The organism is Nostoc sp., assembly GCF_036917655.1.
GTDB lineage: Bacteria > Cyanobacteriota > Cyanobacteriia > Cyanobacteriales > Nostocaceae > Nostoc.
Window position 1 is genome coordinate 287,998 of record NZ_JBALCY010000009.1, and the last position, 57,671, is coordinate 345,668.

General features: G+C 41.2%; 50 protein-coding genes and 1 pseudogene (2 of these 51 only partly in view). 22 read left to right on the forward strand and 29 right to left on the reverse strand.

What is annotated here, in order from left to right:
- A protein-coding gene (locus V7K30_RS05640; RefSeq protein ID WP_334997923.1) for an inorganic phosphate transporter crosses the window boundary here: on the forward strand, positions 1–481 show its 3' portion. It extends 479 nt beyond the left edge of the window; 481 of the gene's 960 nt are visible here — the last part of the coding sequence; its start codon lies off the left edge, out of view; it ends in the stop codon at positions 479–481.
- Between the two features lie 374 nt (positions 482–855).
- On the opposite strand, the gene V7K30_RS05645 is transcribed toward V7K30_RS05640, so the two are convergent.
- The 4 genes from V7K30_RS05645 to V7K30_RS05660 form a co-directional block, all read right to left on the reverse strand.
- Positions 856–2,580: a hypothetical protein gene (locus V7K30_RS05645; protein WP_334997925.1), complete on the reverse strand. Its 1,725-nt coding sequence runs from the start codon at positions 2,578–2,580 to the stop codon at positions 856–858.
- Between the two features lie 3 nt (positions 2,581–2,583).
- Complete coding sequence (locus tag V7K30_RS05650) at positions 2,584–3,162, reverse strand: hypothetical protein (RefSeq protein ID WP_334997927.1); 579 nt, start codon at positions 3,160–3,162, stop codon at positions 2,584–2,586.
- Between the two features lie 339 nt (positions 3,163–3,501).
- Positions 3,502–3,837 (reverse strand): type II toxin-antitoxin system RelE family toxin, encoded by a 336-nt coding sequence (locus tag V7K30_RS05655; RefSeq protein WP_334997929.1) that lies wholly within the window; start codon positions 3,835–3,837, stop codon positions 3,502–3,504.
- A complete protein-coding gene (locus V7K30_RS05660) occupies positions 3,827–4,090 on the reverse strand; it encodes a type II toxin-antitoxin system Phd/YefM family antitoxin (RefSeq protein WP_334714847.1) in 264 nt (87 codons plus the stop codon). The genes V7K30_RS05655 and V7K30_RS05660 overlap by 11 nt, the downstream gene beginning before the upstream one ends.
- Before the next feature lie 159 nt (positions 4,091–4,249).
- On the opposite strand from V7K30_RS05660, the gene V7K30_RS05665 reads away from it, so the two are divergent.
- From V7K30_RS05665 to V7K30_RS05685, 5 genes are all read left to right on the forward strand, one after another.
- Positions 4,250–5,257: a zinc-dependent alcohol dehydrogenase family protein gene (locus tag V7K30_RS05665; protein WP_334997931.1), complete on the forward strand. Its 1,008-nt coding sequence runs from the start codon at positions 4,250–4,252 to the stop codon at positions 5,255–5,257.
- 9 nt (positions 5,258–5,266) lie between these two features.
- Positions 5,267–7,579, forward strand: coding sequence for a pentapeptide repeat-containing protein (locus tag V7K30_RS05670; protein ID WP_334997933.1), 2,313 nt, complete (start codon positions 5,267–5,269; stop codon positions 7,577–7,579).
- 123 nt (positions 7,580–7,702) lie between these two features.
- A complete protein-coding gene (locus V7K30_RS05675; RefSeq protein WP_334997935.1) occupies positions 7,703–9,061 on the forward strand; it encodes an AAA family ATPase in 1,359 nt (452 codons plus the stop codon).
- Entirely contained in the window at positions 9,058–9,924 is an 867-nt protein-coding gene (locus V7K30_RS05680) for a DUF4435 domain-containing protein (protein ID WP_334997937.1), read from the forward strand. The genes V7K30_RS05675 and V7K30_RS05680 overlap by 4 nt, the downstream gene beginning before the upstream one ends.
- A 231-nt stretch (positions 9,925–10,155) precedes the next feature.
- Positions 10,156–11,118 (forward strand): general stress protein, encoded by a 963-nt coding sequence (locus V7K30_RS05685; RefSeq protein WP_334997939.1) that lies wholly within the window; start codon positions 10,156–10,158, stop codon positions 11,116–11,118.
- Positions 11,119–11,392: 274 nt separating this feature from the next.
- On the opposite strand, the gene V7K30_RS05690 is transcribed toward V7K30_RS05685, so the two are convergent.
- Entirely contained in the window at positions 11,393–11,593 is a 201-nt protein-coding gene (locus tag V7K30_RS05690; protein ID WP_300423736.1) for a heavy-metal-associated domain-containing protein, read from the reverse strand.
- Positions 11,594–12,356: 763 nt separating this feature from the next.
- Positions 12,357–12,875: an acetolactate synthase small subunit gene (ilvN, locus tag V7K30_RS05695; protein WP_298906950.1), complete on the reverse strand. Its 519-nt coding sequence runs from the start codon at positions 12,873–12,875 to the stop codon at positions 12,357–12,359.
- 269 nt (positions 12,876–13,144) lie between these two features.
- On the opposite strand from ilvN, the gene V7K30_RS05700 reads away from it, so the two are divergent.
- Positions 13,145–13,513, forward strand: coding sequence for a phospholipid-binding protein (locus tag V7K30_RS05700; protein ID WP_334997941.1), 369 nt, complete (start codon positions 13,145–13,147; stop codon positions 13,511–13,513).
- A 109-nt stretch (positions 13,514–13,622) separates the two neighbouring features.
- Here V7K30_RS05700 and V7K30_RS05705 read toward each other — a convergent pair whose 3' ends face one another.
- Positions 13,623–14,552, reverse strand: a complete 930-nt coding sequence (locus tag V7K30_RS05705; RefSeq protein WP_334997943.1) for an alpha/beta fold hydrolase — start codon at positions 14,550–14,552, stop codon at positions 13,623–13,625.
- 1,506 nt (positions 14,553–16,058) lie between these two features.
- Between V7K30_RS05705 and V7K30_RS05710 the strand changes: the two genes are divergently transcribed.
- Complete coding sequence (locus tag V7K30_RS05710) at positions 16,059–17,804, forward strand: fasciclin domain-containing protein (protein WP_334997945.1); 1,746 nt, start codon at positions 16,059–16,061, stop codon at positions 17,802–17,804.
- Between the two features lie 103 nt (positions 17,805–17,907).
- Here the strand turns inward: V7K30_RS05710 and V7K30_RS05715 are convergent, their stop codons facing one another.
- Both V7K30_RS05715 and V7K30_RS05720 read right to left on the reverse strand, forming a co-directional pair.
- Positions 17,908–18,573: a class I SAM-dependent methyltransferase gene (locus V7K30_RS05715; RefSeq protein ID WP_334997947.1), complete on the reverse strand. Its 666-nt coding sequence runs from the start codon at positions 18,571–18,573 to the stop codon at positions 17,908–17,910.
- A gap of 35 nt (positions 18,574–18,608) precedes the next feature.
- Positions 18,609–18,761 (reverse strand): hypothetical protein, encoded by a 153-nt coding sequence (locus tag V7K30_RS05720; RefSeq protein ID WP_334997949.1) that lies wholly within the window; start codon positions 18,759–18,761, stop codon positions 18,609–18,611.
- A gap of 497 nt (positions 18,762–19,258) precedes the next feature.
- Between V7K30_RS05720 and V7K30_RS05725 the strand changes: the two genes are divergently transcribed.
- Positions 19,259–19,438 (forward strand): hypothetical protein, encoded by a 180-nt coding sequence (locus V7K30_RS05725; protein WP_334997951.1) that lies wholly within the window; start codon positions 19,259–19,261, stop codon positions 19,436–19,438.
- 420 nt (positions 19,439–19,858) lie between these two features.
- Here the strand turns inward: V7K30_RS05725 and V7K30_RS05730 are convergent, their stop codons facing one another.
- The 3 genes from V7K30_RS05730 to V7K30_RS05740 all read right to left on the reverse strand — a co-directional run bounded on the left by V7K30_RS05730 (position 19,859) and on the right by V7K30_RS05740 (position 22,477).
- The gene (locus V7K30_RS05730) at positions 19,859–20,797 is read right to left on the reverse strand and encodes an alpha/beta fold hydrolase (protein ID WP_334997953.1); all 939 of its coding nucleotides are present in this window, start codon (positions 20,795–20,797) and stop codon (positions 19,859–19,861) included.
- Between the two features lie 182 nt (positions 20,798–20,979).
- Positions 20,980–21,486 carry a DUF4112 domain-containing protein gene (locus V7K30_RS05735; RefSeq protein WP_334997955.1) on the reverse strand — a complete coding sequence of 169 codons (507 nt, stop codon included), beginning with the start codon at positions 21,484–21,486 and terminating at the stop codon, positions 20,980–20,982.
- A gap of 94 nt (positions 21,487–21,580) precedes the next feature.
- Entirely contained in the window at positions 21,581–22,477 is an 897-nt protein-coding gene (locus tag V7K30_RS05740) for a YihY/virulence factor BrkB family protein (RefSeq protein ID WP_334997957.1), read from the reverse strand.
- A gap of 298 nt (positions 22,478–22,775) precedes the next feature.
- On the opposite strand from V7K30_RS05740, the gene V7K30_RS05745 reads away from it, so the two are divergent.
- Both V7K30_RS05745 and V7K30_RS05750 read left to right on the forward strand, forming a co-directional pair.
- Complete coding sequence (locus V7K30_RS05745) at positions 22,776–23,249, forward strand: hypothetical protein (protein WP_334997958.1); 474 nt, start codon at positions 22,776–22,778, stop codon at positions 23,247–23,249.
- Positions 23,250–23,462: 213 nt separating this feature from the next.
- The gene (locus V7K30_RS05750; protein ID WP_334997959.1) at positions 23,463–24,692 is read left to right on the forward strand and encodes a tetratricopeptide repeat protein; all 1,230 of its coding nucleotides are present in this window, start codon (positions 23,463–23,465) and stop codon (positions 24,690–24,692) included.
- A 72-nt stretch (positions 24,693–24,764) separates the two neighbouring features.
- On the opposite strand, the gene V7K30_RS05755 is transcribed toward V7K30_RS05750, so the two are convergent.
- Positions 24,765–24,911 carry a hypothetical protein gene (locus tag V7K30_RS05755; protein ID WP_334997960.1) on the reverse strand — a complete coding sequence of 49 codons (147 nt, stop codon included), beginning with the start codon at positions 24,909–24,911 and terminating at the stop codon, positions 24,765–24,767.
- A 58-nt stretch (positions 24,912–24,969) separates the two neighbouring features.
- Here V7K30_RS05755 and V7K30_RS05760 point away from each other — a divergent pair, with 58 nt between their 5' ends.
- The 3 genes from V7K30_RS05760 (at position 24,970) to V7K30_RS05770 (ending at position 29,248) form a co-directional block, all read left to right on the forward strand.
- A complete protein-coding gene (locus V7K30_RS05760; protein WP_334997961.1) occupies positions 24,970–25,965 on the forward strand; it encodes an NAD-dependent epimerase/dehydratase family protein in 996 nt (331 codons plus the stop codon).
- A gap of 355 nt (positions 25,966–26,320) precedes the next feature.
- Positions 26,321–26,578, forward strand: coding sequence for a hypothetical protein (locus V7K30_RS05765; protein WP_334997963.1), 258 nt, complete (start codon positions 26,321–26,323; stop codon positions 26,576–26,578).
- A 57-nt stretch (positions 26,579–26,635) separates the two neighbouring features.
- The gene (locus V7K30_RS05770) at positions 26,636–29,248 is read left to right on the forward strand and encodes a chloride channel protein (RefSeq protein WP_334998166.1); all 2,613 of its coding nucleotides are present in this window, start codon (positions 26,636–26,638) and stop codon (positions 29,246–29,248) included.
- A gap of 283 nt (positions 29,249–29,531) precedes the next feature.
- Here the strand turns inward: V7K30_RS05770 and V7K30_RS05775 are convergent, their stop codons facing one another.
- The 6 genes from V7K30_RS05775 to V7K30_RS05800 all read right to left on the reverse strand — a co-directional run bounded on the left by V7K30_RS05775 (position 29,532) and on the right by V7K30_RS05800 (position 37,509).
- Complete coding sequence (locus V7K30_RS05775) at positions 29,532–30,134, reverse strand: Uma2 family endonuclease (protein ID WP_334997965.1); 603 nt, start codon at positions 30,132–30,134, stop codon at positions 29,532–29,534.
- Positions 30,135–30,183: 49 nt separating this feature from the next.
- Positions 30,184–31,779, reverse strand: coding sequence for a DHA2 family efflux MFS transporter permease subunit (locus V7K30_RS05780; RefSeq protein ID WP_334997967.1), 1,596 nt, complete (start codon positions 31,777–31,779; stop codon positions 30,184–30,186).
- 501 nt (positions 31,780–32,280) lie between these two features.
- Entirely contained in the window at positions 32,281–33,540 is a 1,260-nt protein-coding gene (locus tag V7K30_RS05785; RefSeq protein WP_334997969.1) for an MFS transporter, read from the reverse strand.
- Between the two features lie 130 nt (positions 33,541–33,670).
- On the reverse strand, positions 33,671–35,143 hold the full coding sequence (locus V7K30_RS05790; protein ID WP_334997971.1) for an HlyD family secretion protein: 1,473 nt from the start codon (positions 35,141–35,143) through the stop codon (positions 33,671–33,673).
- A 162-nt stretch (positions 35,144–35,305) separates the two neighbouring features.
- Positions 35,306–35,773, reverse strand: a complete 468-nt coding sequence (locus V7K30_RS05795) for a MarR family winged helix-turn-helix transcriptional regulator (protein ID WP_334997973.1) — start codon at positions 35,771–35,773, stop codon at positions 35,306–35,308.
- Positions 35,774–35,850: 77 nt separating this feature from the next.
- On the reverse strand, positions 35,851–37,509 hold the full coding sequence (locus V7K30_RS05800; RefSeq protein WP_334997975.1) for a glycosyltransferase family 39 protein: 1,659 nt from the start codon (positions 37,507–37,509) through the stop codon (positions 35,851–35,853).
- Between the two features lie 302 nt (positions 37,510–37,811).
- On the opposite strand from V7K30_RS05800, the gene V7K30_RS05805 reads away from it, so the two are divergent.
- A complete protein-coding gene (locus V7K30_RS05805) occupies positions 37,812–38,456 on the forward strand; it encodes a class I SAM-dependent methyltransferase (protein WP_334997977.1) in 645 nt (214 codons plus the stop codon).
- Positions 38,457–39,365: 909 nt separating this feature from the next.
- Here the strand turns inward: V7K30_RS05805 and V7K30_RS05810 are convergent.
- Positions 39,366–40,805, reverse strand: a complete 1,440-nt coding sequence (locus V7K30_RS05810) for an MlaD family protein (RefSeq protein WP_334997979.1) — start codon at positions 40,803–40,805, stop codon at positions 39,366–39,368.
- 102 nt (positions 40,806–40,907) lie between these two features.
- A complete protein-coding gene (locus tag V7K30_RS05815) occupies positions 40,908–41,690 on the reverse strand; it encodes an ABC transporter ATP-binding protein (protein ID WP_334997981.1) in 783 nt (260 codons plus the stop codon).
- Positions 41,691–42,391: 701 nt separating this feature from the next.
- On the opposite strand from V7K30_RS05815, the gene V7K30_RS05820 reads away from it, so the two are divergent.
- Entirely contained in the window at positions 42,392–43,438 is a 1,047-nt protein-coding gene (locus tag V7K30_RS05820; protein WP_334997983.1) for a threonine aldolase family protein, read from the forward strand.
- A gap of 116 nt (positions 43,439–43,554) precedes the next feature.
- Here the strand turns inward: V7K30_RS05820 and V7K30_RS05825 are convergent, their stop codons facing one another.
- From V7K30_RS05825 to V7K30_RS05835, 3 genes are all read right to left on the reverse strand, one after another.
- The gene (locus V7K30_RS05825; protein ID WP_334997985.1) at positions 43,555–43,992 is read right to left on the reverse strand and encodes a thermonuclease family protein; all 438 of its coding nucleotides are present in this window, start codon (positions 43,990–43,992) and stop codon (positions 43,555–43,557) included.
- Positions 43,993–44,296: 304 nt separating this feature from the next.
- On the reverse strand, positions 44,297–45,565 hold the full coding sequence (locus V7K30_RS05830; protein WP_334997987.1) for an ATP-binding protein: 1,269 nt from the start codon (positions 45,563–45,565) through the stop codon (positions 44,297–44,299).
- Between the two features lie 198 nt (positions 45,566–45,763).
- The gene (locus V7K30_RS05835) at positions 45,764–46,327 is read right to left on the reverse strand and encodes a hypothetical protein (protein WP_334997989.1); all 564 of its coding nucleotides are present in this window, start codon (positions 46,325–46,327) and stop codon (positions 45,764–45,766) included.
- 179 nt (positions 46,328–46,506) lie between these two features.
- Here V7K30_RS05835 and V7K30_RS05840 point away from each other — a divergent pair, with 179 nt between their 5' ends.
- A complete protein-coding gene (locus V7K30_RS05840; RefSeq protein ID WP_334997991.1) occupies positions 46,507–48,498 on the forward strand; it encodes an amylo-alpha-1,6-glucosidase in 1,992 nt (663 codons plus the stop codon).
- 30 nt (positions 48,499–48,528) lie between these two features.
- Here the strand turns inward: V7K30_RS05840 and V7K30_RS05845 are convergent, their stop codons facing one another.
- The gene (locus V7K30_RS05845; protein WP_334997992.1) at positions 48,529–49,311 is read right to left on the reverse strand and encodes an ATP-grasp domain-containing protein; all 783 of its coding nucleotides are present in this window, start codon (positions 49,309–49,311) and stop codon (positions 48,529–48,531) included.
- Between the two features lie 262 nt (positions 49,312–49,573).
- On the opposite strand from V7K30_RS05845, the pseudogene V7K30_RS05850 reads away from it, so the two are divergent.
- The 4 genes and pseudogenes from V7K30_RS05850 to V7K30_RS05865 all read left to right on the forward strand — a co-directional run.
- Positions 49,574–50,060 (forward strand): annotated as a pseudogene (locus V7K30_RS05850) (MGH1-like glycoside hydrolase domain-containing protein); the annotation flags it as partial.
- Between the two features lie 382 nt (positions 50,061–50,442).
- On the forward strand, positions 50,443–51,876 hold the full coding sequence (locus V7K30_RS05855; RefSeq protein ID WP_334997993.1) for a sensor histidine kinase: 1,434 nt from the start codon (positions 50,443–50,445) through the stop codon (positions 51,874–51,876).
- Between the two features lie 16 nt (positions 51,877–51,892).
- The gene (locus tag V7K30_RS05860) at positions 51,893–52,573 is read left to right on the forward strand and encodes a response regulator transcription factor (protein WP_334997994.1); all 681 of its coding nucleotides are present in this window, start codon (positions 51,893–51,895) and stop codon (positions 52,571–52,573) included.
- 50 nt (positions 52,574–52,623) lie between these two features.
- Positions 52,624–52,836, forward strand: a complete 213-nt coding sequence (locus V7K30_RS05865; protein WP_334997995.1) for a CopG family transcriptional regulator — start codon at positions 52,624–52,626, stop codon at positions 52,834–52,836.
- 468 nt (positions 52,837–53,304) lie between these two features.
- On the opposite strand, the gene V7K30_RS05870 is transcribed toward V7K30_RS05865, so the two are convergent.
- The 4 genes from V7K30_RS05870 to V7K30_RS05885 all read right to left on the reverse strand — a co-directional run bounded on the left by V7K30_RS05870 (position 53,305) and on the right by V7K30_RS05885 (position 56,984).
- On the reverse strand, positions 53,305–54,009 hold the full coding sequence (locus tag V7K30_RS05870; RefSeq protein ID WP_334997997.1) for an SAM-dependent methyltransferase: 705 nt from the start codon (positions 54,007–54,009) through the stop codon (positions 53,305–53,307).
- 46 nt (positions 54,010–54,055) lie between these two features.
- Entirely contained in the window at positions 54,056–54,601 is a 546-nt protein-coding gene (locus tag V7K30_RS05875) for a protein-tyrosine phosphatase family protein (protein WP_334998168.1), read from the reverse strand.
- A gap of 160 nt (positions 54,602–54,761) precedes the next feature.
- Positions 54,762–55,454 (reverse strand): pyridoxine 5'-phosphate synthase, encoded by a 693-nt coding sequence (locus V7K30_RS05880; RefSeq protein WP_334997999.1) that lies wholly within the window; start codon positions 55,452–55,454, stop codon positions 54,762–54,764.
- Positions 55,455–55,913: 459 nt separating this feature from the next.
- Positions 55,914–56,984 (reverse strand): sulfonate ABC transporter substrate-binding protein, encoded by a 1,071-nt coding sequence (locus V7K30_RS05885; RefSeq protein WP_334998170.1) that lies wholly within the window; start codon positions 56,982–56,984, stop codon positions 55,914–55,916.
- Between the two features lie 210 nt (positions 56,985–57,194).
- On the opposite strand from V7K30_RS05885, the gene V7K30_RS05890 reads away from it, so the two are divergent.
- Positions 57,195–57,671: the 5' portion of a class I SAM-dependent methyltransferase gene (locus tag V7K30_RS05890; protein ID WP_334998001.1), read on the forward strand. It continues 213 nt past the right edge of the window; only the first 477 of its 690 coding nucleotides appear in the window; it begins with the start codon at positions 57,195–57,197; the stop codon falls past the right edge of the window.

Sequence of the window (57,671 nt, forward strand, 5' to 3'; positions counted from 1 at the left end):
TAATTCAAAATTGAACCTATCAGTCAATCAGAAAATGATTGATACTTGTCATTTTATCAGCGCTGGAGTTATCAGTTTTGCTAGAGGATTAAATGATACTCCCAAGATTTTCTCACTAATTCTAGTTATTGAGTATTTTTCGATTCAGGGAGGAATGATCACGATTGCGATCGCAATGGCACTTGGCGGTTTACTCAACTCCCAAAAAGTTGCTGTCACCATGAGTGAAAAGATTACCTCAATGAATCATCCTCAAGGCTTATCCGCAAATATAGTAACTGGAGTTCTGGTAATTGCAGCTAGTTGGTTTGAGCTTCCGGTTTCTACCACATACGTTTCAGTTGGTTCTATTTTTGGAGTAGGATTAATTGGTAAAAAAGCCAATATGCGTGTTTTTTATCAGATACTACTATCGTGGATTTTAACTTTACCTACTGCTGCAATTATTAGTGGAATAACTTACAGATTATTGCAAGGTTAGATAAATTGAATATATTTACGCCATCTTTAAGGATTAGTAACTAATGCAAACCCAATCAAAAGTTATACTACATTCAACAGTCACACCATTTAATAACAAACTCAATTCCTCTTTGACTTCAGTGGATTTATATCTGAGAGTGTCATCGCTAAAAAAAGTTTGTTACCAAAATTGTTACGAGTGCGTTGTTGTTAGCCAGTTACTTTATCATGATATTTAGTTTAGCTCCTCACACCACACTGAAAGCCGTGAAAGATTATGTTTCACGGTTTTTTCCTTTTTCAAAATTGACGGTAGAGGCGTAGATACGGAGTCGTTTGTCGTCAGACATCGCGTCGCATCTTTCCACCTCTTCTAAAGAATTATCGCTCCATTCAAAAGCAAATCTCCCCTTTATCCAATTTTTCCTGGAGTTTTTTTCTAACTGCGTCGGTAAATTTTAGATCAGATGCCAGACTTTCTAAGCGAATATAGCTTTTACGTTGTCTAAGGTTTATCAGCTTATCGATAGTTGTTTGTTTTACACCTGTACCCTTGAAAGCAACAATAAGTCTATCTTTGTCAGCCTTATTAATATTGATAGCAGTAGGTGGCGGTGGCGGTGGTGGTGGCGGTGGCGGGTCTGCTTTAGGTGGTGGAGCTACTTTCTCAGATTTAATAAATTGAATATTTTTAAGCTCTAGCTTTCTTTGTAAAAGAGATGGGCATGAAGGAGCAATCATAAAAGCCAAATCAGATGGGTTTCCCTCTGGCTTGAAATTAACATCACTTAACCATTTCTCAAACGTCTGCAAGTGTCCACTCAAAAGCTCATAGTTTTTTGCTTCACCAAAGGCTCTAGCTATAAGACTGCCATTGTGTAACAATTGCACAGAGCAGTCAAATGCATGACCTGATAGCACAGTTGTAGTTGAAACTGTTGATAAAGTATATGCATATTTACTCAAATAACTTGCCCACTTTGTTCGACACTGCGCTTCCACTAACTCACGGGAATTGCCTTCAAAGACTTGCTCAGGTGCTTCACTAAAATATCTTTCATGTATTTCCAGTACTGATGATGCGTAGTCCTGGCAAAACTTCCTTAAATTATTACTAGCGTTCAAGGGTATATTTTTAATTTCTTCCCATGCTTTTGCAAAATTATTATATCCCTGATAAGCACCTTGAATCCGGTCATCAATCTTAGCTCTGATCATCTCAAGCTCATTGCTATAGCCCTTATGTAGATTGATAACGGCTCTATCTACAATGCTTTCTAATATAATATCTCCAGCAATAAAACCTTTTACATTGTCTGTAGTACCTACCAGATAGATTAGCAGATTGACTTTTGAGTTAAACTGCTGGCGCACTCCCTTAATTAATGCCTTAAAAAGTGATCTAGTGTCTAGAATGTAATTGGGATATTCTTGGAGATGATCTAGCTCATCTGTAAGGTATACAAAGGTAAAAGCTGGCTCTAAAGCTGCGACCTCAGAGATAACATAAAAGAAAAAATCTTCAAAACTAACTCCACTGTCAACAAGATACTTGTTAAACTTAGGATAAAATTGAATTTTGAAATTTTTTGCCGATTCAAGTTCAGCAACTTGGCCTCTTTCTAATAAATCGTTAAGAATACGCTTTGCTACTTCTTTAACTGACGGAGATAAGTTTTGGTTGTGTAGTAACTCCCAGAAGGTGTGAGCTAATATATAACAGTATAATTTGATGCCAAAATTATTATCTCCACTTACTCTTAACAAGTCAGAAAGTGGGAAGCGAACTACTAAAGAAAGACTTCTGTAATTACGCTGAGTCTTAGTTAATTCATGTAAATAAGTTAAAAGTGAAGTCTTACCACTACCAAGCGCAGCTGCAACGAATCTAAAGGCGAAGTAGCCCTCATCAAAAGTATATCTTAGATCATCTTCCAGTAACTGAGTTATATTGGATATGGATCGCATAGAAAGACTAAGAGCAGTAGATCCCTCACCATCTGACCCTGGAGGTCTGACAACACGCTCAATCCAAATATCTTCTATGAAACCTTCACCTCCTTTAACTTGTTGCAAAAAGTCTTTTATAAATTTTTTCTTACCTGCATCTTCTGGCATTATTTACTCTACCCACTGAATTATTTCTTCTTCTTTTTCGGTAACAGCAAAAACTTTGCCAGTCAATTTAAGTGTATTGAAGTACTTATCCAATGTAGATTGAGAAATAGGGTGATTATCCCTAAATTTCAGACCAATATCTCGACTGTAAATAGCAACGACTCCACGCAATTCTTGTTGCTTTCTTTCCGCAAAATATAGTTCTTTAAACTTTTCTACGAATGTGTCAAAGTCCATATCTTCTATAGGCACAGAAGAAGCATAGTCTTTCAACGATGTCAGCTTAAGGCAATGCAGAAGAGTGTTTAGAACTTTTTGCCCTTTTGAAGAGTCGAATTCGTAGTCTGTAGTTTGTAGATTGGCGACAAGCGCTTTCCTGCCCTCTTCTGTGACTGAAATCCGCCTTCTCTTAGGTGATTCTAGTAAATTTTGCTGATATAGAGTGTTATATATGTCATCAGCATTTTTTTTCAGTTCTTTAGACAAATGCTCTTTGACAGTACCTTGAGTTACCGTACCCTCATCTAAGTAGGCAACAGTGTAAAGCAAGTAAAGCATTTGCTCTATGGAGAGTTTAGTCATAAATTCCTCTTACTCTTAAACAATTTTACTTAGACTCCTTTGGTGAACATAGATATATTAACAAAGTAACATATAATACTTAACCCTATATAGTATTTGTTACATTCCGTCGTTCACCGACGAGTAAGTATGCAAAATTCCCCAAATTACTAATCTTGGGGATACAAATAACATTACCAAAAGTAATCGCCCCTTGTATAATTTACTAATCAAAAGCGCGATCGCTCTTTCCCTTTGACTTCGCGCCCTTCTCTGCGAAACACGCAAGCGACGCAGTTCAAAACTGAAACCATTTTTCTACAAGTGGTTAATGCAAAGAAGCTTATCGTTATAGATTACTCATTCCTCCAACAATCTCTGCAAGAGTGTATAAATGTCCCCTTTGTCACCCTCTTTCCGTAGTCCTACCCCAACCACTAAAACCACGACTTTCTCTAGCTCTACTTTATAAATAATTCTGTAGCGTTGACCGACAGCCCTGACACTGCGATATCCCTTAAGCTTGTCAAGTAGAGGTTTTCCCTGCTTTTCTGGATCTGTCTTGAGTTTGTCGATTCTGTCGCTCAAAGATTTCTGATGACGCTGATCCTTAACACCAGTCAACATTTCTAAAGCTAGCGGTGTCAGTTCAATTTCAAACTCTATATTGGCGGGTTGTGGTATATCAGAGTCCAAGTTGGGCTTTTGCTTCCTTCCAGCTAATGGTTTCTTCCCGTTCCCCTTGGCTTATACTCTCCTGTAGCTGATGGGCAAACTCCCGATCAGATAAGATTGCCAGGGTTTCTAACAAAGATTCAAATTGCTCAAAACTAAGTGCTGCCATCACGGGCTTACCATGCTTGGTGATGATCACTGGTTCATCTTTCAACTCATCCGGCAAATCTAATAGTTGTCGTCGAGCTTCCGTAATGGTTAAGTACTTTGGCATATAAATAAGTGTACATTTAAATGTACATTTATTATAGCGTTAGCGCGATGTCTACGACGGGCTACGCCTACGCAGTTTTCCGGCAAACATTGCTCTGTGTCCACACTCTTGCGCTAAAGTTGCAAATGAACGTGCATCTAAAGCCAGGAGGAAAGAGTTGTGAAAGCAGTCTTGATGACAGCAGATGGCAGTCCCGAAGTTCTGCAAGTACAGGAAGTACCAAACCCCGCCGTTCCTGTAGGTAATACTGAACTTTTAATACGTTTGGTGGCAGCTGGCATTAACCCCATTGACACTAAACTTCGTAGCCGAGGCACTTTCTACCCCGATCGCCTGCCGACAATTTTAGGATGTGATGGTGCAGGTGTAGTCGAAGCAGTAGGTGCTGGTGTTCAGCGTTTTCGCACAGGTGATGAAGTATATTTTTGCTACGGCGGATTAGGCGCACACCAAGGAAATTATGCTGAATATACCGTTGTGGATGAGCGGTTTGTGGCACGTAAACCCGCGTCTATCTCCTTTGCAGAAGCAGCAGCAGCGCCTTTAGTATTAATCACCGCCTGGGAAGCTTTATATGAACGGGGACGATTGGAACCTGGGGAACGGGTTTTGATTCATGCGGGTGCTGGTGGTGTCGGTCATGTAGCAATTCAATTGGCGAAACTCAAAGGTGCTACTGTTTCTACCACAGTCAGTTCTGAGGAAAAAGCTAATTTCGTCAAAGAACTCGGTGCAGACCATGTAATTTTTTACAAAGAAACAGACTTTGTGCAAGCGATATTAGATTGGACTAGTGGCCAAGGCGTAGACTTGGCTTTTGACACCATAGGCGGCGAAACCTTTCACAAAACCTTCCCCGCAGTGCGAGTATATGGCGATATTGTGACGATTCTCGAACCAGATGCCAATACTGTTTGGAAAACTGCTAGACTACGTAATCTCCGCATTGGTTTTGAATTAATGCTGACACCAGCCTTGCTAGGATTAGAAGAGAGCCTCCAGCATCATGCAGAAATTCTCAAACAATGTGCCACCTGGATCGATGAAAGCAAGTTAAAAATCCACGTTAGTCATAAGTTTCCTTTAAAAGAAGCAGCTAAAGCCCACCAACTGATTGAAAGCGCTTCTGTGACAGGTAAAATTGTTCTACAGATTAGCGACGAATGATCCAACAACTTGCATAATTTATTTTTTAAACGCATAGGCATACAGAGGTTAAACCCAAAAGTACACAGAAGACTTTCTCTGCGCTCCTCTGCGCTTTTGTTCTCTGCGAGACGCTTTGCGAATGCGTTCCTTTGCGTTTTATCAATTCTTCTTCTCTTCCTCCCATTACCTGCCTGGGCAGCACAAACGCAGCCAGAACGCACACCCTTAACCCTAGAACTATTACAAGAACGTCTACACACACCAACACTCCGCGAAGGCAATTTGACCGTTGATTTGCAGAAAATGGTGATTGATTTACGCCCAGAAAACGCTAGCTTTCGTGATGTTTTTTACCAACTGCTGCGAAAAGAACTAGGTGCAAAACCTCTGGGTTTAGACCTCAGCTATGCCCTGATTCTGGGGGATTTTGTAGGTAGTGATTTGGGTTTAAGAACACCCTTGTACTCGCAAGCGATGTCTGGCGACAAGCCGCGAGGCGTCTACGCTCCCATTTTCACAGCTACCGAACAAGAAGAACTAGAACGTTTGCGCTTTGTTTGCTTGCAGTCACTCACAATGTCTACGATGGGCTACGCCTATGCTTTATCCAACTCCAAAGATTGCCGATCGCTATTAGGAACACAGCCAATTCTATCCAGTGAAATCGCCGTCTTTCGTGGTGCATTGACACTGGTACAAACTCGCTTCAATGGCGAAGTCAAGTTCCCTAATACATTCTTTCTTCAGTCTGTAGATGTTCAAGGTGCAACTTTTCTCCAACCCACTAACTGGACTGAAACCAGATTTGGTCGTTCCGTTAGTTTTACCAGTGCTAACTTCCGCCAACAAAGCAATTTTCAGGGCAGTATTTTTTTTGAAAAAGCTAATTTTAAACAAACCAAATTTCAGGAATTTGCTAATTTTCAAGGCAGCATCTTTGAAAAAACTGCCAACTTCAACCAAGTAACTTTTAAGCAGTTAGCTAAATTCAATAGTGTGCAGTGGCAAGGAAATGCTGATTTTTCTGATGTGCGCTTTGCCAATCAAGTACAGTTTACTAAAGCGAATTTTAATCAGTTCCTCCTTTTAACAGAAGCGACTTTTGAGCAAACTGTGAGCTTCCGGGAAACGGAATTTAACCAATTGGTAAATCTGCAAGGTGCGAACATTCTTAACCAAGCAGATTTTAGCGATGCGATGTTTGCTCCAGAGGCTTGTTTAAGCGTACCTGGTTTAACTTTTAACTCCAACCAAGCAAAAATTTTAGGTAATCCCGGTGAGATTGGTAAGATGTTCTGCATCCCAACATTGCAAGGTAATCAAAATGTCTTGCGGAATTTGGGGCAAAATTTTCGTCAGCAACAGCAAGTAAGCGATGCTAATGAACTGGAATACACAAAACAACGACTACGATTAATAGAGTTTGTCCATCGTCTGACGGCTACAAATATTAATAGTGCAACTGTTGCAAACTTGATTAACCTGGGTTTTTCTGCAACTCAAGCCGAAGCGATCGCCCAGCGTCGTCTAATAAAAGCATTTCGCAATAGCAGTGAGTTACTCTCCTTAGCAGACATCGATTTAGAAAAATATACCCAATTGAGCGATCGCTTAATTGTAGGTGAAGCACTTTCTATCGGTGAATGGTTACTACAAGCTTGGAGTTGGTTGGCATTAAGTGTATTGCTATTGTTGAGTGGCTATGGTACGAATTTTTGGTTAGTGTTTGGCGTGGGAGGATTAGCGATCGCTTATTTCGGCTTACTATTTTGGCTAGTGGATCGCTATCGTCGGCTGCATCCGGTACCAATTATCCCCACATCCTACGAAACCATTTCGATATTAGTCAGTTTTAGCGTTTTAGAATTCTTCAGCTTACTAGCTATCTTTCGCAATGCTGAACAACCTTGGCTGACATTGGGGTGTCTTTTAATAATTATTGTCCCCCTGCCAATGGCTTTATTGATCCGACTTTACCAACAAGGTCGTTATCATGATTTAATGGACGTTTCTTACTTCACAGAAGACGGCACATTTCGCCAGTTACGATTGTTGATTGGACGTTTGCCAGTTATACCCAGGAATCAGACATTTCGGGAACGATATATGCCTTTGTTGTGCGATCGCCATTGGAACTGGCTCAACTACTATGATTTTAGCCTCAACAACCTACTTAAATTAGGATTTAACGATATTCGCTTGCGAGACGAACACTTACCAGGTATCATCTCTGCACTGGCTTGGTATCAATGGAGTTTGGGTGTAATTTACATCACGCTAGTTTTGTGGACACTTTCCCGCACAATTCCGGGATTGAATTTGCTGATTTATCTGAAGTAATTCCTGTACTTCCCACTACCGTTAAAACGAGCGATCGCTGAATTAGCGCCTGTTAGCACAAATTTAGGCTGTAGACTTAAAGGTATATTATGCTCAAGCCAATGCTTATAGGACTAGATGACTATGCGAATTAAGCAAATTTCTGTCAGTGGCTTATTTGGAATTTTTGACCATGTGATTCCATTGAACATGGACGAACGAACTACCATTATTCATTGCCCAAATGGTTTTGGAAAAACAGCAATTTTAAGAATTTTGAATAGTTTCTTCAACTCTCGATACGCAGACTTGAGAGCTATCCCGTTTAGAATTTTTAGAGTTGAATTTGATGATAATACTAATGTTGAAATAATTAAAAATGCCGAAAATGCAGAAGGATTAGAAACCAATAGTATTGTTTTAAACTTTTACAAGCATGATTTAAAACCACTTTCTTTTACTTTAATGCGAGTAAATAGTCGTTCTGATAGAGAAGTTTTCATGAGTGTTTCATCCGATGATATTATGCCAGAAAGAGAACAATTATATCCTCCAAGATTCATGAATATTCCTATCGAAAAAATTCGTCATTTAGAAGACTATCTACAGGGTTTTTATAGTGTATCATCCTCAAACTTTAAGTCACAAGAAGAACCTGATTGGCTAAAAAAATTGAAAAGTAATATTCCTATTCGCCTCATTGAATCACAACGGCTGCTTAATTTTATTCCTAACCGTTCTTCCAAACGGTCTGCTGAAACACCTTCAATGTTGTCCACTGTATCTGCCTATTCTGATGAACTTGCTAAACTGATGCAAGATAAATTTAAGGAATACGGTACAATATCTCAATCTCTTGACAGAACTTTTCCCATAAGAGTGGTTAAGCAACAATCATCCGCAGATTTAACAGATGAACAACTTCGCGATCAACTAAACGAACTTGAAGCGACTCGTTCTCGTCTCATAGAAGTAGGTCTTTTAGATAAAGATGAAGATTCAGAATTTCAAATCCAGCCTCAAGATATAGATGAAAGTACTAAAAATGCTTTGTCGGTATATGTTGAAGATGTGGAAAAGAAGCTGAGTGTTTTTGCTGAAATTGCAAGCAAAATTGATTTATTAAGGAAAATTATTAATAATAAGTTTGCTTATTCCTACAAAGAGATAAACTTTAGTAAAGAAAAAGGATTCGTTGTCACAACAAGTTATGACTCTCCATTATCTAATTCAAAAACTCTTTTACCAACAGATTTGTCATCAGGGGAGCAACATGAGTTAGTTCTTCTATATGAACTATTATTTAAAGTTCAACCGAATTCTCTAGTTTTAATTGATGAACCGGAATTATCTCTTCATGTAGGTTGGCAAGTTCAGTTTTTAAAGGACTTACAAGACATTACACAGCTTGCAGATTTAAATATACTAATGGCTACTCATTCACCAGATATCATTCAAGATCGCTGGGATTTGACGGTTGAACTGAAAGGGCCACAAAAGTGAGAGATTTTCTGACAGTTGACCGTGTTGCTAACCAAATTCGATTACGACGAAGCACATATACTGGAACTTTTTTATTAGTCGAAGGAAGTTCTGATAAAACTTTCTATAAGCGATTTGTTGACAAATTAGTTTGTGAGTTAGTTGAAACATCGGGAAAACCCTCTAGTAAGCAGCGTGCTATTGAAATTTTAAAAATTTTGGAGCAATCAAATTTTCAGGGAGTTTTAGCGATTGTTGATGCAGATTTTGAGCGCCTTGAAACTTTGTTATACACTAGTCCTAATCTGCTTCGCACCGACAGCCATGACCTTGAAACTATGCTGATTAACTCACCTGCATTTAACAAAGTACTCGCTGAGTTTGGTTCTGAAAAGAAAATTGCCCAGTTTCATCGAGACGTAAGATTAGTATTAGTTGAAACTGGAATGTCGGTAGGTTATTTACTTTGGATCTCTAAATGTGACGAATTAAATCTAACCTTTGATAGTATTACATTTAGCAAGTTCATTGATGAGCAAACTCTACAAATTGATGAAGTCAAGCTGATTCAGGAGATTAAGAATAAATCCCAAGCTTTCTCTTTGAAAGATGAAGATTTGCAAGAACGGCTAAAGAGTCAGAAAAACAATAACCATGATCCTTGGCAAATCTGCTGTGGTCATGATTTGGTGGAAATTCTGTCATTTGGCTTACGCAAAGTACTTGGTACTAACAAAGCTGCTGATGTTGAACCGAACAGTCTTGAGCGTAGTTTGCGGCTTGCTTACGAAGAAATCTACTTTTACCAGACACAACTCTACTTGGACATTCGGACATGGGAAAGCAATAATCAGCCATTTAGGGTTTTGCGGAATGATACATAATACCCAATTTGTAACCTATGTATAGTATTGTTATTTTTGACACGCCAGCATTTGAAGAGTGTTAGCGTCGGTAGAAAATCAGGCGATCGCATTCGTTGATGAGATACAATCTTATTCAAAATTTTATTACTTAAAATGATTTTCAGTTAAACAAACTCGTATTTAATATTATAAGTACTGAAATACTAAATTTGTAGCTGATTAATTTTCCCCTACTACCAAGGAGTAATAATGGTTTTAAGTCAATATCAACGTGCTGTAGGCGTATTTACTCATCGTCGAGATGCAGAACAAGCACTACATGAGTTGAGAGATTCTGGCTTGGCGATGGAGAAAGTATCTGTAGTTGTACAAAATGCAGACCGCAATCATGAGATTGCCGATGAGCAAATTAAAGAGCGCACTGGTGATAAAGCTGACGAAGGCGCAACAGTAGGAGGGCTTTCAGGGGGCGCTGTTGGTGGTTTGACTGGTTTATTAGTAGGTCTTGGGACTTTAGCAATCCCTGGAGTTGGGCCAATAATGCTGGCTGGCGCAGCAGCAACTGCTTTGGTTACAACCCTTGTAGGTGCAAGTATTGGTGCTGCTACTGGGACTTTTGCTGGTGCATTAGTTGGTTGGGGAATGTCGGAAGAACAAGCTAGAACATATAACGAGCGAGTAGAGTATGGACACTATTTAATAATCGTGGATTGTACATCTGTTGAAATTGCTAAAGTAGCAGAAATTCTACAGCGTTGGGGTATTGAAGAGTTTGGTATTTACGAGCATCTCAACAGTGAATATGTAACTACAAATTATCTGACCACAACGACTTCTGCTACTGCCATTCCTAGTAAAAGTGGGATAATGTCAAAGTATGCTGTTAGTTGCTTTAATAACATAGATAATGTTGAACCGGCAATTAACAATATGTGTGCCGCAGGTTTTTCAGTAAACCAGATTTCCTTAATTTGCAAAGACTTCTCTCAATTCAAAGGGTCAATAGGCGTTAATTTAAGTGAGCGGTTTGACCCTATCAGACTAGGAATAGCAGATGAGTGGGCACGCTTTTACAACGAGCAAATTGATCAAGGCAATTACATACTCATCGTTAGTGGTGCAGACAATGAGCTTGATCATGCTAGCTCTATTCTGAGCAATTATGGGGTTCAAGAGTGTCAAATTTATGACCCAATGTTAATTCGTTCCTGAAAACGAGTACCGGAAAGTTTAACAATTGTGTCAGAGCAAATAAATATACAGCAATACTTTCAAAATTCTCCGATCTTTAGCTGTATCTGTTACAGCCGATAAGTCAGGCAGAAAGTCAAGTATTTCAAGTGTGTCAGAGGAGGAAAATATTATTGATCAAGTAGAGTAATTTGTTAATAATATTCCGCCCGGAAAACGGGCGAATATATTATGATTAAGCAATTGTGCTGGCTAAATTACATATCTAAATCTCCTGAGAAATTTAGATATGTAATTAATACCCCTCTATAGTATAACCAGCAGATTGAACTATCTGTTTAATTGTCTCTTCAGAAGCCGAACCATCTACAGTTATGGTTTTTGCATTAACGTCCACATCTACTTTGGCATCAGATACCATAGTCTGAATAGATTTAGTTATTTTCTGCACACAGTCATCACCTTTAATATTTGTAACTTTCAATTTAGTTGCCATTACTTACCTCATTACCTCAACTGTAATTTCCATTTAATAAATATAATAACGGTTGGGATAGTGAGCGTACATCTTACTGAAGTAAGGTAATTGGGTATCACAGTGATAGTAGTAAATAATAGCTATACATAAATCGTTATTAATAGAATTTGCTGGTAGTAAAACGAATTAAGATGCCAAAATATATAAAGTTATTTATGAAAATACACCTAGTACTACTAACTTATAAAAAGCCGCTTTTTTAGTTTGTTTTGAGGATTCCGCCAGACATTCCAGATTCTTCTATAGGCGTTCCTGTTCGATATAGTTGTTCTGGAAGCACTACCTGAACATACAGGCGTCTATAGGTAAGTCACAAAACCTTTTATCTGTAGTTTTTAACTTATTCCTATGCTATAGATACTTATATCCAACTTTAAAAGCATATATATATTCAAAAAGCAGCTATCTTATGGCATAGATATGCTGTGGGCTTTGCAACAAAAGCCCTGAGTTAACCAATATGCTTGGGTTAAAGCCAAAAACCAAAACCAGCGTAAGTTGGGTTTCGTTCCTCAATCCAACCTACAAATATCCTTGTCTCGTTCCCAGTCTCCGACTGGGAACGCCATTCTAGAGGCTCCGCCTCCCTTGCTGGCGGCAGAGCTGCCAAGATCAGCATTTCCAGCCAGAGGCTGGAAACGAGGTTTTAAAAGGGTTTGCCCTTAAGTTGACACCTATGCACAGATGTTCGCCCCCACAAGTTGATTATTTAATTTCCCAACTAAACCTTTGCTTCCAAAGACTTGAGTAACTCGGTATTCACACCCGACTCACGAGTTAGGGCAATTTTGCCAGTGCGGGCGATTTCTCTCAAACCAAATTTTTGCAACACCTGCACGATCGCTACCATTTTACCTGGATCTCCCACAACTTCTAAGGTCAGAGAATCTTCCGCCACATCCACGACTCGCGCCCGGAAAATCTGAGACAGTTCGATTACTTCTGAGCGATTGCTGCTACTAGCATTCACCTTCAAAAGCATCAATTCCCGCTCGACGCAAGGAGTTTCGGTAATGTCCTGTACCTTCAGGACATTGACTAACTTGTACAGTTGCTTGGTGAGTTGCTCGATAATGCGATCGTCACCAGGTATAACCATCGTAATTCGGGAGACTCCTCCTTGTTCAGCAGGGCCAACAGCAAGGCTTTCAATATTAAAACCGCGACGTGCAAATAAACTAGAAATGCGGGAAAGAACACCCGCCTCATCTTCTACGAGAACTGAAAGGGTATGTTTCATCTTCGCCAACAGAGGCTAGAGCAGGAATTGAGGAACGCAGACACAAGCTAACGGCTACGCTAGACGGACTACCGCACTAAAAAAGTCAGTGCGACCTTCTATTTTAAACTGAATAGTTGCACTCATTGCATTCCTAGAGATAAATTGGGCAGAAATCATACTGCAAGCAGGAATTTCATTGAATACATATCTTTTCATTGGCAGATGCGGCATTTTTGTAAAGCCTTTATACTCAGATTTGATAAACCTCTAATAGGAGAAAAGTTTTTATGGGTTGGTTACAAAGATTGTTTGGAATGGAAAAACCTCAAAATGCAGAAGTAAATCCGACCGCACAGGCAATACCGGAAGCTGCGACTAGTAACGTTGCATCTACTTCTACGCAATCGACACCCCCAGAACGTGTGGGATTAAACGGAGAATATGACCAAAGTGGTTTAGCAAAGCGGGTAGCGTTGGCATTTGATGAAGATCCCCAACTCGACGATGTTAATACCCTTTGGGTTGCTCAGACTGGCAGCACTGTAGTATTGAAAGGTAAAGTTCCCAGTCAAGAAATTCTCAACAAAATGATTTCTGTAGCCCGTTCTGTGAATGGTACTACAGATGTTGACAGTAACCAAGCTACGATTGGCTAGGTGTTAAGGAATTAAAAATTTAGAAATTCAATCGTGGTAAAGGTGCTGGCTGACGCGATCGCATCCATTGCATACACCCATTGCATAATATTTAGGGAATAACCAACGGTTAGCGATGCCTGCGGGGGGCTACGCCTACCCCAACCGATCTCTCAATCCAATCTAAAATAGCTTGGTTGACTTGTTCTGGACATTCATCATGGGGACAATGCCCTACATTCTCCAAATTCAGCAGTTCCAATTTCTCGTTGTATTGAGCGAATTGGCTAGCCAGGGCTGGGGGAACAAACCGATCTTTTTCTCCCCAAATTAACAGCATCGGAATTGTTAAGGTTGGTAATACTTTCTTGACACTGGGACTAAAGTTAATTCCGATCGCAGCTTTGAACAAGGCACTAAAAGCCCTAACGGAACCTCTGTCTTGGGGAGGCCCAGCTAAAATTTCTATGAGTTCATCGGTAATCGCGTCTGGGTTAGCGTAGGCAAGACCTGCCCAGCGACGCAGCACCCCTGGACGGCGCACGAAGTTAAACACAGGTTTAAGTATCAACGGCGAAGCAACAATATTTTTAATTGCTCTGACAACTGGTTGCAGCACTGGCGGGATTGCTTCTTGCTCTAGTGAAGGGTCGGGTAAACTCATCATCACCATACCCAGCACCATGTCGGGGTGGGCGGCGGCGGCGGCCATGGAAATCAGTGAACCGTTGGAATTGCCTATTAATATCGCTGGTTGACGGATAAATGTTTTCCAGAAGTCGTAAACCTGCTCAACCCAGAATTCAATGCTGTAATTAGCTGCGGCTTTTTCGGAAGCGCCAAAACCCAACATATCGATGGCGTAGACTGTGTGGTGTTCACCCAACACCTCTAAATTATGGCGCCAATGACCAATGGAAGCGCCAAAGCCATGTAGCAATATTAGGGGTGTTGTCTTGTGGTGATTTTGGCTAGGGCGAATGTAAGTGTAGCGGGTTTGCCAGCCGCGCCAAACCCAGTCCCTTTGATTACCAACCCGTTCCTGCCAGTGTGTGGTCACAGTCTCCTTTAATTTACCAGCGTTAAATTCTATTATAAAACTTTGATTTTTCACGTTATGTGGAAAAACCAAACGAAACCTAACCCCAGCCCCTTCCCTATTAGCGTTGGGGAGTAAGCCTCAAAGCCTCTTCCCTATTAGGGGCTACGGTGTACACACAAGTCAAAATAAACTCAATACTATTTGAGGCAGGCATGGGAGGCAGGGATGCAGGGGGTGCAGGGGTTGCAGGCTAAGGACTTTTCAATCCAAAGTCTCCTTAACTTCCCCTGCCTCAAAAAGAAATTTTACGCAGTATTGAAAGTCAACTAGTTTATAAGGTTGTATTATAGCGGTTCTCACTTGAGTGAGGTACAAGAACCCCACCCCCAACCCCTCCCCGCTCTTCGATAGGGGGCTATGATGTATTTCATGTCATTAGGAAACGCTATAGTACGAGTGTGTCAAGACCGTCGGTCATTAGGACAGTCTAAATTGCTTTTTGAATACTTAAGCCAACAGCCTTGTGACTAACGTTTCGCTACCCTTGCGTCACCCGAAGGGTTTTGGGGTGTCCCCAAGTGCAGCAAGTGGCGTAGGTTGGTGGGATCTTCCGGGGCAAAAAATATCACTAATCCAAGCGTATTGACGTAAGTCCAGCTACCATCTCAAACTAGTTGCTCTGAGCAACTGCTTAAAGGTAGGCAAACTTCCCCCACAGTGTACTAGTACCGCAAGGCGGAAGTCAAAAGTCAAAAGTATTATGGAATAAGCTCTTTAGGGATTTTAAATGGTTGCTCTATTTCCGCCGTGGCGTACTAGTTTATCTGTGGGTTCATTTTCATAAAATAATCTTTTGCAAAAGAATAATTCCTAGCAAAAAATATTGGCGCAATCATGCTCGAAAATTTTGATTGCGATCGCTAATTTCCAGTCTAGTATTTTAAAATTTGCCATTACAGACAACTATCTAAAGAGTGAAAGTTTTTCCTCGAAATCCAGCCATTAGTTAGTTGTATATTTTTGATAAAAGATTAACAATACAGCATATCGCCAAGACACATTTTATTTCTTAAATCTTGCTAAAGATCATGATATATTGAGCTTGACGGCATTAACCCTCCTCGGCAATTATAAAGAGACGGCTATTAAAAGCCACTTATCCTCCTGCTTGACTGCGATTTTATAACTGTAAAATCGCCTAGTTGCAGTAATTATCTTTATTATTGCAACATACCATATCACCACAGTATCCCTGCTTATCTTTATTAGTGTTATCTGCGGGTTTTAAAAAATCAAATAGGAATCCTATACTATGTCTGGTGAACATTTGGATAAATGTTAGTTATGAGATGTCAGAGCAGCTACTCATAATGTCCAACATCTGAATTTTCCAGAGTTAACGGTTGCATTTGTGGTTTCCATATAGAGGCAAACCAAACAATCATCTGGATATTTGTATTCACTTAACCTTACATCCAGTATTTTCCAATAGTCAATCCAAGAATTTGAAAAGAGGATATTTCCATGTCTAGTTTGTTTCGTTGGTCATCAGCAAGGGTTGCTTTACTAGTTCTGGGAATGACACCTGCTATAATAACTCCCATCCTAATTTCTGCCCCAGCTTCATCCCAAGAGACTGTTCCATCTACAACACCATCGCCTGAGACCCCATCACCTGCGACCCCATCACCTGCGACCCCATCGCCTGAGACCCCATCACCTGCGACCCCATCACCTGCTTCAACAGTTAACTTGTCTGATGTTTCCTCAGATTATTGGGCGCATCCCTTCATTCAAGCCCTAGCTGACAATAACGTGATTGCTGGCTTTCCTGATGGCAGCTTTAGACCGAATCAAGCTGTGACTCGTGCTGAATTCGCCGCCCTAATTCAAAAAGCTTTCGGTAACCAAAACCGAGTTCGGCAATTAAGCGCAGGTGGATTTAGTGATGTTCCTGCTAACTATTGGGCGGCTTCTGCAATTCAGAGCGCCTATGAAACTGGATTTCTGGCAGGCTATCCTGGGAACGTGTTTAGACCAAATCAACAAATACCAAGGGTACAGGCGATCGTTGCTTTAACGAGTGGTTTGGGTTTAACTAGTAGCAGCACTGGAACAAGTAGTGACCTCAGCACCTACTACAATGACGCCTCAAGTATCCCGGACTATGCTGTTAGTAGTGTGACAGCAGCAACACAATCTAATATTGTTGTTAATTATCCAGATGTAAAACAACTTAATCCCCAACAGCCCCTGACTCGTGCAGAAGCTGCGGCACTCTTATATCAAGCTTTAGCTAAAACAGGAAGGGTGCAACCCATTGCGAGCAATCTTCCAGCTACTCAGTATATTGTCGGTGGAACTCAAGCCGCTACCGATATTGTTTCTCTTGCTGCATCCAGTAGTTCTTTTACAACTTTGACTTCTTTATTGAAGACAGCTGGTTTAGCAGATATTCTTCAACAGCCAGGCCCTTATACAGTCTTTGCTCCTACCGATGCAGCATTTGCTGCTTTACCTGCTGCTACCTTACAGCAGTTACAGCAACCAGAAAACAGAGAAGCATTGGTTAAGATTTTGAGATACCATGTGGTTCCTGGTGCAGTAACTTCTAGTCAACTTTCGGCTGGGGAACTGAAAACCGATGAAGGAAGACCTGTAAATATTCAAATTGATCGTTCTAACAATCAAGTCGCGGTGAATAATGCCAGAATCATCCAGCCGGACGTGAAAGCTAGCAATGGTGTTATCCATGCAATTAACCAAGTCCTGATTCCGCCTGATGTTAACATCAGTAAGTTAAATCAGCCACCAACAGGAAGCACAACAACGCCTGATGTTAATGTAGGTAGAGCTACTCGTGGTGGCAGAAGCTACATTGGGGTTGGTGGTAACATTGGTTTGAGCGGCGGCGATTCCGCTCTGAGCGATGGTAACTTTACAGTAATCAGCAAACTTGGTCTGACAAACTATCTATCAGTGCGACCCTCGGTGATATTTGGGGACGATACACTATTTCTAGTTCCCATAACTTTGGATTTTTCTCCCCGCAGAGCAGGTTCGGTGGGTGAGAGAACCTTTGCTATATCTCCTTACATAGGTGCTGGCGTAGCAATTGAAGCTAATCTTAATACTGATATTGGATTACTACTAACTGGTGGTGTAGACGTTCCTCTCGGTTCTAAACTGACGCTAACAGGTGGTGTAAATGCTGCTTTTCTGGATGACACTGATGTCGGGCTACAATTAGGAATTGGCTATAACTTCTAAGTAAATAGAAGTAGAACATGCGCTAGGGTAGCACAGATGTGCTACCCTACTGGATTCCGGCAAATAGAAAACAGCTATAATAGTAAGTTGGCATCAAACTGTATTAAGGTCGCTTGATGGCTAAAGTAAGTCCATCGGCAATGGGGACAAGGGAGAGCGTTACCCGTTCGTCATGATGTAACTTTTCGTTGAGCGCCCGGATAGCTTGGGTGCTTTCATCTTGATTTTGCTCCTCAGCGACTTGTCCTGACCATAAAACATTATCAATAGCAATCAATCCCCCTGGACGCACCAATTGCAGCGATCGCTCATAATATCCATCATAATTTTCTTTATCGGCATCAATAAAGGCAAAATCAAATGTCTCGGCTTGCCCAGTTGCCAACAGCTGATCTAAAGTTTCCAAAGCTGGTGCCAACCGCAGATCGATTTTATCGGCAACTCCGGCTTCTTGCCAATATCGGCGGGCGATCGCAGTAAATTCTTCACTCACATCAGCAGCGATAATCTTGCCATCCTCAGGAAGGGCTAAGGCAACTGAGAGTGAGCTATAACCTGTAAACACTCCAACTTCCAGGGTTTTCTTGGCTCCAATGAGCTGCACCAAAAGTCTCATAAACTGCCCTTGTTCTGGTGAAATCTGCATTTTACTTCGGGGATGGCTGGCGGTTTCTTGGCGCAACTTCAAAAGAATCTCTGGTTCCCGCAGCGAAACGGATAAAAGATAATTGTAGAGTTGGTTATCAAGACCTATAGACTGTTTTGGCATAGTAGCTCAGAGAATTGAAAGAATTTACAGTTATACTATCGCTGAAAACCATCTAACATCTCAATTAACAAAACAAGTTGCCCTGGCAACTGGTTAAAGGTAGGCAAACTGACGCAAAGCGCGATCGCAGCAGTGTTTCTGATATGCACATTTTTCACCGGATTTTGCTGGAGCTTCAGTGAGTTCATCAACCCGATGATCTACGCACTCACCTTCACCAAGCAGCAAGCTACTCTGGTATCTGTGCGCATTGCGGGTAAATCCCTGCTAGAAACTTTCATCCCGAATTTTCCACGTCTTTGTCGGACTTACACCGTTAATTTTGTTTATTACTAGCTTTGTCATGTGGCGATATCGTCATCATGCAAAAACTACTAAGCTAAAACACATCTAATTTGCATATTAAAATTTTCTCAATATCTTGTGGGGTGGGCATCTTGCCCGCCCTGATTATGCAACTTGAATGCCGATTAGCTTAATAGCGATCGCCCAAGAGAAATGTCACAGTTAGGTCGAAATTAACTGACAACTGAGATTGCTACTGCGGACACCGCAGGGGTTGCCAAAGGTATCGCTTGACTTTCAAGCCAGTTGTTACAGCCATTTTATATTTAATTCAACCCACCTGACTTGAAAATGACTACTAGGGAAGAAAGATTTTCATTTGTTCTGGTGTCCGCAGTTCATGAAAGCTACTTATGAGCAATTAGGAAATTTAAAAATCTGCCAAAATGGCAACCAGATTCTGATTAACCAAGTTAAATTGTACGAAGATAAACGACTTCAAGGGTTTTGTTATCAGGGACTACCACGTAAGCAAATTCCTTTTGTAAAACACTATTTACCAAGTGATTTGCAAAAATAAAAAACTATCTCTACCAATTATTTGCAGCGGATTTTCCTCAGCAGATAAATATCAATAATCAGGTTTGGCATTTGCTGCAACAGGAATATTAAATGCGTATGGGCGTTGTTGTTGAACTACGCATTAGCCCCCAAATAACGGGCAACGTCTGTATACATTCCTGTTCACTTCAGTGGCAAATGGCAGAGTGGGAGTTTGAAAGCTGACTGATATGCTTCCTTCCACTCTCTTTTTATTTAGCTACGCCGAATAGCCCGTCGCAGGCATCGCTCTCATATCTGCCAATCACAGGACTTACGCAAACAATAGCCGAAAAGAAAGATTTTTAGGTAGGGGCAATTCATGAATTGCCCCTACAATGTGTAGTTTTGCGTAAGTCCTAAATCAAAAAAACAACCATCAGCTCAATTAGAACATAAATTATTTTGATAAATCACTATCCCGTAAAAACTCAATAATTGCTGCATTCAACACCTCAAAAGCGCCAGTTGAAGCATCATGACAGCAGTTAGACAAAATTTGGAATTTGGAATTGGGGATATACTTATGCAATTTTTCACCATGACTAGCAGGAAACCAACTATCTTGATCACCCCACAAAACTAGTGTCGGACACTTAATTGAACTCAGGTTATTTTGAATTTTGGTGAGCATATTTGGCTTATTTGCTTGCCAATTCTCAATTTCTTGCGCTGCTATTTGTAACTCTTCGGCGACTTTTGCAACCGTACCTGGCAGTTCAATAAACGGGTAAGTTATCCAATAGACATCTTCCTGTGTCAAAATTGATGGCTCGAATAATACCCTACGTCTTTCTATTGCCATAATTTCTCTAAATAGAGGTGCAAACAAATATGCCAGCCGTAAGGAGTCTATTGTTTGTATTACTTCCAGGGGCGTTTGGGCAAGTAACCACATAGCCCAATGGGGTAGTTGTTCGGCAAAAACAGGTACGTTTACTACTACAAGCTGCCCGACTAACTGCGGATGTTCTTGAGCAAGTGCAAGGGCAACTAATCCCCCCAGAGATTCAGCCACAATCACTGCGGGTTCATCACATAATTCCTGAATAATTCTTTGAAACTCAATAACTTGATGGCCGTTGTGTTCTCTACGAGACAATGGTTTTTCGGAAAAACCAAAACCTTTGGCATCAAAACAAATTACCCGAAAATATTTAGATAATGGTGCTATACTGTGACGCCAATTGTAGCTCCAACTACCCATGCCATGTAATAAAATTAGCGGTTTACCTTTACCTTTTTCGCCATAAGCAATTTGTACAGGATACCCTTTAGCATCAGTAATAACTAGACTTTGCCGCCCTTTGGGAAAAGTAGCTTGCCACCAATCTTTCATTCCATTATCAACAAATAATTTAACTAATTCTGGGGGTTTAAGTAAAGAGTAACTAACAAGACATTCGGCGATCGCTCAGTCGAGTCGCGGCAAGTTTTGTGGCAGGATCTAAATCTCCGTTACAAAACTTAATTACGAATTACGTTAGCGCAGCGTCGGAACGAGCGTCATTATGAATTATTTTAACCGCCAGTTAAGGCGTTCCACAGCATTCTAACTAGGATCACGGGCAATGCTACTAAAACAATGGAGATTAGCAACAATCCAGCCAAAACGGCAAAGATAAACCACCTGTCTGCACTCTTTTGCTGGCTGGGAAACTTTAAGTATTCTTCCAATAGCTTGATATTATAAGTGTTAGCTGTCCAGGCAAAATCAAAAAAGTCTCCCAAAATTGGGACAGCCCCTACCAAGCCATCAATGATCACATTCAAAACCATTTTGCCTAAAGTGGCTCTAGATACACCCAGCCGCGCTGCTTCTAGGATGATGTAGCTAGAAAACATGACTCCCAAAAAATCACCACCAATAGGTATCAGTCCTATAATTGGATCTAGACCAAAACCAATTTTTGTACCAGGAATGGTAATAACATTATCCAGCAGCCGACTTAACTGACGCAGGCGCTTCAAGGTGGGTGCTTTGGCATCAGGTTCAATCATCGAAAATCGAGGCGGAGAATCAGACATAAAGGCGATCGCTAACTTTGGATTGAATCGTTAGATATTTTACTCTTCTACTAAGGTTTTGCTAAAATTTCCTCAGAGATTTTAGCTATATTTTCTATTTTCCGGGGGATTCTGACTGTGCTTTTGGGCGCATATCTTCGCCGACAGTCACGTTCAACTGATCGCCGATTAACATAACAGCAGCGCTCATCGACAGCCAGAGCATTAAAACTATCACAGCCCCTACTGCACCATAGACTTTATTATAATTCCCAAAATTCGCCACATAAAGCCGAAATAGGGCAGACAATATTGCCCAAAAAACAGCTGCTAAAATTGCTCCTGGCATCATTGGCGTGCCTGAGTTCCACTGGCTTGGCCCATAACGATAGACAAAGCCAAAGGCGACAGCAACAATACTTAAAGCTAAAGGCCAGCGTAACAGCTTCCAAAGATAGAACAAGAAGATCAAAGAACCATTTCCGCTCACTACCATTGCCAATAGTAGATCGCTGGTAAAAACTAAGAAAGAAGCCAATACTAAAAGCAACATAGTGCCGACTGTTAATCCCAGAGAGACGAGCTTGGCTTTCCAAAAGGGGCGCATCTTTTCTGGAGGAATTTGATGGATTTGGTCGAGGGCTGTCATAGCGGTATTCACCGCCCCAGAAGCAGTCCAGATTGCCAATACAAAGCTCAAAGAAAATAAACTGCTGTTTTTGGAGTTGGTAATTTCTGTGGTGGCAAAATTACGAATCAGATCCAGGGCTTCTTCAGGTAGGACTTGACTTAGTTGAATCGCCAGTTGGTTAAAGGTGGCTTGCAAAGATTCTGCCAATAAGCCGATGGCTGTGATCAGAGCCAGAATTGCTGGAAACAGCGATAGCATGGCATTGAAGGCGATTTCCGAGGCAAGTCCCAAAAGTCGTCTTTCGATTGTCCTCGTAAAAGTTTTTTTGAGCGTGCGCCAATTGAGGTGGCGAAAGAATCGGAAAAAACGAGGCTTTGGCATGATTTAGAGTTAAAACTGGTTGAGTTTATTAACTGTAGGACTTACGCAGAAGAGATCCCCCAACCCCCTTAAAAAGTTGGCTCTTTCAGATCCCCCCCTTTTTAAGGGGGGTTAGGGGGGATCAAAGTTTTAGGTTTTCAGTGCGTAAATCCTAAACTACTTTCCCAAATTTTGCGTAGCGATCGCATCTATCTTTTTACCGCAAGAATACGAGTGGGGAGAGACTTCCTAACTAATGACTCTTGACTAATGACTCTTGACTAATAACCATTGACTAATAACTAATAACTATTTATTTATGAATCAAGATTTGACACAACAGTGGTTGACAGAAATCCAGGTACTCAAAGAGCAGATGGCGGTACTTCAGGGCGATCGCGATGTCGCTTGGGAAAGTGCCCAAAAATGGCGTCAGCTTTATAACACAGAAGCAGAACAACGCCGCACAGATGCCCAACTGTCCCAACAGGCGATCGCATCCCTGAAGGCAGACCTGTATAAACTCCAGGGTATTGAGGTCGAGACACTGGCTGCTGGGACACCATTAACAGCGATCCAACAAGAAATAGAACAACTAAAATCTGTGGAGGACTTGCAAGCTAAACTCATCGCCGTGATCAAAGAACGCGATCGCCTCTTGCAAGCTTTCAAAACTGAGCAGGATAACCACGCCCAAACCCGCAATAGCCTGACTACTGCTTTGGGTGATGCTATTGATAGCTTGACTCGCGAACGAGCATTAGCAGAAGCAAACAAGGGTAATACTAAATAGCCAAATACCTATCTAAACTTGCTTATCCTTGATTATTGTGAGCAAGGATAAGCTGACCAATCAAATCTCTTAACTTATCCTGCCACCAAAGTCCGTCATAGTGCAAGTTATCTATTATAGAAAAGTCTAGTTTGGAAAACTTTGGATAAGTTTTATTTAACGGATAATTGCCAATTACCTCATGCAACTAACTCAAGGCAAGGTAAAATACCCATGTTCAGGCGCTTAATTGTGATTGTGACTGCCGCTATACTCTTTAGTAGCTCTTTGACGCTGGCAGAGACTAAAAAGCCCAAACCACCGGATAAATTTCCTCCTAATCCCCTAGAAATTACCACACCCGATCCACTGCTACCACGTTTGCCCAAGGATAAACAGCCGTTAACTCTCGAAGAACAGCAAAAGTTAGAACCAGCGCTGGATGCCTTAAACCAAGAAGCAGCGGCAAAACTGCAAGCAGGGGATCAGCTGGCGGCGTTTGAAATTTGGAACCGGGAACTGCGCTTGCGGCGCTTTTTAGGTTCATTCGCAGAGGTGCAAGCATTATCACGAGTCGGGGCGATCGCTTGGAAGCAAAACGACGGCCCAGAAGTACAATATATTACGCAGCGATTGCAAACAATTCAAAAGCAGGCACAATCTCAGAAAACAACAGCCCAAATTGATCTAGAATTGTGGCGATCGCTAGGGCAAGCTTACCAAAATGTGCGATCGCTTAAACTAGCTGTAGAAGCTTACGACCAAGTTTTGCTAGTGGTGCGACAGCAAAAAAATCCAACAGCATTAGTAGAAATCCTCAAGACAATTGGAGAACTACATTTGACTTGGTTTGATTATCGCAAAGCTGCCCCAGTTTACGAGGAATTGTTGAGTTTAGCTACTTCCCAAGGCGAACGTGGAAACGAGGTAACATATCTGCAACAGCTGGCTGAAATTTACGAGCAGACAAACCAACCACAGCAGTCATTGAATGTACTTAATAAGCTAGCAGAAATTTACGTCAATGAAAATAATCTTACTGAAATACCACAATTAAAGCTAGCGATCGCTTCAGATTACGAATCTCTAGCAAAGAAAGATCCTAACTTACTGCTAGAAGCTTTTAAAAATTATCAAGAAGCTTATACCACTGCTTGGCAATTACAGGAGTATGTTCGTGCTGGTGACGCTTTGCAGAAGTTAATTGCGCTGTATCGTTCTCAAGGCCAAACAGCCGAGGCTTTGCAGGCTAGCCAAATTCTTGTGCAGATACAGGCGCAAGCCGTCAACTTTTACGGGATGATGCAAGCTTATGACCAAATTGGGCAATTATATCTAGAACGCAAAGAATTTCCTCAAGCACTAACAGCTTTTCAAAAAGGGTTAGAACTAGCGCAACAACTTAAACATGAGGAAGCATACTTTACTGGGCAAATTGAAAAAGTCTCGAAAGCAAATTTGTAGCCAATATTAGAGGATGTTCAGAAAGTCTCAATTCATCCTAGCCCTGGCGACTAGAAGTCGCACGCCAGTTGCTCATGGGAAAACCCCCTGTTCCCGCACTGGCTTGGCTATACAGGCAAAACCACCTGCGTGGGTTTCAAACCCTTGATTTTCTCTTAGTCCACGGAGGTGGACGAGAGCTTGTGTAGTAGCGACTTCTAGTCGCCTAATAGTTTTCAAACATCCTCTGAGATAATTGAATGGAAATTGAAAAACTTGATGAACTAAACTCTCAAATATGTTAGAGAAAAAAGAATTTTCAACCGAGATAGACAGTTCAGTTAAAAATATCTTGCTCATAGGCGCAACCGGCTATATTGGTGGAGCATTGTGCCGCAAGCTTTCTCAAACACAATATTTTGCCGTGTTAGCCCTTGTGCGTCCAAGCAGTGATATTGAGGCTATCAAACCCTTCTGTAAAAAAATAATTTACTCCCAAAAAGAACAATTTTCTCAACAGGATGTTGAAGAAGTAATTCGCAAGCATGATGTTAAAACGATAATTAATTTGGCATGGCACATGCCTGCGGAATCAACCAAAGAAGCTCAATTTGAGAAGGATCGTATAGTATTAGAAGCCGCTTTACACGCTGCTAGTGCGGTTTCACCAGATATTCATGTCATCGCCACCAGTGGGAATTTCTCTTTAGTGACTACTGAGGGAGGAAGAATAACAGAAACACCTCGCCACACAGGTTCCAGAAAGCTTGAATATTTAGCATGGATTGAGTTACTAGTAGATGTAAATTCGATGAAGGATGAATTAATAGAGAAATATATCAGTAAAGGAGGTAACGCCTCCATCATCTATCCCTCATCAGTGTATGGTTCATCGCCTACCCGTGGCAGTATCTGGGATTTTGCAATTCAGCAGTTCATCACCGGGAAACCGCACCAAGCCTATCAGCCATTTCCGCCAGACTTTATGACAGCGTGGATTCACGTTGAAGATTTGGCAGACTGCTACATTGCCGCAGCACGAAGAGGCTCCAAAGGAGGACACTACCTTGCAGCGGCTGAAAATCTGAGTATTAGCCAGATGGCAACTTTGTTTGCGGAGGCTGCTCAGGTAAAATTTAAAGCACCAATATTTGAAAATAAAGACAACGTGGTATTTGATGATTCTTACACCAGAGAAGTACTTCAACTTCAATGGAAATATAAGGCGGCTGATGATGTTAAGGCTTGGGTAGAGCGAATCAAAGAGTTGGGAACTTATTTCTTAGAGGATTAGGACTTACGCACACTCTACAAATTCTTCTCAACTCTTAGAGAGGCTGCACCAACGAGACGCTACGCGTTGGCGTTGGCGCAGCCTCCCCAAGAGAAGCCTCTCGCAGAGAAGGCGGTTCGATAAATTAAACGAAGTTAGCAATTGAAGCAGCTTTAGTTTATGCTTTGTGAGTGTCTACCCGATTTCTACCTGATATTTCCACAACTATTTTTTAAGCTGATATTCTGAATAACTCCTCGGAACACCACATAGCAAAATTTCCCCGAACCAAATACATAATTTGGTTTGGGGGGTTTTGACTTAAACTAATAAAAATCCTCTTCCATGTTGCTAACAATAAAGTTGGAGGTCTTCTATGAGACATCACACTATTGATGGAAACTCGAATTTATCTCAATCCAGCTTGAGCGAAAACTCACCCGATAACGTTGGGCGAAAAGAATTATATTTATTATTACTAATAGCTGTCGTCATGGGATTTTCTGGAGATTATTGGTTTAACCATCACCAATTGCCCTGGCAATCCTCTGATACTCCAACAACGGTGTCAACACCAACACCAGCAAAATCTCTGGAATTGAAGCGATCGCGCCCTACTAACTTATTCGTGTGATTATTATAGTGGTCGAATTTAATGAGTAGCCAATTGATTGTCAAGTTTAAAATCAAGATGGCACGCATGGGGCAGATTTTTTGGAAGCGCCTCTCCCATAAGCTTTTGCCCACTAAACGCCTTGCAATGGTGCAAGCTTGTCTGATTGGTTTAGTCTCTGGATTGGCTGCTGTCTTGTTAGGGCAAGGCGTGGGATTGTTAGGTGGGTGGCGACAGCAAATATCCCATCAGTTTCCAGCTTTGTTGGCACTGCCGATAATTGGCTTAGTGGGCGGATTTCTCGCAGGCTGGTTGGTGGAGCGCATCGCCCCTGAAGCTGCTGGTAGCGGCATGTCGGAAGTAAAAGCGGTGCTGGCAAAGGTGCCCATGCCTCTCAACTTGCGAATTGCTTTGGTGAAATTGGTCGGTGCAACACTGGTGCTAGCATCTGGGATGCCCTTGGGGCGGGAAGGGCCTACAGTGCAAATTGGTGCAGCCTTAGCCAATCAGTTTAGTCACTGGTTTCCCACCTCCCCTGAACACCGTCGCCAACTGATTGCAGCCGGAGCCGGGGCGGGACTGGCGGCGGCCTTTAATGCCCCGATTGCTGGGGTATTATTTGTTGTCGAAGAACTTTTGCAAGATGTCTCTGACATCACCTTGGGAACGGCAATCCTGGCTTCATTTATTGGTTCTGTTGTTGCCCGTATTTGTGACACCCATAGTTTAGATTTAAATCTGCATCTAGCGGCTGCCAATACCAGCTTTTATGTGTCGGAAATACCCTTTTACCTGCTGTTGGGAATTTTGGCAGGGGTTGGGGGCGTACTGTTCAATCGCGGAGTTCTCGCCAGTTTGGGTTTAAGTCGTCGCTTTCTCAAAATCAGCTTACCTTGGCGGATGGGACTGGCTGGATTAGTGACGGGATTGGTATTTGCTTGCCTTCCCTTATTATTTCGGGACAACGCTGGATTACGGGAACTGTTGCTGACGGGTGAAGCAAACTGGCAATTAGTGGCGCTAGTTTTCTTTGTTCAGTTCCTACTTATCATCTTTACCTACGCTTCTGGTGCGCCTGCTGGATTGCTGGTTCCCACTCTAGGACTGGGAGCAGCTTTGGGTTATTTGGTAGGAACCTTAGAATACCACTTCCTCGCTTTGAGTTTGGCGACAACCTATGCACGAGTGGGGATGGGGGCATTTTTCTGTGGGGTGGCGCGAGTTCCAATTACGGCAGTCATCATCGTGTTTGAGATGACAACCGACTTTAATTTGGTGTTACCGCTGATGATTGTTTCGGTAACTGCTTATTTGGTGGCGGAATCCCTAGAAACGGGGTCACTATATGACCATCTGTTAGAGTTTAAGGGCATTCATTTGCCAGAAGAAGCCAATCCCCAAGCACCTTGGACGCAACTAACCGCAGCCAATGTTATGCAACCGAGTGTGGAAACTCTGGGGAGCCGGATGAGTTGGGATGAGGCATTGCAGGCATTTTCCCAATCCTCCCACCGCCACTTTCCAGTATTGGAAAAGGGTAAATTGGTCGGAATCTTAACCCAACAAGATATCACAAATCTCTCCCGAACAGGTTTAACTGAGCATCCTACTGTGTCCCAAGTGATGACTCCAGAACCAGTAACTACCTGTCCTAGTGATACCCTTGCCCATGTACTGCACTTGCTCAACCGTTACAAGATTAACTGTTTACCAGTTGTGCAAGGAAACCGCTTGGTGGGTATCATTACCCGTAGTGATATTATTCGGGTGCAAGCTGCCTATTTCAATGGTTCCGAAGATTTGGTAGGTTCTAAATCCGAACCATCCCGCGTGATTTACCATAGTAGTGCGCCGGAAACTGGACAGGGAAGGTTACTGGTGCCATTGAGTAACCCGAAAACAGCAGGTATGCTCTTGGAAATGGCGATGGCAATTGCCCGCGATCGCCATTATGAAATAGAATGTCTGCATATTATTGTTGTCCCCCCTCACAAGATTCTTGCAGAAACTCAAGTGAGTATCAAGGCAGCTATGGGCCCACTGGGGCAAGCAATGCGTTTAGGACGGACATGGCATATCCCAGTACATACCCAAATTCGAGTTGCTCACGACTTGTCAGAAGCAATTTTACAAACTATCAAAGACCGTCATATTAATTTCATGCTAATGGGTTGGAAAGGCAGCACAGCCACACCGGGAAGGGTCTTCAGTCGGGTAGTAGATACAATTATCCGCCAAGCAGCCTGTGATGTGGTGTTAGTCAAGCTGAATAAGCAAACCCACTTGGAACGCTGGTTAGTGCCGATAGCGGGTGGCCCCAATGCCCAGCAGGCAATTCAACTGCTTCCAGCACTAACTTCACTGAGTAAAACTCCAGTGGTCAACTTATGTCAAGTGTTTGAACCAAATAAAGCCGAAGCGGATACAACAACTCTCAAAAAAGCTGCTGATTTTCTCAAGCAACGGCTCAATGGTTTAGTAACAATTGCTCCACTCTATGCAAATTCTGTGCCAGAAGCCGTCTTAGATTGTGCTAGACGCAACCAGAGTGATGTGATTATTTTGGGAGCTTCTCGTGAGGGAATGTTGCAGCAAGTAGTGCATGGTAATATCCCAGCAACTATCTCCCGCAATAACAACCAAACTGTGATTTTGGTACGTGCAGCATCTGCTATTGGAGAAGGTAATTAATCTCCTTTTAACGGGTGAGGAACGGGCGGAAGTTGGGCGACAAAAGCGGGAGAAAATTGTAGATAAATTGCGACTCAACGCTTTAGAGGTTGTTTGAAAAGTGTTTGGCTGTGAGATTTTAGGCACTTATTGATCCCCCCTAACCCCCCTTAAAAAGAGGGAAACCGGAGTCCGGAGTCAAAGTCCCCCAATTTATCGGGGGATTTAGAGGGATCTAAGATTTTTGATACCAACAAGAGGACTTTTCAAACATCCTCTTAGAAATTGACCCCGAAATATGGGATTAGGAAACATTCTCGTCTACTAATAATACATCTTCATATATAGCTGCGTAGGCGTAGCCCGCCGCAGGCATCGCGCAACGAAAATCAACGCTAGCTAAATGCACTTCTTGTTCTTTTTCATAAGGGTAAAGTACCCAATGTCCTTCCTCATTCCGGCGGAAGCATTCTCCACTCATTTGCTGTGGTGAAATTAGCACATATTCTTGTAGTGATTCTAAGTGTCGGTAATTAGCAAATTTCTTCCCTCTATCATAGCCTTCTGTTGACTCAGAAAGCACTTCGATAATTAAGCAAGGATAAGATTTAAAATATTCAGATTCTCTATCTCGTGTATCGCAAGTCACCATCACATCAGGATAGAAATAGCGATTTATCACATCAATTTGTGCTTTCATGTCTAACATATAGACACGGCAACCACTACCCCGGAGATGGTTTCGCAACAGCATAGATACATTCATGCTAACAGTGACATGAGCATCACTTGCCCCTGCCATTGCGTAGACTTGCCCATCAATATACTCGTGTTTGATTTCACTAAATTTCTCGCCTTCTAAATATTCTTGTGGCAAGATATAGTACTCATTTTGACTAATGGCCATTTTAGTAGCTTAGTAGTTTTGTCAAACAATTTTAACCCATAGAACAAATTTAATGAGCGACAGCACCACCAGTTGGCTTCACCTTTTTTAAGAATAAAACGGCAAGTCCACTGAGTAATAAAGCAATGCCAATAAAGTAGAAACAATCGTTAAAAGCCATTACAAATGCTTCCCGGCGGACTATATTAGATATAGATGCGATCGCTTCATTTTGAGCGGTACTTAAATCTGCTCCCCGACTGACAAAATACTGTGTCATCTGGTCTAGTCGCTGTTGAGTTTCTGGGTTATATAAAGATACTCCATCACCCAATCTATTCGAGTGAAATTGCTCTCTGTTACTTAATAAAGTTGCTAAAGATGCAATTCCTAGAGAACCGCCCAGATTCCGCATCATATTAAATAAACCACTTGCTGAACCTGCTTCTTGTTGACTCAATCCAGCAGTGGCGATAGAACTAAGCGGCACCATAATTAAAGGTTGTCCCATTGCCCGCACAAATTGCGACCAACGTAACTGCTCTAATCCAGTTTCATTAGTCATTCCAGAGTTCATAAATGCACTGATGGAAAACAAAGTCACACCCACAGCCACCATTAATCGCACATCAATACGTTGCATCAATTTGGGTATGAGGGGAATAATAAACAGTTGGGGAATCCCAGCCCAAATTAATACTTCACCAATTTGCAACGCATTGTATTTTTGAATTTGGGCAAGATACAGAGGTAAAATATAAATTGAACCATACAATCCTATTCCCAGTGATACATTGACAATACTCGCTAAACCAAAGTTCCGCCGAAAGACAAGCCGTAAATTAATAAATGGTTGTTTACGAGTTAATTCAATATAGAAAAATATCGCCAAAAAAATTGCCGCGATTACACTTAAACGTATAATCAATGCTGAACCAAACCAATCTTTCCGGCTACCTTCTTCTAAAACAACTTGTAGGGAACCTAACCCAATAGCCATTGCAATAATTCCCCACCAATCGCCTTGTTTCAATAAATTAATTTGGGGACGTTCTTGCTTAATTCCATACCAAACACCAGCTAGCATTAATGTCCCTGGAATTACATTTATATAAAAGTTGTATTCCCAACCAAAGTTTTCTGTTAACCAACCTCCCAATGTCGGGCCAATTGAGGGTGCAAAAACTGCACTAAACCCAAATGCAGCCAGCCCAATTGATTGCTTAGATTGAGGTAAAGTCGTTAATACAACTGTCATAGCGGTGGGAATTAATACTCCTCCACTAAAACCTTGTAAGACCCGAAATAAAATCATGGAATTGAGATCCCACGACCAACCACAGCATATAGAAAAGAAAATAAATAATGCAGTATTGACTAACAGATAACGTTGCAGAGAAAACACCCGTGATAACCATCCTGTTAAAGGGATTACCACAATTTCTGCTACGAGATACGCGGTAGAAATCCAAGAACCTTCTTCTAAAGTTGCTCCTAAACTTGCTTGAATATCTTGCAATGAAGCATTAGTTATTTGAATATCCAATACCGCCATAAATGCACCAAGCATACTGGCTAATACACCAATCCAGGTTTTTAGCGGTACACGTTCTGGTGGTAGAGCAGGATTTTGCCCTTGCTGACGAATTACACCTGTATTAGCCATAGTGTTGTTCCAGTTCCAAGGTTAAGTAGTAAAAAATCTATTATTAAATCTTATCTTTCTCTCTGCACGGCGAAATTAAAATATGAATACTATAGAAAAGCTCATTATAGAGGTTCTCGCTTGGGTGCAGTACAGTTTTGACCTCTCTCCTTTTAGGAGCTACGGTGTACACACAAGTCGAAAAAAGCTCGATTTCTCATTTCTCCTTGTTCTCTCGTTCCCATGCAAAGCTAGGAATGGTTGATTAGAGGCTGCTGCCTCCAGTCAGATATTGAGTCAGAGACTCAATGAATGCATTCCTCATGCAGAGCATGGGAACGAGTCAAGCCTAATTCAAGCTAGGTTTTTAGGACTTGTGTGTACACCGTAGCTCCTAAAAGGAGAGAGGCTTTGAATCTTACTCCCCAACGCTAGTAGAGAAGGGGTTGGGGGTTAGGTCTGTATTAGACTCAATTGCAAACTGGTGTAACATAAATCTAAATTTAACTTCGGTTATCTATCTTAAACTTCCTGAGTTGTGACAATGCCCTTTTGCTCATAAATTGGACGCATTATTTTCCTTAAAGCAGGCAACTGTCTGCTAAAAATAATCGACCCTAAAACACAAGCTATCCCATCAATCATTAAAGTGTTGGTAGCACCAATATGACTTGCTAATATACCTCCTAATAAATTACCCACGGGAATCATCCCCAAAAATGACATTGTGTATAAGCTCATCAATCGCCCGCGTTTGTCATCCTCAACAATTGTTTGTAAAAATGTGTTGCTAGCAGCAATTTGGAGAATTGTACCCAAGCCAACAAATAACATTGTAAATAAAGAAAGTGGTAAAAACCGAGAAAAAGAAAAGGCAATTAGACCAATTCCTAAAATTGCTGGAGCTAAGGCAATAAATTTCCCAATTCCCAAGATTGTTTGGCGCGTAGCTAGATAAATACCACCAGTTAAGGCTCCAACTCCAGATGCCGCCATCAAAAACCCCAAAGTTTCTGCACCACCTTTGAGAACTTGTTCGGCAATCACTGGGACGAGAATAGTATTTTGCAGTCCCATGAGGCTGACTAAAGCTGATAGCAATAGGATGGATCGAATGGGTGGGAAGCTAAAGGCATATACAAATCCCTCTTTGACTTTTTGCAAGGGATTACCGTCATTTACCGAATTTTTCCAAGGTTTAACTTTCATTGCCAATAAAGCGGCGATTACAGCAATGTAGCTCAAACCATCAAATAAAAAACAATAGCCAGTTCCAACGCGAGCAATTAATAAACCCCCGATCGCAGGGCCAATTAATCGCGCACCGTTGATCATCGTGGAATTAATAGCGATCGCATTGGCTAAATCTTCTCTGTGTTCAACCAATTCTGGCACAAATGCTTGGCGGGCTGGCGCATCTAAGGCGTTAATCAATCCTTGAAACAAACTCAAGACGATGATGTGCCATACCTGAATCACACCAGTTAGCGCCAGCACTGCTAATATTAACGATTGAATCATCGCCAAGACTTGCGTACCAATTAAGGTACGATACCGAGAAAACCGATCTACAAACACTCCACCAAAGGGAGCTAAAAAAAAGCTAGGAATTTGACTCGAAAATCCCACAACTCCCAGCATTAATGGCGAGTTTGTTAAGTTATAAACTAGCCAAATCGTGGCAAGTTGCGTCATCCACGTCCCAATTAGGGAAATACCTTGTCCAGCAAAAAACAGCTGGTAGTTTTTTGACCTCAATGCAGGTAGTAGCGGTTTTTTCATGTAAGGTTTGTTTTATACCAATCTGCTCTCACAAATATCATCTCACCTCATCTTTATACGCCTCTCTATAGATGTAGGAGAATGTCATAGCAAGAAAGAGGTTTTTCACCTGTTTGCAGGCAATTTGGTATTACTTTACTTCCACAGCAACTTCCGCAGACATCCCCGGAGTAATCCGCGATTCGTACCCTTGAATGCTCTTTTGGTCGAAAACTATTTTGACTGGGATGCGCTGTACCACTTTAGTAAAGTTACCTGTAGCATTATCCGGTGGCAATAAGGCAAACTGAGCGCCGGAAGCTGGCGAAACACTGTCAACACGACCAATAAAGGTGTGATTAGGGAAAGTATCCAGCTTGATTTCTACAGCCTCTCCTGGCCGCATCTTTTCTAATTGAGTTTCTTTGAAGTTCGCAACTACCCAATAGTTGTTATCTACGATCGCCATTAATGGTGTTCCCGATTGGACTCGGTTGCCAATTTCCACGTTTTTCTTACCGACTCGTCCGGCACTGGGAGCGGTAACATTGGCATAGGATAGTTGTAATTGTGCGTCTTTGAGCGATGCTTCTGATTGCGCGATCGCAGCTTTTGCCGCATCGTATTGACTACGTTTTACTGTTGTATCTTGTCCGCCGGCGGTAGCTTGTTGCAATCCTCCCTTAGATGCTGCCAATTTAGCTTGGGCGTTGGTGACATTTTCTTGCGCCTGTGCTAGTTGAGACTGGGCTTTGGCGACACCAACTTTGGCGGAAGCTAACTTAGCTTGGGCTTCTTCTACTCCCTGAATAGCAGCGTTTTTTTGTGCCGTTGCCACATCATAAGTTGCCTTGGCTGCGTCTAGCTGCTGACGAGCGATCGCACCTGTTTTATACAACTGGTTGTAACGATTGTAATCTGTTTGAGCTTTTTCCAAATTCGCATTTACTTGCGCTACCTGCGCTTGCGCGGCGGGAATCCCCGCTTGGGCCAGTCTAACTTCAGCTTGCGCCGCCGGTATCCCAGCTTGGGCTTCTTGTACTGCTGCTTGGGCTGTGGAAATTGCTGCTACCGCACCGCTAACATCCCCCTGCGCTTGACTTGTCTTACCAGTGGTAGTTTGTGAAGTTAAGGCAATATTTGCTTGGGCGGCTTGCGCCTGTCCACGCGCATTTTCTAGGGCAGCGGCTGCTTGTTGTACCTTACTTTCATAGTCCCGTGGATCTAACTTCACTAATAATTGTCCCGGTTGCACCAGTTGGTTATCATTCACAAGCACCTGACTTACAGTTCCGGGAATGCGGCTACTAACTTGGTGAATGTTTCCGGCAACGGTGGCGTTGTCTGTTTCCTGGTGGGTAGAGGCGTATTGCCAGTAGTGATAACCAAAAGTCCCGGCGGCGATCGCACCCACGCCTAATCCTGCCAAAATTAAACCAGTCGGTTTTTTCCGCTTCGGTTTCGCTGGAACTTCTTTCTCGATCTCAGGAGTTACAACAGGCGCTTCTGCTGTTGCGGATGTTTCTGCGGTAAGAATTTCTAAAGTCTCTGAATCAGGAATCACTTCTTTTTCTAAAACTGGGGTTTTGTGTCCGTTGCGTCCGTTAAGAGTATTACCACCCATGATTGTTACCTCGCTTGCTCGTTCAATAATTTGATTGATAGTCGTTTATTTAGAATGCGTAGTATTTCCTGAAAAAAATCTTCTTTCCTTAGTATGCGTAATATTATCTCAAAACAAATCCTGATGTCACTTCCCCCGGTCGGGTGATTATGGGACTATCTTTTAGGAGAGGTTAGCGATCGCCCGATTCAAGATTTGGGAAAACACTTCCCGATCAGCAAAGGAAATACCGTCCATCGCTTCATCACGTACTGCTGCGGCGATTGGTGGTAAGACAGCTTCTAGTTCCTTTCCTGCATCCGTTAGCCAGATCCGCCAGATGCGGCGATCGTGGGTGTCGCGTTCTCGACGTACCAAGCTGCGTTCTTCCATCCGATCTAGTACGCCTGTTAAAGTCCCTCCCACTTGTTTGAGTTTGTCCCCAATACTAGAAGTAGGTAAACCATCTTCTTGCCACAAACAGCACAACACCAGCCAGTGAAATGGCGTAAGTCCAAACGGTTCTAGCCTTTCAGTAAACTTGCGACTCAGCAGTTGTGAGACTAATTTGATTCTGTAGCCCAAATTGTATGGTGCCAGATTTTGCTGCCACGAATCTAAAGCTGGGGAGTGATTAGATGTAGAAACCATTTAGCAAAATACTTAGTGTGCGTACTATTATCATAACTAGATTAATGTTTTTTAGCAATAGTTGCTTTGTATCTGTCTTAGAGAAGAAGTTGAATCAACTGGTACTCTTTGACAGTGCCGATAATGCGGTGAGGTCTAGATAATTTAGGTAACTGGTCAGTATAGATCCAAGCATAGCTCAAAGCTGGTATTTGGGAAACAGAGGCTACTTGTTGAGCATGAATAGAAAGATAGAAATAAAGCAGTACTTCGGTTTTCTGGTCTATTTGCACATAGTAAGTCGGATGAGATTGGAGAATTGAGGCGATCGCACTTTGTTGTAAAAAAGTTTTCAAAACAGGATTATAGTCACTTAACAGCCCTATGCTACCCATCGCCGCCAAAGCTAGCCAACAGGGAATTAACCAACCTGCAATCCAGTAACGAGCCGTAAGAAACTTTTTGCCAAAGTGGTAACGACTAATCCACACCACAGGTAAAATTAACCAACCCAAGCCCATAGCCAAGCCAATAGTTGCATACTTGCGAATATCAGAACTACCCCAACTAATAACGCCAACACTCGCTATAACAAGTAAAACACCTAACCCACCAAAGCCATAACTGAGATTCCGAGGAAGATTCTTCCTTGCAAAAAGATTTAATATATTTATTTTACCTTTTTGAAGAGGTAATTGTGAGGGAATGCCTATCTGGTAAATATTGCCTAACCAGTTTAAACCCACAGATGCAAACAAAGCTAGGAACGGATAAAGGCAAAGACCATAATGAGGGAAACGAGTTCTAAAAATACTAATTTCACAAAATAGGACAAGTGGAAAACCAACTAATATTAACTGGTAACGATAAATAGGACGACGGACAGTCAAAAACAAACCTAAAATCCCGAAAAAAGCCCAAGGAAATGTATTTAAAGCAATATTCCAGACATAGAACAGTAGTCCATTATTGTAATGGTTATCAGAACCTAGCTGCCCAACAAAATTGAGCAACTCCTCAAAACTCTGATTTCCGTAGTGTAACCAGTTTAACCACAGCCAAACACAGGTAGGTATTAAACCTACGAAAAAGCCTAAATACAAAATTGGGTTAGTAAGATGACGATGACGGCGATGTTCCCAAATTAAATAAGGCAATAAAGCTATAATTGGCAAAAAAATCATAAAGCTTCTGATTAAGAAGCCTAAACCTAAACTTAAACCAGCTATAAAACTCCAAAAATAGCGATATTTAGGATGTAATTCCGTTTTTATTAAAGACCAAATAGCTAAAAGTACCAAAAAAATCATCGGTACATCAGGTGTACTTAAGCGGCAATATTGCAGCCAGAAAAATTCCACACTTAAAATTGCAGCAGCTAGCCAAGCTAATTTTTTACCTAGCATAATTTTGCCGATTTCATACACAAGGCATAAACTAAAAATGCCAGCAATCATACTAGGAATACGCGCACTAGCATCACTGAGACCAAACAGCTTGTAGAAACTAGCAATTAACCAATAAGGACCAGGGGTTTTATGATGTGCTCTTTCCCAAGGATCTATCCAATTACCAGAATCAAACATCAGACGTGCACGCGATGCGTAAAGCGCTTCATCATGTGCCATCAGACTATTGTGCCCAGAAGTAAATAATAATAAGGGCAGTGTCCAAACTAACAAACTAAAATAGGGTAATGATCCGACTAAGCGGATTTGTCGCCAAATATGCTGCAAGAAGTGTAGTTTATATAACATTGAATTGATAGAATTGAATGCTGCTATTTAGACTCTTTATCTTAAATTCAAGGGTTAAATACCCCTTGACTGTGGATACTAAACGCTACGTCTATACGTAGTTTTTGTTTCAGTCGGGGTTTAAATCTCCTTATGTAACTCTCTTCTCTACAAGACGCTGCGCGAACAATTTTGAATGCATGAATTTTGAATGCATGAATTTTTATGTGTCCTGCTGTTATTAAAATATGTTACATAGTGATTGTTAAAAAATACCTGAAATTGCCACAATTTTCCGAAAAAATTCTCCAAAACAGAGATTTATGCAGTTAAGACCGAATCAACGCCTGAAATTAGACGACACAGACGATAAGTTGTTCTATGCCTATCCCCGCTTCGTCACCCATGTCGATGAAGGATTTATTCAACAGCTAACGGATTTATATCGCGATCGCCTGAAACCCAACACCCGCATTTTTGATATGATGAGCAGTTGGGTGTCTCATCTGCCAGAAGAGATGCAGTTTTCTCATGTGGAAGGACACGGACTCAATGGTGAGGAACTAGCACGTAATCCCCGCTTAAATCATTACTTTGTGCAAAATCTTAACGAAAATCCGCAGTTACCTTTACCAGATGAAGATTTTGATGCTGTTCTCAATTGCGTATCTGTGCAGTATGTGCAATATCCAGAAGCAGTATTTTCCGAAATTTATCGCATCCTGAAACCCGGTGGTGTCGCAATTATCAGCTTTTCTAACCGCATGTTTTTTGAAAAGGCAATTCAAGCTTGGCGAGAGGCTTCAGAAGTAGAGCGAGTGGAATTAATCAAAGCCTACTTCGCCTCAGTTCCAGGATTTACAACCGCAGAAGTTATAGCTCATAAGTCAACATTACCGAATTTCTTACAGTGGTTGGGTGCAGCTGGAGGAGACCCATTTTATGCCGTCATAGCTTACCGCAGTTAAGCCAAATAGTCACTAGTTTCAAGCGAGTGACTAAATCTTTTCTCCACTGGTGAGTTCGTTTGGATGGGAGCGATGGAAAGTGGCGCACTAGAAAAAATCATGCTTTCTCAAGTTGCTATTTTGCGAGAACAAATGAGCAGCACAACTGTTAGCAACAAAGCTTTATTAAAGTAAAATTCAAGTCAATTTTACGCAGGGGTTAAAGACTACTTGCTGCCTCAGGAAGCACTACATAATAAATAGACCTCTTGCGCGAATGCAAAACTACGCTCAACCCCTAACCCCTTCTCCCAATTTTGCGAGAAGGGGAGGTAATTTCAAAGTCCCTCTCCCAAGGATGGGCTACGGTGTACACACAAGTCGAAAAAAGCTCGATTTCTCATTTCTCCTTGTTCTCTCGTTCCCATGCAAAGCTAGGAATGGTTGATTAGATGCTGCTGCCTCCAGTCATCTCATGTCCGCATAATTAGTTACGATTCCCACACTCATTGCACCCCACCCCGCCAAAGCTATGCTTTGTCTCCCCTCCCCGCTTGCGGGGAGGGGATTAAGGGGTGGGGTTCTTCGGGTTTAATAAGCAATCAAGCGGACATGATATCAGATATTGAGTCAGAGACTCAATGAATGCATTCCTCATGCAGAGCATGGGAACGAGTCAAGCCTAATCAAGCTAGGTTTTTAGGACTTGTGTGTACACGGTAGCCCTAATTGGGAGAGGGATTTAGGGTGAGGGCTTTTGATTCATGCAAGAGGTCTAATAATTTTAGATTTTGGATAATAGAATTGTTCTCGCATTTAAATTCGGGGGCAACTCTTACAAGACACGCAAGGGACAGACCTTTTTAAATTTTAAATTTTGAATTCCCTTATCCAAAATTTAAAATCTAAAATTCGGTCAAGCTGTATTGCCTATTTCCCCGTCTGCGGTTGCTCCCGTTGCTTACCATACTCCCGCAGCTGCTTCAAGAGGTCTTCTTGGGATGAGTTAGGGATAGACGGACTGGGGGTTGGTTGAGGGTTGGTGTCGATACTAACAAAATTAGCAGGTGAGGGATTAATTACGTAGACAGGTAGGGACTTGTCATTAGACATCGCCTGTTTGGTTGGTGCTGGCGTAGGAATTAGATTCTTTGGTTTGCTCACAGCAGCTTTTACCGAATCTAGAGTCGTAGCAACTTGCACTTGTTGCTGCATCTGTTGTGTAGAAGATACTAAACCACTTAGACCATTCACTAATTGCCGCAAATTTTTTCGGAAAGTAGGATCACCTGTCAACTCATCCAAATCAGATGTAATTTTTTGGCTATTTTCAAACGTTACTCGTGCTGAATCTAAAGTTTGTTGCAGCAGCACCACATTCTTTGGATCATTTAAGGTTTTAGAAGCATCGCGTAAATTAGCTGAGGCTTGCGCTGCATTTGCTGAAAGAGTTTCTAAATTGTTGAGTAATTCTCCTTGAGTCAATCTATTGATAGATGGTGATAAGCTAGTGACTGTAACACGCAGTTGGTTGCTGGTTTCGGTGATATTGTTCAAAGCACCAACCAGCACCGAACGATTTGTTGTCAACAGATTATCCAGGTTGTTCAGCAAATGATTTGCTTGAGTTGCAGTTGCACCGAATTTATTTACTGTTTGAGTCGCGGATGCATTAAATTGGTTTGTCGCTCGCTGTATTGAATTAGCAGTGGCTGAAAAGGTATTTAGTTGTTGTCGCAAGCTTTTGGTCAAACCTTGTAAATCCTGACTTAGCTCAGTAAAACTTGTTGCTGCGCCTGTGGTAGTTTCTAGAACCCTATTGACATTTCTATAAAATTTTGGGTCATTGTATACACCAGCTAGCTCAGTTGAACTGCGAATTAGTTCATCAACACTGATCCCAACCTGACCTTTTAACCGAGAGCCATTACAGACTATGAGACTAGTATCACAATTTTTATCTAGGGGTTTAGCAAGCACAACCCCAGCAGGTAAGGTTGCTTTTGGTGTGATTTCGATAATACTTTCGCTAATTAATCCGCTTTGATTAGCTTCCACCACTACATTCCGGGGGATAATTAGGTCAGTTTGGGCAATTTCAATCTCTACATCAATGGTATTTGGCCCTGGTCGAACCTGCGAAATAGTTCCTACCTTAAAGCCACGATAGCGAACTGGTGATCCCTTTTGCATTCCGCCAGCGTTAGCAAATTCCACAATAACTTTGTATGAACGGCCAGCAGCAGTGAATCTATTTAACCACAAAAAGAGTAATCCAAATACCCCTAGTCCTAGCAGGAGTAATAACCCCACAGAGCCTTCTCTAAATGTTCGCCCAGACGCGAAGCGGCTTGTCATAAGTCCTCGCATTTTTTTGCCTCCACCAACAACCAATTAGGAGTTAGGAGTGAGGAGTTATAAGTTGAATTTAACTCATAACTCCTCACTTTATAACTCTTCACTTTTAAGTTTCTAGCCGACGACTTGAATCGGTCCTTGCACACTTCCACTCATAAATTGTCTGATCAACGGATTTTCTGTGTTGTATATCTCACTAACTGTACCCTGCCACTGCACTCTACCTTCATAGAGAAATATAAGTCTATCAGATGTACGGCGCATAGTACTGTCTTGGTGGGTAACAACGGCATAGGTACTACAAACTCCATGTAAACATTGCAAATAGCGGATTAAATCTTCGATTACTGTTGAGGCAATGGGATCAAGTCCGGCTGTCGGTTCATCGTATAGTAGAACTTCTGGCCCTTCTGTGGGATTATCGGGGTTAGACATAATCGCCCGAGCAAAACTTACCCGTTTTCGCATTCCCCCAGAAAGTTCGGCTGGGTAGAGATTGGCTATGTCTGGCAAACCTACCATCTCCAATTTTTCTTTTACCAAATCTCGAATGCGCGATCGCCGTAGCTTTGAATTTTGATAAAGTAAAAATCCCACATTCTCCTCCACCGTCAGCGAATCAAATAGCGCCGCCTGCTGAAACACCATGCCAATGCCAACCTGCTGGCCACCATCCTCAATCAAACCGTCTCGCCGCACTCCTTGTACATAAATTTCTCCTTCATCGGGACTAAGTAACCCCGCGATTATCCGTAAAATTGTTGATTTACCAGTCCCTGATGGGCCAATAATCCCCAGTGCTTCTCCCCGGTAAATGGTCAAGTCTACATTATCTAGAACTTTATGGCTACCAAAGGACTTAGAAACACCTTTCAGTTCAATCAATGGTTCAGTCATTAGTTATTAGTCATTGGTCATTGGTGAGCCAGTAGCTTAGGTGGGTTCCCCAATTTGTACCCCTACAAGCAAGCTAGCTACGCGTAGCGGACGCACCAGAAGGAGCATTACACGGAGAGTCATTAGTCAGTAGAAAATAAACAAATGACTACTGACAAAGGACAAATATGCCCAATAGTGATGCCATAGTTATTGGTAGGGCATTGTATGGTACATTATAAGTATATGATTAGCATTCTGATTAGCAAACTTTATTTTTTTAGCATAATATTTAGTGATTTGCGATGTTTAAGTCCTAGAATCCCTTCAACGCAAAGCTGAGGAAGACACCGTAGTAATTTAACGTCTCAGTAAAGGGAAACTAAGACTCCAGTTCTCTGTGAACATCACCAAAGTTATATCATAATAGTATAAATCTACTAATGGGTGCTATAACTAATCAGAGAAAAGCTCTGACAATAAAAACTAATTAACAGGTTGATGCAAAATATAGTAATTATTTTTGATTTGTGAAAATCAATATATTCATATTAGCGACTTTTTAGATAAGTCAGAATGTTGTTATTGACGAATAATTAAGTAGGGCTATAAAAATATTTAGTTTACTACCATCCAAAGTTATTGGAATTAGCAGAGTTGGCAAGTGCCAAAATTATTCACTAATATTGTAACAATTACCGATAAAAATCAAAGTAGAGATTATGAGTAGCAACTTAGAGCAGTTTGCAAGTGATAATTCCTCTGGTATTTGTCCAGAAGCACTGGAATATATGATTAGGGCGAATCAAGGTAGTGTTCCAGCCTATGGAAATGATGAATGGACTCAAAAAGCCACAGATTATTTTCGGGAACTGTTTGAAATTGATTGTGAAGTATTTTTTACCTTTAACGGTACAGCCGCAAATTCTTTATCTTTAGCTGCCCTTTGTCAGTCATATCACAGCGTCATTTGTCATGAAACATCTCACATCGAAACAGATGAATGTGGCGCACCTGAATTTGCATCTAATGGCTCTAAACTGTTACTTGCTCAAGGTAAAAATGGCAAGTTAACATCAGAGGCAATAGAGGCTATTGTCACTAAACGTACTGACATTCATTATCCCAAACCTAAAGTGATTAGCATCACACAATCAACTGAATTAGGAACTTTATATTCTATTGAAGAACTTCTAAAAATTAAAGAAGTTGCGAAAAAGTATAACTTAAAGATTCATATGGATGGCGCTCGTTTTGCAAATGCAGTTGCCGCTATGAATAAAAGCCCTGCTGAAATTACTTGGAAAACTGGAGTGGATGTGTTGTGCTTTTGTGGTACAAAGAATGGAATGGCATTAGGTGAAGCCATTCTTTTCTTCAACAAAGACCTAGCAGAGGATTTTGATTATCGATGCAAGCAAGCAGGTCAGCTAGCCTCAAAAATGCGGTTTATCTCTGCTCCCTGGTTGGGTTTATTAGAAACTGGTGCTTGGCTAAAAAATGCCAGACATGCCAATCAATGTGCTGATTACTTAGAAAATCAACTATTAAACATAGAAGGTGTTGACTTGATGTTTCCTAGAGAAGCTAACGCCGTGTTTGTTAAACTACCAGAACAAGTTATTCACACCTTAAAAGCAAAGAACTGGCAGTTTTATACATTTATTGGTGTGGGAGGAGTACGTTTTATGTGTTCTTGGAACACAACAAAATCAAGGATTGATGAATTGATTGGTGATATTAAGAACGCAACTATTTACAAAAATTAAATAGGGAAAGTCTAAAATACTTAAATAAGTACAACAATCCTAAAACTGCCCCAACTTAAGCGATGTCTACGACGGGCTACGCTTACGCAATTAGTCATAACTGACAATGCAAATCCTTACTTAGTATGGAATTTTAACTGTACTTTTGATTGCTGCCACAATCCCAAATGCTTATTTTTGGCATTAGCTTCTGCAATTAAAAATTGGGTTTTGCTCTCGGAGCAATTTTGTAAAGATTCTCGGTCAACGACGGCATTACCTGACTCTACCAAAAGGAGATTTACTGACCGATTATCCACAAAGACTTCACCAACTGTGCCACCACTTTTGAGTTGTTCTGTGCTTCTAATCACGACAGGAGTTTGAGGTGGTAGCAGCTGTTTTAGCCTTTGTGTTGCTGCTAAACTATATGGCTGGTTAGTCGCTTCTGGTGCATTAATACACGCTAGCCTGATTGGAATTGTCTGTCCTGCATTATCTTTAACCAAAATGCTGTTCCCGTCTGCAACACCAACTACTGTAGCTAGCACCAAAATTAATTCAAGTAATTCCATTATTTTATCTGTAATATTTTATGCATAAATATAATTTTATTTCAATGCTTAGGTTGCTAGTGTGATTGAACTCACAAGTCATAAGTAAAAGTAATAGATATCGCCTGTAGTGGTAAAATGCATTTGCCAAGCGAGTGCGATCGCGTATACAGTAATCCTAAATTGTTTGTGAATACTCAAGTTAATAAATTTAAATGTAGGGGAGCCAGCGCGTCATCTACGTCAGGAAAGTTTTCTGTAATATCTTCTAATAATTTTTGATGATATTTATTGCAAAAATCTGGTATTGATATCAATCAAAACTTCATTGAAAAACTAGAGGTAATTGAACACTCACGGTAGTACCTGTCAATAGGTCAGAATAAATTAACAGTTCCCCACTATGAGCATTGACGATGCGTTTGGTAATAGCAAGTCCTAGCCCAGTTCCACAAGGTTTTGTGGAGAAGAATGGCACAGAAAGCTTGGCGATAACTTCTGATGGAATTGGTTCGCCGCCATTGTGGACATTAATGCAGACTTTATCTGGATGCGAACAGTCTACTTTCCACTTAACAACATCTCCTGGTGCAACAGCCTCGCAAGCATTGCGGACAATGTTGATAAATACTTGTTTAAGTTTGTCCTTATCCCCCAAAATTTTTACCGTAGGCAACACCGGAATAAATTCAATTTGTCGTTCCAGAGCTTCTGGCATTTCACGAATGCATTCCAGCAACTCATCAATAAATTCATTCACATCTAATTCACAAAGCTGCAACACTTGGGGCTTGGCGTAGAGCAAAATTTCACTCAGCAGACGTTCCAGACGACTAGCTTCGCTCAGTGCCAATGCTAATCGCTCTTGAGCAGATTCAGTCAGAATGCTTTTTCGGAAATACTTTAATCCCATAATCATTGTAGTCAAGGGATTACGAATTTCATGCACAATAATGGCAGCAAATTCACCAATAGCTGCCAGTCGTTCCTGTTCTAAAAGCTTGGCTTGGGCTGCTTGTAATTCTGCGGTACGTTTTTCAACCTCAGCTTCCAAAATATGATTAAATTGACATTGTTGTTGATAAAGATGATAGTTGTCAATTGCTGTTGCAGCTCTTTCAGCAAACAATTCCACAATTTGAATGTCTTCTTTTTTAAAATGACGTGGTTGGTGATTAAATGAACAGATAGTACCAATCACTTCACTTTCAGCAGTCCGCAATGGTATCCCTAAATATGCACAATAACCTTCTGGAGCCTGTCCATACTCTGGGTGTTTTTGAGCATCTTCTACTGCTAATGAGTGACCCATTTTGATAACAGTGCCAGTTAGTAAACCATGTAGTGAATAAACATGTTCGCCGTCGCCCATTTCAAGACTACTCGCTAGAACAGTTTCAAATCCCTGTTGGCAAAAGGTAACAACTGTCCAATCAACTCCAATAAGTTCGCTGACTCCGCAGGCAATATTGTGCAAATAGCTACCCAGTTCGCCAGTTCGATAGTTCAAAGAAGACAAACGTGCTATGATTTGCCGCTCACGCTGCCAAGTTTGGTTGTGCAACAATATTTCGTCATCACTGGTTTTGCTCATGGATGCCTATTGCATGAGTTATAAAAATAATTTCAAAAATCAACTGAATAGTTATTTGGGTCACGCTGCACTAGTTTGATAGAAAGATTCTACTAAAGACATATGCTATTTGCATACAACAAACTGATGAATTTTTACTTTATTAAGTGTAACTTTATACAACAATTAGATAGGCAAGAATAAGTGGTGTCATTGTGATTAACTTTTGCATTGGACAGTTTCGATGTAAAAATGCTTAAAGGCTCTAGCGGCTTCAGGAATTAACTCAATGTACCAATATCCGTTTATTTCATCTGGAAACCAACTAATTATTGCAAGTGCTGGCTGCCCAAATTCTTCATCTTTTACTCCAAAGAATTTGCAGAACTTTGCACCTAAATAACCAATTTGACCAGAAGAGTCACCATCATATCCCGCAGCTTCAGATAACTCCCAAGTACGTAATCTGCGATTGTCCTTCATAAAGTAACAATGCTGATACAACTTATCCAAAATGGCTTTGTGTCCTGGAGTCAATCCCTCATAAATTGAGTGGAATGCCTCCAAATATTTTTCCTCTGAAGGAATACAACGTTCAACATTTTTCAACACTCTATTCTTCCCCTTTTGATTTGCCAGAATGTGAAAATTCGGTGGCAATGAGTGAATATGATCGTTTGCCCACCTCACGGAGAGGATAAAATTGCATATACAACCTTTGATGTTAAACGATAATTTAATGTCCGTAATTAATAAATGTCTTAAAGAATCCTTTAGAGACATTTTAGCTTCTACTTACAGAAATGTCTTACCAAAGGTACTAGTATTTAATCTTACTTAAAATAATAAATTTTAGCCCTGATTAGCGGTTAAGATTTTAGTTGAGATTAACCGATCTCAGCACAGTAGAGGATTAATAATCGATAATCCAGATATCGATCGCCAAAAAAAAGTGTTGACTTATGTGTATAGAATTTGGGCGGGAAATCTGCGGCAATCTTGACACCGCACAATCGCGGGAGTGGTTAGTTACTAACGGTATTGGTGGTTACGCCTCTGGTACTGTGGCAGGTTTATTGACCCGGCGCTATCACGGACTACTAGTAGCAGCATTGAACCCACCTCTAGGTCGCACCTTACTGCTGGCAAAACTAGATGAAACTGTTCTGTATGACACTCGCTCTTATCCTTTACACACTAATCGTTGGGCAGATGGGATTGTCAGTCCCCACGGTTATCGACATATTGAACGTTTTTCTCTGGAAGGTACAATGCCTGTATGGCATTTTGCTGTTGCCGATGCTTTGTTAGAAAAACGGGTGTGGATGCAACAAGGCGCTAACAAAACTTATGTCCAATATACTGTGCGTCGTGCCACCCAACCGCTGAAGTTGACGCTCAAAGCAATGGTCAACTACCGCGATTATCACGGCGACACCCAAAGCAACGGTTGGCAGATGTCTGTTGAGCAGGTGGAACAGGGAATTTGTGTAACTGCTTATCCGGGTGCTGTACCACTGTATCTATTGAGCGATTCGCCTTTCGGCGGTAGTGCATCTCCTGTTCACAATTGGTACTATGGCTTTGACTTGGCAGTTGAACGCTATCGGGGATTGAGCGACAAAGAAGACCACCTCCACGCTGCCACTTTTGAAGTTACACTGAATCCTGGGGAAGCGATCGCATTTGTAGCCAGCACAGAAAAACAACCAAATCTCAATGTCGAAGCTGCACTTAAGTTACGTCGCGCTCAAGAGCAGAAGCTAACAGGACTTTGGAATAATAACCGACCCCTCAACACTAAGGAATCACCTAGTTGGATCAACCAGCTAATACTAGCTGCTGACCAGTTTATTGTTAACCGCCCAGTGCCAGAAGACCCTCAGGGTAAAACCATCATCGCTGGTTATCACTGGTTTAGCGACTGGGGACGCGACACAATGATTAGTTTACCTGGTTTGACAATTTCGACTGGTCGCCCAGAGGTAGCACGCTCAATTCTTCGCACCTTTGCCAGATACGTAGACCAAGGAATGTTGCCGAATCGCTTTCCCGATGCAGGTGAGCAACCAGAATATAATACTGTCGATGCCACTCTCTGGTACTTTGAAGCAGTCCGCGCCTACTACAGTGCTACGGACGATGATAATTTGCTTGGTGAACTCTTTCCAATACTTGCAGACATCATTGATTGGCACTGTCGCGGTACACGCTACAACATCCACCTCGATCCTGCCGATGGCTTACTTTATGCAGGTGTTGCAGGTGTACAACTGACCTGGATGGATGCCAAGGTTGACGATTGGGTAGTTACGCCCCGAATTGGTAAACCGATTGAAGTTAATGCTCTCTGGTATAATGCCCTACGGACAATGGCAAAGTTTGCCCGTCAGCTTGGTAAACCACACCAAGAATATGAGGCGATCGCAGACCGTGCTAAGTATAGATTTTCTCGCTTCTGGAATGAGGAGACAGGTTATTGCTATGACGTTATAGACAGTCCTGATGGTGATGATTCGGCGTTGCGTCCTAACCAAATATTTGCTGTTTCATTACCAGAAAGTCCGCTAACACCTGCCCAGCAAAGGAGTGTGGTGGAAGCTTGCGGGCGAATGTTGCTGACTTCTCACGGATTGCGATCGCTTGCCCCCGAACATCCCCGATACCAGGGTAAATACGGTGGCAATCAGTATCAACGTGATGGAGCTTATCACCAGGGAACCGTTTGGGGTTGGTTGTTGGGGCCGTTCGTCTTAGCACACCTGCGCGTCTACAAAAATCCTGAGCAGGCTCGTCAATTTTTGGAACCAATGGCTAATCATCTCACTGCACACGGTCTTGGCAGTCTCAGCGAGATTTTTGATGGTGATGCCCCGATGACTCCACGGGGATGTATTGCCCAAGCGTGGACAGTAGCAGAGGTTTTGCGTGCTTGGTTGGCAACAGAGATTTGATCCGGGGAATAACTATCGACTAGTTACCTGTCACCCCACCCAAAGTTGAGCAAAACGTTCAGCCGTCCATCCAACAAGATCTGATACCTGCCCATCACCAATTTCTACGATCCGCTTAGTACCGTCTCTACGCTCTATTACATCCACAGAAAAGAATTGACTTCCAATCCGCTTTGCACATTCTTCAACAATCTCTGGAACTTCTTCATCTGGTAAAGCGGCAAAAGGTTTACCAGATACGACAAAGTAACGCCTCTCGGTTTCAGGCACAAAATCTTCAATCCGCCGCACACAAATACCTCCCTCAATACTGCCCCGAAACTTCTGCATTTCAAGAACCACTGCTTCGATTTCCGAAGGTTTATGAATTATGGAACCAACTGAGGTTTTGAGAGACTTAACGTAATCTTTGATAAAAAATCCGTTCCAGCCAAGTCTGTTCAACTCACTCTTTAAATCATCATCGACAGAATAGAATTTAGTTTCTGGAGTTAAATCGGCAATCAGAAGATACCAGTTCGGAAGATAGTGTGTGGCTAGATACTCAGCCTTAGAAGTCAAGACACTTGCCCCTGTGCTCTCCACTACACCAACTAATAACTCATAATCAGAGGGCGAGACCATCCAACCCCGATAGACCACTTTTGAACCTGGATGGAGGACAGGAATAATCTTTGATGAACCAGATGCCAGCAACTCTAAAGAAACAATTGAAGTTGCAAACCCTGCGTCTTGCATACAAGCAACTTGCTCTAAGTATGCTGCATCCGCTTTCTTGGGATTAAAGTAGTCGCTAGGAAAAAGAAATCTCACAACACCTCACCTCAACTGAATGTACAGCTAACTTGTTATTATGCAGAAAATCTCTGTATATCCACCTTATTTAGAATGATATCAAAGCTTTTATTAAAATTTAGTATAAAATTTTAATAAGTCCGTCCTATATTTTATTGGGTAATTTCCCTGTAAAATTTTAATCAAAGTTTCAGTAATATCTAAGGTACAAAAGAGATATTCAAAATAGAAAACTAATTCCCGGAATTAACGTGGTTATAAACAAAGATTTGAGTAAATTATGACAAATCAAACCCAAGAAGAAATCAGATTAGCAGAAGCCTTGAGTCACAAAGCTCATTGGCGCAGATGGGGGCCATATTTGAGCGATCGCCAATGGGGAACGGTGCGCGAAGACTACAGTCCCAACGGTACAGCCTGGGACTACTTCACCCATGATCAGGCTCGTTCTCGCGCCTACCGTTGGGGTGAAGATGGGATTGCTGGTATTTCTGATAACCATGAACGACTTTATTTTGCGATCGCACTTTGGAATGGCGAAGATTCTATTCTCAAATAAAGGATTTTTGGTCTAACTGGTAGTGAAGGGAATCATGGGGAAGATGTTAAAGAATATTACTTTTATCTAGACAATACCCCTACCCATTCCTAGACGAAATCACTTTACAAATATCCTCATAAAGCCTTTCCCTACTCCCAATTAGTCGCAGAAAATCAACATAGAAATCGTCACGAACCAGAATTTGAATTACTAGATACAGATATAATTGAGGACTGCGATTTTTTTATAAAATATACTATCTCTATTAAAGAGCAAGATTTACTTTCAGCCCCTGCGTTTAAACAAGAGTACAAAAGTCAAGCAGACAGGAATATAAATTTTAAGGTAATTCTCAGCAGAAATTAATTTAATTATTAGTAAATGCATTTAGATTATTATTAGAGAAAGATTTGCAAAGTTGTGAGGGCGATGAAATAAAAATATTTAGCAATCTTTTTGGAATGGCTGCCCTTTTCACTGTAGGTATGCAACAGAGGTAAGTTTACATCAGCTATAGCTTAAGATGTAGCGGTTGACAGTAACTTTACATTTAGCAGTCTAATTTTATTGATAAAGCCTTATTCAACACTTAAAACGCAACCATAACAGTGAAGCAAATTATAAAAATTTGGATAAATATAGACCCATTTTCCTTACAGTCACGCCTCACAGTTGGTATTGCAGCATTTTCCGCTTTGGTATTAGGTAGCCTCGCTACATGGACTAGTTGGAAAATGCAGCAAATTTTAGTTGATAGTCATAAGTATAATGTAGAACAAATCGCCAAGCGCTTGCCGCGAGATGTGCAACTTTATAGTGAAATGATGCAACCTGAAACTGGGTTGCAAAAGGCTATTAATAATTTGGCAAATACCAACACATTATTATGGCTAAAAAGTCCTGATAATAAAATTTTAGTAAAATCTGCCACTTTAGATTTGTTATCTAATACTACGATAACTGAGTTAATGTCCCTGACTAAGATGCCGATTAAGCCACAAGTTTACAAAGTAAACCAAAGCTACTTTATTTTATGCGGTAGTTCTGTGCAAGTGCAGGGTAAGTTGCTCGGTGAGTTATTTGTAGTAAAGGATATTACCCGCGAACAGAGAATGTTTGTGGTTATGGTGCAGAGTTTAGGTATTACTAGTGTTTTGGCAATTATTGTTTTAACTGCTGCGATCGCATTTTATATCAAGCGTTCTCTGCAACCTCTGCGTCAGCTAAATCAAATGGCTTCTGTGATTTCTGCTGAAGATTTGGGACAAGCACAGCTGTATCTTGATAATGCACCTAGCGAAGTCAAAGAATTAGCTCAAACCTTAACTATGCTGTTATCGCGTCTCTCCCAATCATGGGAGCAAGAGCGGCAATTTGTGAGTAATGTTTCTCACGAGTTACGCACACCTTTGACAATTGTACATGGTTATTTGCAAAGCGTCTTGCGAAGGCAGAATAACTTAACTCAAACCCAACAAGAAGCTTTAGAAACTGCTGCATCGGAAGCTGAACGCACTATCCGCCTGCTACAAGATTTACTTGATTTGGCACGAGCAGATAGTGGTTACTTATATTTCCAAATGAAATATTATGTGCTGAATGACTTGGTTGAAGAAGTTGTAATGATGGCAGAAAAATATAGCGATCGCATAATTACAATTGAGTCAAATTTTTATCCAATTGAGATAAAATCAGACTACAGTCGCCTCAAACAAGTATTGTTGAATTTGATTGATAATGCTATTAAATATTCTGAAGCCGATACACCCGTAATTTTTAAATTAAATCAGCTTCAAGACAAGGCAATTATTCAAGTTTGTGACAAAGGTTATGGCATTCCTTTGCAACACCAAGCACGGATATTTGAGAGATTTTACCGCGTAGATGAATCCCGCTCTCATACTACTGGGGGTTGTGGTTTGGGTTTATCGATTGTCAAGACACTTGTAGAAGGTATGGGGGGTAGTGTAAGTGTGCAATCAAAGTTAGGGGAAGGGAGTACGTTTATAATCAGTTTACCTATATATAGCAGTTCTATCTAACTTTAAGAGCAAAAATATGACAGCACATATCCTTTTGGTGGAAGATGAAGTCAAACTGGCGCGATTTATCGAATTAGAACTTAGTAGTGAAGGATACCAAGTAAGTGTAGCCCATGATGGCATCGCTGGTTTAACCCTGGCGCGAGACTCATCGCCAGATTTAGCGATTGTGGATTGGATGCTCCCAGGACTGACAGGTTTGGAAATTTGTCGTCGTTTGCGAGCAACAGGCAGTACAGTACCAGTGATTTTGTTGACAGCAAAAGATGAAGTAAGCGATCGCGTGGCAGGATTAGATGCAGGAGCCGATGATTATGTAGTTAAGCCCTTCAGCATTGAGGAACTACTAGCTAGAATTCGCGCCCATCTCCGCCGCACGCAAGAAACAGACGAGGATTTGTTGCAATTTGAAGATTTAAGCTTAAATCGCCGCACTCGTGAAGTATTTCGGGGTAAACGAAGCATTGAGTTAACAGCAAAAGAGTTCGACTTATTAGAATATCTCCTCTCACATCCCCGTCAGGTGTTTACTAGAGACCAAATTCTAGAGAAAGTTTGGGGTTATGACTTCATGGGTGATTCTAATATTATTGAGGTTTATATTCGTTATTTGCGACTCAAGTTAGAAGAAAATAATGAAAAGCGTTTGATTCATACAGTCCGTGGTGTAGGCTATGCATTACGAGAGCAATCGTAATGACTTGGTGATTTCGAGAAAAAGCAACATATTAAAGACAAAAGAGGATCATGAGTAAAAAATGGGCTGTTAAACGACTGACAGTAAATCTCACAACAGAGGAAATGAAGAAACTTGAACGCTACTGTGCTTTGACAGGAAGGCCAGCAACAGATGTAATTCGAGAATTGCTCCGAACTCTTGAGGTTGACAATGCTGAAAACTCGGAGATGCGAGCAGCAGACTCAACAAGAACAGTTGGCAGTTGGTCAAAATCACAGTAACTATCCACTCGGATATCCCGCCAAATCTCAGCTACTTGTATATGCTGTTTATGCCACAATAGACCTATCGATTGACTTCTTTGAGGAGCTATAGCTAAAGCGCTATGCAATATTAAACCATTACCTCCCTAACAATCGGGAAATAACCTTCTTTTTTCGTTATGTGGAAAAACCAACAAAAGACTTAACCTCTGAGTAACCTTCCCTACATGGGTTGGGCAAAAATTCCATTCCTCTCCCCTTCTAGGGCACAGGAATGGAAGTGAGGTCTTCCAGATAAGAGTGAAAAGTCACAACAATAGACAAGGTTGAACTTTCGATACAACACAGATAAATATCTGTGTTCTACTGAAGTTGTGATCTAAATAATAACTAATTATCCAGACTCTTAATGAACCGTGGTTCATTACTATCTTAACGCGGCGATCGCCATGTACTAGTCTTAATATAAGTTGTGAATCTGAATATTTAAAAATTACTAATTAGATTAACATCTCTTGTTATCTTCAACATCTTATTTCCACCAGGCTGTAGTTCGTATTCAACCTTTTCAATATCTATCTTGTAACCCTTTGAAGCGTAATATTTTACTATTTCATCTAAATATTGCGAATGTTTCCACATTAAAGTTATCAGAGGAAAGATTCGGATTTCTTTAGCAATACGCAGCATCTCACCTACAGAATCTAAGTGAAAGTTGTAATCGAGATGGTCGGAATATAAAAACAATAAATGTGAACAAAGGGCTATGTCAAATTCTTGATTTTTAAATACCAATTTGGGAAATTCGCCGACTGTGTATCTGTTGTTTTTTTTGCCAGTTTCATAATCAGAGAGAAATTCTCGAATAACTTTCACTCGATTGTGTCGCAAATCATCTGGAGATTTATGATAGCTCCATACCCAATTATTCGATGTAGCCTTGACTTGGTTAATAATGTTATCTACCACTTCATTAAATCTTTGCAATATTTCATCACCGGAAAATTGGTATAGTGGGTCAACAGAAACTACACTTTTACCTTGACGTGTCATTTCGGCATTAAAGCTTGCCGGTCCATCCCCAATCCCAATGATTCTTTTATTTAAATCTGCGTTTGTTAAATTGAATATTTTTATATATTCATCCATTGACCTCCCAAAAGGAACTACTTGCTCTAGAACCATTGCCATAGAATTTACCTAGTAAATAGACTGATTACACAGGATAATAGCAAACTCAAAATACTTGATGCACTGCTAGACGGCAATCATTCAGAAGCATGTCAAGTTCTTTTACAACTTTCAAGGGATTTCTAGCTTGAAACATAGCTGCGATCGCAGCTTCATAAGGATTTCTACCTGTTCTCTTGACAGCAGCGATCGCAGCTTTATTTGATAATCCTCTGACACTAACTAGCCATGCCGCTAACACATGTCCAGTCCGTCCAATTCCCCCAGAGCAATGTACAACGACTTTCTCATTTTGTTTATCTGCTTCTATTAAGAAAGGAAGTATTTTCTGTGTGAAGGTTTTTAAATCACATAGATGGAAATCTGTAATTGGTGCAGGGCAAACTAGTTGATTACCAAATTCCTGTTTGTAGGTATCTAGAAGATTAGAGTAATAAGCTAGCTGTTGATCATCAAGAAGGCAGCAAACTCGCTTGATATCTTGACACTTCATGAATTCTATCCAATCTTGAACCTTATTGTTAGTGTATCCAGGTCGGGCAGCCCCAAAGACTATTTGCTCTTTCTCCCCAGCCGGGGCAAACTTATACATCTTTACCTGTCTGACTTCTGAATTTTGGAAGTTGCTAGTTGCAGCCATAAAATAGTTAGTTATTTTTTGATTAATCGCCAATGAAACGTCGGGTGTAAAATGTTTTTAGGGATTGCATATGATTATTTAGCAATTTATCTCTTGTGAAAAGTTTTTAAATCTAGTTCAAAGATAGGATTTTTAAATACTCTTGCACAGCAGTCAGTAGTCCCATGTCCAAAGCATCGGCAATCAGGGCATGACCAATAGATACTTCAAGTATGCCATAAATTGAACAGAACTTTTCTAAGTTTTGCAGATTTAAATCATGCCCAGCGTTCACTCCTAAACCAATTTCCTGAGCCTTTTGTGCTGCTTTTTGATAGTCTTGAAATACAGACTCTACATTACCATTATGAAAAGCTGTAGCATAAGGTTCTGTATATAGCTCAATGCGATCGCCTCCAATCTCTTTAGCATGTTTAATTTGAGTTAAGTCAGTATCCATAAACAGGCTGAAGGCAGATTTTAATGTAGATGTCACATCCTTATATATATGCCAGTTTCTGATATGTTTGTATTCATTTTGTACTTGCAAAGCAAATCTTATAGCATCGTTTTTACCTATTCCAACTTTCTCATAGACTTCTACAAAATATTCATTCATATACTCCCACCATGTTTTGCCATTTAAAAATATGCTATGGGGAGTATCAGGGGAGTCCCAACTAAAGCCAATGTTGAGAAATGGTCGAATATCCTCTAGTTTTATATTTCCGATTCCATTAGTTTCTAATATTGAATGTAAAGTCCCACTCCACATTCCCTCACGATAACCTAGTGTATTCTCAAAATCCCATAATAAATATTTCATAAGTTAATTTTAATATTCATCTTCAGGACTGTATTCAGAAGCGTCTGGTTGTAAATGTGGTTGTGCAGCAATAAAGACTGGATGACATATACATGATTTGTAGATTTGACGAATAGTTGGGTATGGGTCTAAAGAGTATTTAAATCGCTTGTGATACCAATTCATTTTATCTGCGTGATTTAAACCCCGGACTTACGCCAAAAGCCAGTGAAAGCCCTGATTTCCCGTAGGGGCAATTCATGAATTGCCCCTACAGCGTGTAGTTTTGCGTAAGTCCTAAAACCTATTAGTGAGGTAAGATACTTACAAACTCTCATGATGCTCAACGGATGAATATCACAGATGATTAAAAGCGCAATTTGCCGTATATAAGCTCGTGCTAAAGTATCTAGCGGTAAAAGTGCGGGTTGCGGATAATGTTAATTTAACTTGTAACATCATTCGTAAATTACGAATTATTTACTTGCCTTGCCAAACAATTTCCTTAACTTTGATTTCTTTCGGGAGCAATTTAATTTTGTAGAAGGTATCTGCAACCTCTTGTTGTTTAGTAATCACTTCATCTGTGAGCGGAAGTACATCATAGTCACGCCGCTTTTCTGCTATTTCTAACACAGAAGCATCTATACCCAAGGCAGGGGAAAGAAATTTAGCAACTTCACTAGGATTATTCTTTGCCCAATTACTAACTTTCTTCACCTGATCTAAAACTATTTTCAAGGCATCTGGCTTGGCATCAACAAAAGATTTTGCAGCAAGATAATAACCACGATTGGGAGCTAATCCCGTCGCGTCTACTAAAGTACGTGCGCCTGTTGCTGCTTCTGCTGCGGCTAAGTAAGGGTCCCAAATTGCCCAAGCATCAACGTTTTTTCTCTCAAAGACAGCACGAGCATCGGCGGGAGTGAGAGTTACTCGTTGGATGTCACTGTATTGTACCCCTGCCTTTTCTAGTGCTTTCAGCAATAGGTAGTTAGCATTAGAACCTTTGACAAAAGCAACTTTTTTTCCCTTGAGTTCAGCCACACTTTTAATAGGTGAATCCTTGGGCACCAAGATGGCTTCAGCCTTGGGACTCCAGGGATCGTAGGCAACATAAACCAAAGGAATACCCCCAGCTTGAGCAAATATAGGTGGTGATTCTCCGGTATAACCAAAATCAATACTGCCTGCATTCAATGCTTCTAGTAGTGGGGGGCCAGCCGGAAATTCCGACCAAGTTACGGAAGATCCTGAAGCTGCAAATGCTTTCTCTAATTCCCCTCTCGCCTTCAGCGCATAGAGGACAGTTGACGCCTTCTGATAACCTATGTGAACGGTGGTACCGCTAGCTGCTGGACTGGAGGCTTGGGTTGTCTGCGGTGTGCCAGAGTTGTCGCTTGTGCTTGGAGAACAAGCAGAGACAGCCAAAGTTAAACTAAGTCCCACTGCAAACAGTAGGGAAAAGGTGCGGATTCTTGGTTGTTGGAACCTTTGCAGGAAGGCAAAAGCCATACCCAACAGTCGGGTTGGAAAGAACTTAGTCAACATCATCACTCTGCTTTCAGGGGTAAATTAATATCAAACTTCAGCAAACTTCCGGCATAACTCCGGCAAGTTTATTGATTTACCGTATTATTATGTAATGATAAAAATATCACATAATTAAAGCTGAAATGCAAGTTGATTCGCTGAATAAAAATTTTTCCTAAAAGTCATAGCAACGTCAAATCTAAACTCAATCGGATCAGAAAGCACGCGATGACAGATAATATTATTGAACAACAGATTGAGTACTATCGCGCTAGAGCCAACGAATATGATGAGTGGTTCTATAGGAAAGGACGCTACGATCGCGGTACCGAAATCAACCAGCGCTGGTTTAATGAAGTAGCTGTTATCAAAAATACATTACACCAAATTGGCGTGGTGGATGATATTTTAGAGTTAGCATGTGGAACAGGTATCTGGACGCAGGAGCTTTTAAGTATCGGTAAAAAAATTACTGCGATCGATGCCTCAGAAGAAGTGATTACAATTAATCGCTCGAAGTTAAATTCACTGAGTGTTGAATATCACCTAATGGATTTATTTACATGGCAACCTGACACTGAATATGATTTAGTTTTCTTTGCCTTTTGGCTCTCTCATGTGCCGCCAAAATTACTCGATTCATTTTTGACGAAAGTCTATCAGTCTGTTCGCGTTGGTGGACAAGTATTTATCATTGACTCTTGC

What these genes read in the sequence shown, in the direction of transcription:
- V7K30_RS05645 (WP_334997925.1), bottom strand. Translation starts at nt 2,580, where the DNA reads ATGCCAGAAGATGCAGGTAAGAAAAAATTTATAAAAGACTTTTTGCAA.
- V7K30_RS05650 (WP_334997927.1), bottom strand. Translation starts at nt 3,162, where the DNA reads ATGACTAAACTCTCCATAGAGCAAATGCTTTACTTGCTTTACACTGTT.
- V7K30_RS05660 (WP_334714847.1), bottom strand. Translation starts at nt 4,090, where the DNA reads ATGCCAAAGTACTTAACCATTACGGAAGCTCGACGACAACTATTAGAT.
- V7K30_RS05675 (WP_334997935.1), top strand. Translation starts at nt 7,703, where the DNA reads ATGCGAATTAAGCAAATTTCTGTCAGTGGCTTATTTGGAATTTTTGAC.
- V7K30_RS05685 (WP_334997939.1), top strand. Translation starts at nt 10,156, where the DNA reads ATGGTTTTAAGTCAATATCAACGTGCTGTAGGCGTATTTACTCATCGT.
- V7K30_RS05690 (WP_300423736.1), bottom strand. Translation starts at nt 11,593, where the DNA reads ATGGCAACTAAATTGAAAGTTACAAATATTAAAGGTGATGACTGTGTG.
- ilvN (WP_298906950.1), bottom strand. Translation starts at nt 12,875, where the DNA reads ATGAAACATACCCTTTCAGTTCTCGTAGAAGATGAGGCGGGTGTTCTT.
- V7K30_RS05700 (WP_334997941.1), top strand. Translation starts at nt 13,145, where the DNA reads ATGGGTTGGTTACAAAGATTGTTTGGAATGGAAAAACCTCAAAATGCA.
- V7K30_RS05710 (WP_334997945.1), top strand. Translation starts at nt 16,059, where the DNA reads ATGTCTAGTTTGTTTCGTTGGTCATCAGCAAGGGTTGCTTTACTAGTT.
- V7K30_RS05715 (WP_334997947.1), bottom strand. Translation starts at nt 18,573, where the DNA reads ATGCCAAAACAGTCTATAGGTCTTGATAACCAACTCTACAATTATCTT.
- V7K30_RS05720 (WP_334997949.1), bottom strand. Translation starts at nt 18,761, where the DNA reads ATGAACTCACTGAAGCTCCAGCAAAATCCGGTGAAAAATGTGCATATC.
- V7K30_RS05725 (WP_334997951.1), top strand. Translation starts at nt 19,259, where the DNA reads ATGAAAGCTACTTATGAGCAATTAGGAAATTTAAAAATCTGCCAAAAT.
- V7K30_RS05730 (WP_334997953.1), bottom strand. Translation starts at nt 20,797, where the DNA reads ATGAAAGATTGGTGGCAAGCTACTTTTCCCAAAGGGCGGCAAAGTCTA.
- V7K30_RS05735 (WP_334997955.1), bottom strand. Translation starts at nt 21,486, where the DNA reads ATGTCTGATTCTCCGCCTCGATTTTCGATGATTGAACCTGATGCCAAA.
- V7K30_RS05740 (WP_334997957.1), bottom strand. Translation starts at nt 22,477, where the DNA reads ATGCCAAAGCCTCGTTTTTTCCGATTCTTTCGCCACCTCAATTGGCGC.
- V7K30_RS05745 (WP_334997958.1), top strand. Translation starts at nt 22,776, where the DNA reads ATGAATCAAGATTTGACACAACAGTGGTTGACAGAAATCCAGGTACTC.
- V7K30_RS05750 (WP_334997959.1), top strand. Translation starts at nt 23,463, where the DNA reads ATGTTCAGGCGCTTAATTGTGATTGTGACTGCCGCTATACTCTTTAGT.
- V7K30_RS05760 (WP_334997961.1), top strand. Translation starts at nt 24,970, where the DNA reads ATGTTAGAGAAAAAAGAATTTTCAACCGAGATAGACAGTTCAGTTAAA.
- V7K30_RS05765 (WP_334997963.1), top strand. Translation starts at nt 26,321, where the DNA reads ATGAGACATCACACTATTGATGGAAACTCGAATTTATCTCAATCCAGC.
- V7K30_RS05770 (WP_334998166.1), top strand. Translation starts at nt 26,636, where the DNA reads ATGGCACGCATGGGGCAGATTTTTTGGAAGCGCCTCTCCCATAAGCTT.
- V7K30_RS05775 (WP_334997965.1), bottom strand. Translation starts at nt 30,134, where the DNA reads ATGGCCATTAGTCAAAATGAGTACTATATCTTGCCACAAGAATATTTA.
- V7K30_RS05780 (WP_334997967.1), bottom strand. Translation starts at nt 31,779, where the DNA reads ATGGCTAATACAGGTGTAATTCGTCAGCAAGGGCAAAATCCTGCTCTA.
- V7K30_RS05785 (WP_334997969.1), bottom strand. Translation starts at nt 33,540, where the DNA reads ATGAAAAAACCGCTACTACCTGCATTGAGGTCAAAAAACTACCAGCTG.
- V7K30_RS05790 (WP_334997971.1), bottom strand. Translation starts at nt 35,143, where the DNA reads ATGGGTGGTAATACTCTTAACGGACGCAACGGACACAAAACCCCAGTT.
- V7K30_RS05795 (WP_334997973.1), bottom strand. Translation starts at nt 35,773, where the DNA reads ATGGTTTCTACATCTAATCACTCCCCAGCTTTAGATTCGTGGCAGCAA.
- V7K30_RS05800 (WP_334997975.1), bottom strand. Translation starts at nt 37,509, where the DNA reads ATGTTATATAAACTACACTTCTTGCAGCATATTTGGCGACAAATCCGC.
- V7K30_RS05805 (WP_334997977.1), top strand. Translation starts at nt 37,812, where the DNA reads ATGCAGTTAAGACCGAATCAACGCCTGAAATTAGACGACACAGACGAT.
- V7K30_RS05810 (WP_334997979.1), bottom strand. Translation starts at nt 40,805, where the DNA reads ATGCGAGGACTTATGACAAGCCGCTTCGCGTCTGGGCGAACATTTAGA.
- V7K30_RS05815 (WP_334997981.1), bottom strand. Translation starts at nt 41,690, where the DNA reads ATGACTGAACCATTGATTGAACTGAAAGGTGTTTCTAAGTCCTTTGGT.
- V7K30_RS05820 (WP_334997983.1), top strand. Translation starts at nt 42,392, where the DNA reads ATGAGTAGCAACTTAGAGCAGTTTGCAAGTGATAATTCCTCTGGTATT.
- V7K30_RS05825 (WP_334997985.1), bottom strand. Translation starts at nt 43,992, where the DNA reads ATGGAATTACTTGAATTAATTTTGGTGCTAGCTACAGTAGTTGGTGTT.
- V7K30_RS05830 (WP_334997987.1), bottom strand. Translation starts at nt 45,565, where the DNA reads ATGAGCAAAACCAGTGATGACGAAATATTGTTGCACAACCAAACTTGG.
- V7K30_RS05835 (WP_334997989.1), bottom strand. Translation starts at nt 46,327, where the DNA reads ATGTCTCTAAAGGATTCTTTAAGACATTTATTAATTACGGACATTAAA.
- V7K30_RS05840 (WP_334997991.1), top strand. Translation starts at nt 46,507, where the DNA reads ATGTGTATAGAATTTGGGCGGGAAATCTGCGGCAATCTTGACACCGCA.
- V7K30_RS05860 (WP_334997994.1), top strand. Translation starts at nt 51,893, where the DNA reads ATGACAGCACATATCCTTTTGGTGGAAGATGAAGTCAAACTGGCGCGA.
- V7K30_RS05865 (WP_334997995.1), top strand. Translation starts at nt 52,624, where the DNA reads ATGAGTAAAAAATGGGCTGTTAAACGACTGACAGTAAATCTCACAACA.
- V7K30_RS05870 (WP_334997997.1), bottom strand. Translation starts at nt 54,009, where the DNA reads ATGGCAATGGTTCTAGAGCAAGTAGTTCCTTTTGGGAGGTCAATGGAT.
- V7K30_RS05875 (WP_334998168.1), bottom strand. Translation starts at nt 54,601, where the DNA reads ATGTATAAGTTTGCCCCGGCTGGGGAGAAAGAGCAAATAGTCTTTGGG.
- V7K30_RS05880 (WP_334997999.1), bottom strand. Translation starts at nt 55,454, where the DNA reads ATGAAATATTTATTATGGGATTTTGAGAATACACTAGGTTATCGTGAG.
- V7K30_RS05885 (WP_334998170.1), bottom strand. Translation starts at nt 56,984, where the DNA reads ATGTTGACTAAGTTCTTTCCAACCCGACTGTTGGGTATGGCTTTTGCC.